At 70.0% G+C, this 55,736-nt stretch carries 62 protein-coding genes (2 of these 62 running past the window's edge); 13 read left to right on the top strand and 49 right to left on the bottom strand.

Going from position 1 to position 55,736, the window contains the following annotated elements:
- Both BLS56_RS22295 and BLS56_RS22290 read left to right on the top strand, forming a co-directional pair.
- A protein-coding gene (locus tag BLS56_RS22295) for an acyl-CoA synthetase (protein ID WP_407640544.1) crosses the window boundary here: on the top strand, window positions 1–18 show its final stretch. 1,410 nt of this gene lie to the left of the window's left edge; the window shows 18 of its 1,428 coding nt (coding positions 1,411–1,428); its start codon lies off the left edge, out of view; the stop codon is at window positions 16–18.
- Window positions 11–1,336, top strand: coding sequence for a carboxyl transferase domain-containing protein (locus tag BLS56_RS22290; RefSeq protein WP_091454255.1), 1,326 nt, complete (start codon window positions 11–13; stop codon window positions 1,334–1,336). Before BLS56_RS22295 ends, BLS56_RS22290 begins: the two co-directional genes overlap by 8 nt.
- Window positions 1,337–1,578: 242 nt before the next feature.
- Here the strand turns inward: BLS56_RS22290 and BLS56_RS22285 are convergent, their stop codons facing one another.
- From BLS56_RS22285 to glmS, 6 genes are read right to left on the bottom strand one after another with little or no spacing between them, the layout of a single operon-like run.
- Window positions 1,579–2,277, bottom strand: coding sequence for an HAD family hydrolase (locus BLS56_RS22285; protein ID WP_091454252.1), 699 nt, complete (start codon window positions 2,275–2,277; stop codon window positions 1,579–1,581).
- Window positions 2,278–2,286: 9 nt separating this feature from the next.
- A complete protein-coding gene (gene tsaE / locus BLS56_RS22280) occupies window positions 2,287–2,769 on the bottom strand; it encodes a tRNA (adenosine(37)-N6)-threonylcarbamoyltransferase complex ATPase subunit type 1 TsaE (protein ID WP_091454249.1) in 483 nt (160 codons plus the stop codon).
- Entirely contained in the window at window positions 2,762–3,844 is a 1,083-nt protein-coding gene (locus BLS56_RS22275; RefSeq protein WP_091454246.1) for an alpha/beta fold hydrolase, read from the bottom strand. The genes tsaE and BLS56_RS22275 overlap by 8 nt, the downstream gene beginning before the upstream one ends.
- Entirely contained in the window at window positions 3,841–4,935 is a 1,095-nt protein-coding gene (alr, locus tag BLS56_RS22270; RefSeq protein WP_091454244.1) for an alanine racemase, read from the bottom strand. The genes BLS56_RS22275 and alr overlap by 4 nt, the downstream gene beginning before the upstream one ends.
- Window positions 4,928–6,358: an NAD(P)H-hydrate dehydratase gene (locus BLS56_RS22265; protein ID WP_091454241.1), complete on the bottom strand. Its 1,431-nt coding sequence runs from the start codon at window positions 6,356–6,358 to the stop codon at window positions 4,928–4,930. The genes alr and BLS56_RS22265 overlap by 8 nt, the downstream gene beginning before the upstream one ends.
- A 15-nt stretch (window positions 6,359–6,373) precedes the next feature.
- On the bottom strand, window positions 6,374–8,236 hold the full coding sequence (glmS, locus tag BLS56_RS22260) for a glutamine--fructose-6-phosphate transaminase (isomerizing) (protein WP_091454240.1): 1,863 nt from the start codon (window positions 8,234–8,236) through the stop codon (window positions 6,374–6,376).
- A 73-nt stretch (window positions 8,237–8,309) separates the two neighbouring features.
- Here glmS and BLS56_RS22255 point away from each other — a divergent pair, with 73 nt between their 5' ends.
- From BLS56_RS22255 to BLS56_RS31670, 4 genes are all read left to right on the top strand, one after another.
- Window positions 8,310–9,116, top strand: coding sequence for a dienelactone hydrolase family protein (locus BLS56_RS22255; RefSeq protein WP_091454238.1), 807 nt, complete (start codon window positions 8,310–8,312; stop codon window positions 9,114–9,116).
- Between the two features lie 45 nt (window positions 9,117–9,161).
- Window positions 9,162–9,707, top strand: a complete 546-nt coding sequence (locus BLS56_RS22250) for a hypothetical protein (protein ID WP_091454235.1) — start codon at window positions 9,162–9,164, stop codon at window positions 9,705–9,707.
- A 23-nt stretch (window positions 9,708–9,730) separates the two neighbouring features.
- Window positions 9,731–10,273 carry a hypothetical protein gene (locus BLS56_RS31675; RefSeq protein WP_091454234.1) on the top strand — a complete coding sequence of 181 codons (543 nt, stop codon included), beginning with the start codon at window positions 9,731–9,733 and terminating at the stop codon, window positions 10,271–10,273.
- A 281-nt stretch (window positions 10,274–10,554) separates the two neighbouring features.
- Window positions 10,555–10,911: a hypothetical protein gene (locus BLS56_RS31670; RefSeq protein ID WP_175482975.1), complete on the top strand. Its 357-nt coding sequence runs from the start codon at window positions 10,555–10,557 to the stop codon at window positions 10,909–10,911.
- 1 nt (window position 10,912) lies between these two features.
- Here the strand turns inward: BLS56_RS31670 and BLS56_RS22235 are convergent, their stop codons facing one another.
- The 15 genes from BLS56_RS22235 to BLS56_RS22160 form a co-directional block, all read right to left on the bottom strand.
- Window positions 10,913–11,188, bottom strand: coding sequence for a hypothetical protein (locus BLS56_RS22235; RefSeq protein WP_091454229.1), 276 nt, complete (start codon window positions 11,186–11,188; stop codon window positions 10,913–10,915).
- A 12-nt stretch (window positions 11,189–11,200) separates the two neighbouring features.
- Window positions 11,201–12,700 (bottom strand): hypothetical protein, encoded by a 1,500-nt coding sequence (locus tag BLS56_RS31665; protein ID WP_091454226.1) that lies wholly within the window; start codon window positions 12,698–12,700, stop codon window positions 11,201–11,203.
- Window positions 12,697–13,014 carry a hypothetical protein gene (locus BLS56_RS22225; RefSeq protein ID WP_091454224.1) on the bottom strand — a complete coding sequence of 106 codons (318 nt, stop codon included), beginning with the start codon at window positions 13,012–13,014 and terminating at the stop codon, window positions 12,697–12,699. The genes BLS56_RS31665 and BLS56_RS22225 overlap by 4 nt, the downstream gene beginning before the upstream one ends.
- 29 nt (window positions 13,015–13,043) lie before the next feature.
- Window positions 13,044–13,595: a hypothetical protein gene (locus BLS56_RS22220; RefSeq protein WP_139190905.1), complete on the bottom strand. Its 552-nt coding sequence runs from the start codon at window positions 13,593–13,595 to the stop codon at window positions 13,044–13,046.
- A gap of 11 nt (window positions 13,596–13,606) precedes the next feature.
- Entirely contained in the window at window positions 13,607–16,009 is a 2,403-nt protein-coding gene (locus tag BLS56_RS30805; protein WP_139190904.1) for a hypothetical protein, read from the bottom strand.
- 2 nt (window positions 16,010–16,011) lie between these two features.
- Complete coding sequence (locus tag BLS56_RS22205; RefSeq protein ID WP_091454215.1) at window positions 16,012–16,335, bottom strand: hypothetical protein; 324 nt, start codon at window positions 16,333–16,335, stop codon at window positions 16,012–16,014.
- A gap of 377 nt (window positions 16,336–16,712) precedes the next feature.
- On the bottom strand, window positions 16,713–18,047 hold the full coding sequence (gene glmM / locus BLS56_RS22200) for a phosphoglucosamine mutase (protein ID WP_091454213.1): 1,335 nt from the start codon (window positions 18,045–18,047) through the stop codon (window positions 16,713–16,715).
- A 120-nt stretch (window positions 18,048–18,167) separates the two neighbouring features.
- A complete protein-coding gene (gene rpsI / locus BLS56_RS22195; protein ID WP_228771827.1) occupies window positions 18,168–18,761 on the bottom strand; it encodes a 30S ribosomal protein S9 in 594 nt (197 codons plus the stop codon).
- The gene (rplM, locus tag BLS56_RS22190; protein WP_091454211.1) at window positions 18,758–19,201 is read right to left on the bottom strand and encodes a 50S ribosomal protein L13; all 444 of its coding nucleotides are present in this window, start codon (window positions 19,199–19,201) and stop codon (window positions 18,758–18,760) included. Before rplM ends, rpsI begins: the two co-directional genes overlap by 4 nt.
- A gap of 581 nt (window positions 19,202–19,782) precedes the next feature.
- Window positions 19,783–20,076: a WXG100 family type VII secretion target gene (locus tag BLS56_RS22185; RefSeq protein WP_091454208.1), complete on the bottom strand. Its 294-nt coding sequence runs from the start codon at window positions 20,074–20,076 to the stop codon at window positions 19,783–19,785.
- Window positions 20,077–20,144: 68 nt separating this feature from the next.
- The gene (locus tag BLS56_RS22180; protein ID WP_091454206.1) at window positions 20,145–20,456 is read right to left on the bottom strand and encodes a WXG100 family type VII secretion target; all 312 of its coding nucleotides are present in this window, start codon (window positions 20,454–20,456) and stop codon (window positions 20,145–20,147) included.
- Window positions 20,457–20,664: 208 nt separating this feature from the next.
- On the bottom strand, window positions 20,665–21,030 hold the full coding sequence (locus BLS56_RS22175) for a hypothetical protein (RefSeq protein WP_091454203.1): 366 nt from the start codon (window positions 21,028–21,030) through the stop codon (window positions 20,665–20,667).
- A 16-nt stretch (window positions 21,031–21,046) separates the two neighbouring features.
- Window positions 21,047–23,014: a type VII secretion-associated protein gene (locus BLS56_RS22170; RefSeq protein ID WP_091454201.1), complete on the bottom strand. Its 1,968-nt coding sequence runs from the start codon at window positions 23,012–23,014 to the stop codon at window positions 21,047–21,049.
- Window positions 23,015–23,512: 498 nt separating this feature from the next.
- Entirely contained in the window at window positions 23,513–27,505 is a 3,993-nt protein-coding gene (gene eccCa, locus BLS56_RS22165; protein WP_091454199.1) for a type VII secretion protein EccCa, read from the bottom strand.
- Window positions 27,506–27,547: 42 nt separating this feature from the next.
- On the bottom strand, window positions 27,548–28,255 hold the full coding sequence (locus BLS56_RS22160; RefSeq protein WP_091454196.1) for a YccS family putative transporter: 708 nt from the start codon (window positions 28,253–28,255) through the stop codon (window positions 27,548–27,550).
- Window positions 28,256–28,421: 166 nt separating this feature from the next.
- Between BLS56_RS22160 and eccD the strand changes: the two genes are divergently transcribed.
- Both eccD and mycP read left to right on the top strand, forming a co-directional pair.
- Window positions 28,422–29,813, top strand: a complete 1,392-nt coding sequence (gene eccD / locus BLS56_RS22155; RefSeq protein ID WP_091454195.1) for a type VII secretion integral membrane protein EccD — start codon at window positions 28,422–28,424, stop codon at window positions 29,811–29,813.
- A gap of 12 nt (window positions 29,814–29,825) precedes the next feature.
- On the top strand, window positions 29,826–31,244 hold the full coding sequence (mycP, locus tag BLS56_RS22150; RefSeq protein WP_091454192.1) for a type VII secretion-associated serine protease mycosin: 1,419 nt from the start codon (window positions 29,826–29,828) through the stop codon (window positions 31,242–31,244).
- 25 nt (window positions 31,245–31,269) lie between these two features.
- Here the strand turns inward: mycP and BLS56_RS22145 are convergent, their stop codons facing one another.
- From BLS56_RS22145 to eccB, 3 genes are all read right to left on the bottom strand, one after another.
- Entirely contained in the window at window positions 31,270–32,748 is a 1,479-nt protein-coding gene (locus tag BLS56_RS22145; protein ID WP_228771826.1) for a WXG100 family type VII secretion target, read from the bottom strand.
- Between the two features lie 9 nt (window positions 32,749–32,757).
- A complete protein-coding gene (locus BLS56_RS22140; RefSeq protein ID WP_091454296.1) occupies window positions 32,758–33,072 on the bottom strand; it encodes a type VII secretion target in 315 nt (104 codons plus the stop codon).
- A gap of 82 nt (window positions 33,073–33,154) precedes the next feature.
- On the bottom strand, window positions 33,155–34,792 hold the full coding sequence (gene eccB / locus BLS56_RS22135; RefSeq protein WP_091454190.1) for a type VII secretion protein EccB: 1,638 nt from the start codon (window positions 34,790–34,792) through the stop codon (window positions 33,155–33,157).
- A gap of 422 nt (window positions 34,793–35,214) precedes the next feature.
- Between eccB and eccE the strand changes: the two genes are divergently transcribed.
- The 5 genes from eccE to BLS56_RS22110 all read left to right on the top strand — a co-directional run bounded on the left by eccE (window position 35,215) and on the right by BLS56_RS22110 (window position 41,590).
- Window positions 35,215–36,399 (top strand): type VII secretion protein EccE, encoded by a 1,185-nt coding sequence (gene eccE, locus BLS56_RS22130; protein ID WP_091454295.1) that lies wholly within the window; start codon window positions 35,215–35,217, stop codon window positions 36,397–36,399.
- Complete coding sequence (locus tag BLS56_RS22125; RefSeq protein WP_091454188.1) at window positions 36,396–37,127, top strand: hypothetical protein; 732 nt, start codon at window positions 36,396–36,398, stop codon at window positions 37,125–37,127. The genes eccE and BLS56_RS22125 overlap by 4 nt, the downstream gene beginning before the upstream one ends.
- A gap of 409 nt (window positions 37,128–37,536) precedes the next feature.
- Window positions 37,537–39,093: a S8 family peptidase gene (locus tag BLS56_RS22120; protein WP_091454185.1), complete on the top strand. Its 1,557-nt coding sequence runs from the start codon at window positions 37,537–37,539 to the stop codon at window positions 39,091–39,093.
- Window positions 39,094–39,438: 345 nt separating this feature from the next.
- Entirely contained in the window at window positions 39,439–41,010 is a 1,572-nt protein-coding gene (locus tag BLS56_RS22115; protein WP_091454183.1) for a S8 family peptidase, read from the top strand.
- Window positions 41,011–41,065: 55 nt separating this feature from the next.
- Complete coding sequence (locus tag BLS56_RS22110) at window positions 41,066–41,590, top strand: hypothetical protein (protein WP_091454182.1); 525 nt, start codon at window positions 41,066–41,068, stop codon at window positions 41,588–41,590.
- 166 nt (window positions 41,591–41,756) lie between these two features.
- Here the strand turns inward: BLS56_RS22110 and truA are convergent, their stop codons facing one another.
- The 25 genes from truA to rpsC form a co-directional block, all read right to left on the bottom strand.
- Window positions 41,757–42,587 (bottom strand): tRNA pseudouridine(38-40) synthase TruA, encoded by an 831-nt coding sequence (truA, locus tag BLS56_RS22105; protein WP_228771824.1) that lies wholly within the window; start codon window positions 42,585–42,587, stop codon window positions 41,757–41,759.
- A 14-nt stretch (window positions 42,588–42,601) separates the two neighbouring features.
- Window positions 42,602–43,180 (bottom strand): 50S ribosomal protein L17, encoded by a 579-nt coding sequence (gene rplQ / locus BLS56_RS22100; RefSeq protein WP_091454177.1) that lies wholly within the window; start codon window positions 43,178–43,180, stop codon window positions 42,602–42,604.
- Window positions 43,181–43,231: 51 nt separating this feature from the next.
- On the bottom strand, window positions 43,232–44,281 hold the full coding sequence (locus tag BLS56_RS22095) for a DNA-directed RNA polymerase subunit alpha (protein ID WP_091454175.1): 1,050 nt from the start codon (window positions 44,279–44,281) through the stop codon (window positions 43,232–43,234).
- A gap of 115 nt (window positions 44,282–44,396) precedes the next feature.
- Window positions 44,397–45,002, bottom strand: coding sequence for a 30S ribosomal protein S4 (rpsD, locus tag BLS56_RS22090; RefSeq protein WP_091454172.1), 606 nt, complete (start codon window positions 45,000–45,002; stop codon window positions 44,397–44,399).
- 23 nt (window positions 45,003–45,025) lie between these two features.
- Window positions 45,026–45,433, bottom strand: coding sequence for a 30S ribosomal protein S11 (gene rpsK, locus BLS56_RS22085; protein WP_091454169.1), 408 nt, complete (start codon window positions 45,431–45,433; stop codon window positions 45,026–45,028).
- A 194-nt stretch (window positions 45,434–45,627) separates the two neighbouring features.
- On the bottom strand, window positions 45,628–46,008 hold the full coding sequence (rpsM, locus tag BLS56_RS22080; protein WP_091454165.1) for a 30S ribosomal protein S13: 381 nt from the start codon (window positions 46,006–46,008) through the stop codon (window positions 45,628–45,630).
- Window positions 46,009–46,187: 179 nt separating this feature from the next.
- A complete protein-coding gene (rpmJ, locus tag BLS56_RS22075) occupies window positions 46,188–46,301 on the bottom strand; it encodes a 50S ribosomal protein L36 (RefSeq protein ID WP_018682809.1) in 114 nt (37 codons plus the stop codon).
- 79 nt (window positions 46,302–46,380) lie between these two features.
- Window positions 46,381–46,602: a translation initiation factor IF-1 gene (gene infA / locus BLS56_RS22070; protein WP_005166804.1), complete on the bottom strand. Its 222-nt coding sequence runs from the start codon at window positions 46,600–46,602 to the stop codon at window positions 46,381–46,383.
- 275 nt (window positions 46,603–46,877) lie between these two features.
- A complete protein-coding gene (gene map, locus BLS56_RS22065) occupies window positions 46,878–47,648 on the bottom strand; it encodes a type I methionyl aminopeptidase (RefSeq protein ID WP_091454293.1) in 771 nt (256 codons plus the stop codon).
- Between the two features lie 53 nt (window positions 47,649–47,701).
- Window positions 47,702–48,256 (bottom strand): adenylate kinase, encoded by a 555-nt coding sequence (locus tag BLS56_RS22060; RefSeq protein WP_091454162.1) that lies wholly within the window; start codon window positions 48,254–48,256, stop codon window positions 47,702–47,704.
- Entirely contained in the window at window positions 48,253–49,554 is a 1,302-nt protein-coding gene (gene secY / locus BLS56_RS22055) for a preprotein translocase subunit SecY (protein WP_091454160.1), read from the bottom strand. The genes BLS56_RS22060 and secY overlap by 4 nt, the downstream gene beginning before the upstream one ends.
- Window positions 49,555–50,140: 586 nt before the next feature.
- Window positions 50,141–50,593, bottom strand: coding sequence for a 50S ribosomal protein L15 (gene rplO, locus BLS56_RS22050; RefSeq protein WP_091454157.1), 453 nt, complete (start codon window positions 50,591–50,593; stop codon window positions 50,141–50,143).
- A gap of 1 nt (window position 50,594) precedes the next feature.
- Window positions 50,595–50,777 (bottom strand): 50S ribosomal protein L30, encoded by a 183-nt coding sequence (rpmD, locus tag BLS56_RS22045; RefSeq protein ID WP_091454154.1) that lies wholly within the window; start codon window positions 50,775–50,777, stop codon window positions 50,595–50,597.
- 2 nt (window positions 50,778–50,779) lie between these two features.
- Entirely contained in the window at window positions 50,780–51,451 is a 672-nt protein-coding gene (gene rpsE, locus BLS56_RS22040) for a 30S ribosomal protein S5 (protein WP_091454152.1), read from the bottom strand.
- A gap of 28 nt (window positions 51,452–51,479) precedes the next feature.
- On the bottom strand, window positions 51,480–51,887 hold the full coding sequence (rplR, locus tag BLS56_RS22035) for a 50S ribosomal protein L18 (RefSeq protein ID WP_091454149.1): 408 nt from the start codon (window positions 51,885–51,887) through the stop codon (window positions 51,480–51,482).
- Window positions 51,884–52,423 (bottom strand): 50S ribosomal protein L6, encoded by a 540-nt coding sequence (gene rplF, locus BLS56_RS22030; RefSeq protein ID WP_091454146.1) that lies wholly within the window; start codon window positions 52,421–52,423, stop codon window positions 51,884–51,886. The genes rplR and rplF overlap by 4 nt, the downstream gene beginning before the upstream one ends.
- Window positions 52,424–52,435: 12 nt before the next feature.
- Entirely contained in the window at window positions 52,436–52,834 is a 399-nt protein-coding gene (gene rpsH, locus BLS56_RS22025; protein ID WP_091454144.1) for a 30S ribosomal protein S8, read from the bottom strand.
- 85 nt (window positions 52,835–52,919) lie between these two features.
- Window positions 52,920–53,105 (bottom strand): type Z 30S ribosomal protein S14, encoded by a 186-nt coding sequence (locus tag BLS56_RS22020; RefSeq protein ID WP_091454142.1) that lies wholly within the window; start codon window positions 53,103–53,105, stop codon window positions 52,920–52,922.
- Window positions 53,106–53,142: 37 nt separating this feature from the next.
- Complete coding sequence (rplE, locus tag BLS56_RS22015; RefSeq protein WP_091454139.1) at window positions 53,143–53,706, bottom strand: 50S ribosomal protein L5; 564 nt, start codon at window positions 53,704–53,706, stop codon at window positions 53,143–53,145.
- A gap of 2 nt (window positions 53,707–53,708) precedes the next feature.
- Window positions 53,709–54,029, bottom strand: coding sequence for a 50S ribosomal protein L24 (gene rplX, locus BLS56_RS22010; RefSeq protein WP_091454291.1), 321 nt, complete (start codon window positions 54,027–54,029; stop codon window positions 53,709–53,711).
- 97 nt (window positions 54,030–54,126) lie between these two features.
- Window positions 54,127–54,495: a 50S ribosomal protein L14 gene (rplN, locus tag BLS56_RS22005; protein WP_018682823.1), complete on the bottom strand. Its 369-nt coding sequence runs from the start codon at window positions 54,493–54,495 to the stop codon at window positions 54,127–54,129.
- Between the two features lie 74 nt (window positions 54,496–54,569).
- The gene (gene rpsQ, locus BLS56_RS22000) at window positions 54,570–54,845 is read right to left on the bottom strand and encodes a 30S ribosomal protein S17 (protein ID WP_091454137.1); all 276 of its coding nucleotides are present in this window, start codon (window positions 54,843–54,845) and stop codon (window positions 54,570–54,572) included.
- Window positions 54,842–55,084: a 50S ribosomal protein L29 gene (gene rpmC / locus BLS56_RS21995; RefSeq protein WP_091454134.1), complete on the bottom strand. Its 243-nt coding sequence runs from the start codon at window positions 55,082–55,084 to the stop codon at window positions 54,842–54,844. Before rpmC ends, rpsQ begins: the two co-directional genes overlap by 4 nt.
- A gap of 2 nt (window positions 55,085–55,086) precedes the next feature.
- Window positions 55,087–55,506: a 50S ribosomal protein L16 gene (gene rplP, locus BLS56_RS21990; RefSeq protein WP_091454131.1), complete on the bottom strand. Its 420-nt coding sequence runs from the start codon at window positions 55,504–55,506 to the stop codon at window positions 55,087–55,089.
- Window positions 55,507–55,510: 4 nt separating this feature from the next.
- A protein-coding gene (rpsC, locus tag BLS56_RS21985; RefSeq protein WP_091454104.1) for a 30S ribosomal protein S3 crosses the window boundary here: on the bottom strand, window positions 55,511–55,736 show its 3' end. Its footprint extends 620 nt past the window's final position; only the last 226 of its 846 coding nucleotides appear in the window; its start codon lies beyond the right edge, outside the window; its stop codon occupies window positions 55,511–55,513.

The following is a 55,736-nucleotide window of genomic DNA, read 5'->3' as shown; positions in this document are numbered from 1 at the left end:
CGAGCCCTACATGCGTGACGGCGGCGCCCGCGAAGTCATCGCCGAGGTGACGACGGATTTCGACGAGTTCACTGTGGACAGTCGCGCCCACGGCGACGGCCCACTCGACTGGGACGGCTACGCCCAGGCGCGCGCCCGAGCCGAGGAACGGTCCGGCGAGACCGAGTCGGTGGTATGCGGGAAAGGCCGGATCGGCGGCGTCGACGCGGTCCTGATCGCGTTCGACTTCCGCTTTCTCGGCGGCTCGGTGGGAACCGCGACCGGCGACCGCATAGAGCACGCGTTCAGCCGGGCAAGGGAAACCCGCACCCCCCTGGTCTCACTCATCGCGACCGGCGGCAGCCGAATGCAGGAGGGAATGCTGTCCCTGCGCCAGTTGCAGCGCGTAGCCCGACACTCGACCCTGCTGCGCCAAGCGGGCGTCCCCCAGATATCGGTGCTGCGCGACCCCACGACCGGCGGCCTTTGGGCGTCACTGGGCGCGGGCGCGGACGTGGTCATCGGCGTCGCGGGCGCGCAGGTCGGCTTCGCGGGCAGGCGCGTCCGCCCACCCACCGACGCCGACGATCCGGCATACACAGCGGAAGGCCAGTTCACCCACGGCCACGTGGACGAGGTGTGCGAGCCCTGGGACCTCACCGACGTCATCGCGGAATGGTTGACCCTGCTCGATTCTGGCTCCGCGGACCCCGCAGACGTGCCTCGCGCCCTAGGCTCACCGACCCCGTCAACGGACGGTTGGTCCGCGGTCCACCGCGCCCGGGCAGCAACCCGCCCCCACGCCGAGGCGTACCTGGACGACTACTTCGACCTCCGCCGCCCCATCACCGGCGACCGCACCGGCGGCGTAGACCCGGGAATGCTCTGCGGCATCGGCCTACGCGGCAGGCGAGCCATCGCCTACGCCGCCCAGGCGGGCACCCCCACCACCCCCGCGGGCTTCCGCACAGCGGCCCGCCTGATCCGCCTGGCAGAACACCTGGCCATCCCCGTGCTAACCCTCGTCGACACCCCCGGCGCAGCCAACGACGCGGCAGCCGAACGCGCAGGCGTAGGCCCCGCCATCGCCGACCTGTTCGGCACGGTCGCCGCAGCCCGAATCCCCATAACCACCCTGGTGATCGGAGAAGGCGGCTCCGGCGGCGCACTGGCCCTGGCGGCCCCCGACCGCACCTGGATAACCCCAGACGCCTACTTCTCAGTCATAGCCCCAGAACTCAGCGCAGCCATCCTCAAACGCCCACCAGAACAAGTACCCGCGACCGCAGAACAGCTCCGCCTACGCCCAGAAGACCTGGTCGAACTCGGAGTCGTCAGAGGCATCGCCTCGCCCTAACCAAACACGCACGCACGCACGCACGCAAAATCCCACCACAAAGGCGAGGGGCAGAACCCAACCGCCGGTTTGGGTGGTTTGCCTTGATTTGGGGGAAATGGGCCTAAACTCGCGGCGCGGGTGGGGTTCCTTCGCCCGCCTTTTAACCCGCGCAGGCCCATTTCGAGGGGCCCCAAATCAAGGCAAACCACCCAAACAGGCACACCCAACAGGCAAGCCCAAACAGGCGCGTCAAAACCGAATCAGCGCCACCCATCCAGCACAGCTGGCAGCTCAGACAACCGCTGCACCACAGCATCCGGCTCCACATCAACCGGAACCTGTTGCGCAGGCGGGATATCGCTGTGCGGGATGAAAACCGCCCGCATACCAGCCGCCTTGGCACCGCTGATATCGTCGTAGGGCCGATCGCCAACATAAACGCAGTCAGCCGGATTCTCCACACCCACAGCCCGCATAGCGGCCTCAAAAGCAGCCCGATGCGGCTTGGTGTAGTCCAAATCGCTACTCCACACCCGCGCATCGAACAGGTCGCGAACCCCGTCCCGATGCAGGACTTCTTCATGCCAAGCAGCAGGCCAAGCCGTCGACGACAAGATCCCGGTCCGCAGACCCCGGTCCTTGAGATCAGCCAGCATAGGAGCAACCTCAGGATCAGTGGGCGTAGCCCGATCCCAATACCGCCGAAACGCCGCCAAAGCGGCTTCATCGGCTGGCGCGCCCGCGGTTTCCAGCACCTGAGCGATGGTGAACGCGGTGTGACGCGTCTTGGCCCGCGCCCAGGCGGCGGTCTCCGCGGTCAGCACCGCGTCGGCGACCAAGGCAGCCTGATCCGGGTCGGAGGGGTGCAGCACATCGGCGAAGGCGCGCCAAGCCGCCAGATGGTCCATGGTCACCCAGGGGGTGAGCGTGCCACCCCAGTCGAAGATCACCGCGCGCATGACCGAAGCCTAGCCTGCGACGCAACCACAAAAGCCCGCGCGAGCAAGGCGGTCGACCCAAGACCCGTGCGGCTCCAGAATCGCCAACCGCGCGTCATCCGGCCGACGATCCAGCCGGATCAGCAGGTGATCGGCCGACAGCCGCTCAGCGGCCCCTTCCCCCCACTCCACCACCACGACCGACTCCACCAGCTCCGTGTCCAGATCCAGGTCGTCCAGCTCAGTCAGATCCCCACCCAGCCGGTAAGCGTCCACATGAACCAGCGGAATCCCGCGTTCCCCAGCCTGATGCTCCCGGGCGATGATGAACGTCGGACTGCTGACCCGCCCCTGGACCCCCAGCCCAGCCGCGATCCCCTTGGCCACCACCGTTTTCCCCGCCCCGAGCGGACCGGCGAGCAGCACCAGGTCCCCCGCCCGCAGCGTCTCGCCGAGTTTCCGGCCGAATTCCAGGGTGTCCTCTGCCGTCACGAGAGTCACCGGCTCAGGCACGTCGCCACCACCTTTTCCGGCCCGAGCCGAGGCCGCGGGCGCATTCGCGGAGCAGGGTCGCCAGGTGCTCGGTGACCAGGTCCGGCTGCTCCAACATCACCATGTGTCCCGCGCCGCGCGCCCGGACCAGGTGCGCGTCGGGAAGTTCGGCGTTGATCCGTTCCGCGTGGGAGAACGGGGTCATCAGGTCTTCGTCGCCGCTGAGCACCAGCACGTGGCTGTGCTTGAGGCCTGCCAGGGCCGCGTAGCGGTTGTGGTCGCCCAGAGTCTCGATGAAGTCGGCCAGCACCCGCACCGGCGTCACATTGAGCATGTCGACCAGGAAGTCGACCAGGCTCGGGCTGATCCCGGTGGAGCCGAAACCGATGCCGCGCACCGCCTGCCGGGTGAGCTGTCCCGCCGCGGCGCGGATCAGCTCGACCAGGCCGGGCTGCCATTCGGCGAGCTGGCCGACCAGGCGGGTGACCGGATTGTGCTTGGACAGCAGCGGCCTGGGCAGTCCGCGCTTGCCGACCTCGCCCGCGGAGGTGCCGATCAGCGCGACGCCGCGCACGCGTTCGGCGAACAGCTCGGGGTTCCGCTCCGCCAGCCCCATGACGACCATGCCGCCCATGGAGTGTCCAATGAGGACCAGCGGGCCGTCCGGGGCGACCGCGCGGACGACCTCGTCCAAGTCGCCAGCGAGCTGATCGATGGAACTGGTGGTGATATCGGCCCGCCCGGAGCGCCCATGGCTGCGGTGGTCGTAGAGCACCAGGCGCACCCGGGGATCGGTCAGCCGAGCCAGATCGCGGCGCTGGAAGTGCCAGGAGAGCCTGCTCACCGCGAATCCGTGCACCAGAACCGCGGTCAGGTCAGGCTTTCCGCCGTCCTCGGGGTCGATTTCCTCGACGGACAACGCGGTCCCGTCCGCGGCGGCGACCGTGCTGGTGCGGGTCGGCGGCAACTGGCCCAGCGGCTCGTCGGCGTACGGGTCGTCGGGCCTGCGCCTGCTGACCTCGCGCACGGCCAGCGCCGCGCCGCCCACCGCGGCGACACCCGCCGCGGCTGCGATGACCTTGCCGAGCCGGTTCACGAGTCCGCGCCCAGATAGCGGCGGACGACTCGCGGCCTGCACATCCCGGTGACGATCTCGTAGTCGATGGTTCCGGTCGTGTCGGCCCACTCCCGCGCGGTCGGCTCGCCGCGCTCGCCGGAGCCGAACAGGATCACTTCCGCGCCGGGGAAAACCGGGTCGTCGCCGCAGTCGACCACGATCTGGTCCATGCACACCCGGCCGCGGATGGGCCGCCGCTTGCCCGCCAGCCACACGTCCATCCGGTCCGACAGCGACCGGGGAACCCCGTCGCCGTATCCGACCGGCACCAGCGCCAGGTTCGTGTCCCGGCCGGCGGTCCACGTCTGTCCATAGGAGACGGACTCGCCCGCCGGAATCCGCTTGGTCAGCGCGACCGACGAGCGGAACGTCATCACCGGCCGCAGGTCTTCGGGCTGCGGCAGCGGATTCAGCCCGTACATCGCGATGCCGAAGCGCACCATGTCGAAGTGCAGGTCCGGCCGGTTCAGGGTGGCCGCGGAGTTCGCCAGGTGCCTGCGTGGCCGCGCCCCGGCCGCCACCGCGACCTCGTACGCCGCGGCGAACCGCTTCGCCTGCCGGTCGACCGACTCGCGCCCCGGCTCGTCCGCGCACGCCAGGTGCGACCAGATCGCGTACACCTCGTTGTCCGAGTCCAGGGCCGCCCGCACCAACTCGGGCCACAGCTCGGGCGGGCACCCGTTGCGGCTCAACCCGGTGTCGATCTTCAGGTGCACCCGCGCGCCGAACAGCCCGCGCAACTGGTCCACAGAGGACACACCGAGGTCCACGCCCGCGTCGACCGCCGCCCCCAGGTCGGCCCCGGCAACGTCCAACCAGGACAGGATGGGCGCGGTGATTCCCGCTGAACGCAACGCAAGCGCCTCACCGAGCGAGCACGACCCGAGCCAGGTCGCCCCTGCGGACAGCGCCGCCCGCGCGACCGGAACCGCGCCGTGGCCGTAGGCGTCGGCCTTCACCACCGCCATCGCGTCGATCCCGGGCGCGCGGGCGGCGAGCAGCGCGACGTTGTGCCGGACGCGGTCGAGATCGATCACCACCTCGGCGCGCGGCGGCAGCGCGTCAGCCATGGAGAACCGCCCGGATAGCCGAAGGCAGCGCCGACACGATCGCCGACGCTGGCGTCGGCGCGCCCCGCGCGGCCAAATCACCCGCGCGGACGTGCAGCCAGGCCGCGCAGCCCGCGGCGAGCAGCGGGTCGAGTCCGGCCGCGAGCAGCGCGCCGATCAGCCCGGACAGCACGTCGCCGGAGCCGGCGGTGGCCAGCCAGTGCGAGCGGGCCGGGTTCACCAGCACCCGCCCGTCCGGCGCGGCGACGACGGTGGCGTGCCCCTTGAGCAGCACGGTCGCGTCGACCTTCGCGGCCAGCGCGACGGCCGCGGCGACCCGGTCGGCGCCCAGCGTGATCCCCAGCGGCTCGGCGATCCGGGCGAACTCCCGGGCGTGCGGGGTCAGCACGACCGGCGCGTCCGGGTCGCGGGCGTCCCACAAATCGGGGTGCGTAGCGAGCAGGGTGATGCCGTCAGCGTCCACACAGGACGCGACGCCCGACTCGAACACATACCTGAGCACGTCCCGGGACGCCTTCCCGGTGCCCAGCCCCGGCCCGGCCACCCACGCCTGCACCCGGCCGGCGTCGCCGACCGACCCGGTCGTGATCACCTCGGGCCAGCGCCTGCGCACCTCTTCCGCCGCCGCCCCCGCGTACCGGGTGAGCCCGGAGGTCGCCTGCACCGCGGCGCCCACCGCGAGCACGGCAGCGCCGGGATAGGTCTCCGACCCGGCCGCGATCCCGACCACGCCCTGGGTGTACTTGTCGTCTTCGGCCCCCGGCACCGGCCACACGCGCGCCACGTCCGCCCGGTCGAGCACCCGGAAGTCCGGGTCGGCCAGCTCCAGGCCGAGGTCGACCAGGTGCACATCGCCGCACCGCGCCCCGGCCAGGAAGTGCACCGGCTTGTACGCGCCGAAGGTGACCGTGACGTCCGCGGTCACCGCGGGCCCGTCGACCGCGCCGGTGTCCGGGTCGACCCCGCTGGGCAGGTCGACGGAGACGACCGGAGCCCGCACCCGGGCGACCACCGCCGCCGCGTCCGGCCGCAGCGGCCCGCGCGCGGACAGCCCGACGATCCCGTCGACCACCAGGTCGGCGAAGTCCACGTCCTCCGGCGCGCCGACCCGGCCACCCGCCCGCCGCAGCGCGGCCAAGCCCTCGGCGTGCGCGCGGTCCGGGGCGAGCAGCACCGCGGTGACGCCCACCGACCGCTTGCGCAGGAACGCCCCGGCCCACAGCGCGTCGCCGCCGTTGTTGCCCGCGCCGACCAGCAGCACGACCCGTCTGCCCGCGACCCCGCCCGTGCGCTCGGCCAGCAGCGCGGCCGTCCGCGCGGCGACCCCGTAGGCGGCCCGGCGCATCAGGGCGCCCGGCGCGGTTCTGGCCAGGACCCGCTCCTCGGCCGCCCGAACATGGCCGGTGGTCCAGACGTCGCGCATTCGGCTCCTACTCGACTATTCGACCGTGACGGACTTCGCGAGGTTGCGCGGCTTGTCCACGTCGTACCCGCGGGCGCGGGCGATCTCGGCGGCCAGCACCTGCAGCGGCACCGTCGACACCAGCGGCTGCAGCAGCGTCGGCACCGCGGGCACCGTGATCAGCGTGTCCGCGAACGGAAGCACCGTCTCGTCGCCCTCTTCCGCGATCACGATGGTCCGCGCGCCGCGCGCCTGGATCTCGCTGATGTTGGACACCAGCTTCGAGTGCAGCACCGCCCGCCCCTTCGGCGACGGCATCACCACCACGACCGGCAGCCCGGGCTCGATCAGCGCGATCGGCCCGTGCTTGAGCTCGCCTGCGGCGAACCCCTCGGCGTGCATGTACGCCAGTTCCTTGAGCTTGAGCGCGCCCTCCAGCGCCACCGGGTAGCCGACGTGCCTGCCCAGGAACAGCACCGCCTTCGCGTCCGCCACCTCCCGCCCCAGCGCCCGCACCTGGTCGTTGGTGCCGAGCACCTTGCGGACCGCGTCGGGCATCGCGCACAGCTCGTGGAACTCGCGGGCCACCTCGTCGGGGTACTTGGTGCCGCGCGCCTGCGCCAGGGCCAGCCCGACCAGGAAGTTCGCCGCGATCTGCGCCAGGAACGCCTTGGTGGACGCGACGCCGATCTCCGGGCCCGCGTGGGTGTAGAGCACCGCGTCGGACTCGCGCGGAATCTGCGCGCCGTTGGTGTTGCACACCGCCAGCACCCGCGCCCTCTGCCCGCGCGCGTGCCGCACGGCCTCCAGGGTGTCGGCGGTCTCACCGGACTGGGACACCGCCACGACCAGGGTGTCCCGGTCGAGCACCGGGTCGCGGTAGCGGAACTCCGAGGCCAGCTCCACCTCGACGGGCAGCCGCGTCCAGTGCTCGATGGCGTACTTGGCGACCAGGCCGGAGTGGTAGGCCGACCCGCAGGCCACCACGAACACCTTGTCGACCTCGCGCAGGTCCTGCTCGGCGATGCGCTGCTCGTCGAGCACGATCCGCCCGTCGGTGAAGTGCCCGCGCAGCGTGTTCTCGAGGGCGGCAGGCTGCTCCTCGATCTCCTTGAGCATGAAGTACTCGTGGCCGCCCTTCTCGGCGGCGGACAGGTCCCAGTCGACGGTGAACGGCTTGACCCGCGCGGTCCCGCCGTCGAAGTCGACCACCTCGTAGCCCTCGCGGGTGATCGTCACCAACTGGTCCTGGCCGAGCTCGACGGCCTCGCGGGTGTGCTCGATGAACGCGGCCACATCGGAGGCGACGAACGTCTCACCGTCGCCGATCCCGACCACCAGCGGCGACGACCGGCGCGCGGCGACGATCAGGTCCGGCTCATCAGCGTGCGAGACGACCAGCGTGAACGCGCCCGCCAACCGGCGGCACACACCGCGGACACTGGCGGCGAGGTCACCGGCGGTCTCCCCGCTGGCGTAGGCCAGGGCGACCAGGTGCGCGGCGGTCTCGGAGTCGGTGTCGCTGGCGAACTCGACACCAGCGGCCTCCAGCTCGGCGCGCAGCGCGGCGAAGTTCTCGATGATGCCGTTGTGCACGACCGCGACCCGGCCGGTGCCGTCGCGGTGCGGGTGGGAGTTGCGGTCGACCGGGGCGCCGTGCGTGGCCCACCGGGTGTGGCCCATGCCCGCGGTGCCCGCGAACCCGGCCCGGCCCACCTCGTCCAGCCGGGCCTCCAGGTTCGCCAGCCGGCCCGCCTTGCGCTCGACGGCCAACCCGTCCGCGCCGCCGAGCACGGCGACACCCGCCGAGTCGTATCCCCGGTACTCCAGCCTGCGCAGGCCGTCCAAGACCACGTCAAGGGCCTGCCGGTGGCCCACATAACCCACGATTCCGCACACGCGCAACAGCGTAACCAGCGCGCACGGCGGCTCGGGAACGCCCGGCTGGCGCGTCAGGCGATAGGGTGCGGGCATGGCACGCAAGGCCAAGCACCTGCTCGACGAGCTTTCCCGCCCCGGACCGCACGAGGTCCTGCGCGGCGACCTCGCCCTCGTCGGGATGCCCGGGGTCGTCCACACCCCGAAATCCGGCCTGGGCCTCCCAGCCGTCGCGTTCGGACACGGCTGGCTGCAACCGCCCGCCCGCTACCGCGGCCTGTTCCGCCACCTGGCCTCGTGGGGGATCGTGGTCGCCGCCCCCGGCACCCAGACCGGCCCGCTGGCCTCGCACCGGCTGCTCGCCTCCGACCTGCGCACCGCGCTGGACGTGTGCGCGGGCGTGCGCCTCGGCGCTGGCGAGATCAGCGTCGACCCCGACCGCCTCGGCCTCGCTGGCCACGGCACCGGCGCGGGCAGCGCCGTCCTCGCCGCCGCCGACGACGACCGCGTCCACGCCGTCGCCACGCTGGCCGCCGCCCAGACCCGCCCCTTCGCCACCGAGGCCGCCCGCCACTGCGCCATGCCCAGCCTGCACATCGTCGCGGGCCGCGACCTGGTGGCGCCCCCGGCGAGCAACGCCGACCTGATCGCCCGCACCTGGGGCGGCCCGGCCCAGGTCCGCACCATCGCCAAAGCCAGCCACCTCGGCTTCGCCGAAGGCAGGCACTGGAGCAACCTGCTCGTGCACGGCAAGTCCGAACACGCCACCCAGCGCGTGAGCCGAGCCCTGCTGACCGCGTTCTTCCTGGTGCGCCTGACCGGCAAAACCGAGTACGAACCCCTGCTCACCGAAGACGTCAAGGGCACCGAGATCACCCATCCGGAACCTGCCCACACCTGACCGAAACCGCCCTGGACACCGAGTCGGCCCCGATACGCTGACGGCATGATCTACGGCCCGCCGCCTCCCGGCACCGGCGCACCACCCCCCGGCTACGGGCCGCCGCCTGGCTATGGCCCGCCCCAGCCCGGATACGGCCCGCCACCCGGCTACCCAAGCCCCAAGAAGCCAGGCTCCGCGGCCCGGTCGGCCGGGCTCTTCTCGATCATCCTCGGCTGCCTCACGCTCGTGGGACTCGTGTTCGTGTACGCCGGTCCCTTGTTCCTCATCCCCACCGCGGTGTGCATCGGTCTGCTCCTCACCGGCGGCGTCATGCTCGGACAGGTCAAGCCGACCGGCCGCGTGCTGAGCCTCATCGGCGCGGTGATGCTGATTCTGCTGCAAGCGTGGGTGATCGTCGCCTACATTCCCGTCGTCCAGCGAAGCCTGGACAATATCCCCGCGATCGCGATTCCGGGCGCGGGGATTATCGGCGTCATTGTCTTCATCATTGTTCTGTTCTCATCCGGCGTCACCGCGGCGGTGGCGGCCAAGCAGGGGAACTATCCGCCCCAGCACATGCCCCCGCCAGGCCCCTGGCGGCCCCAGTAACCTTTACCGCGAGGAGCACAGTCATGCACCCCGGACCACACGGGCATCCCCAACGGCAACCGCCACCGCACTTCGCGGCGCGCCAGCCACCGGGTTTCCCACCCGCACCGGCCCCTTATCCTCCTGGCCCGCCCCACGGGTACCCCCTCCCGCCCCCGGGTCACGGCCCAGCTTTCCACAAACCGGGAATACCCGGCCGCGGCCAGGCCATCACAGCCGGGGTCCTCCTCCTGGTCATCGCCGCGGGATACCTCGCGCTGGGGATCACGCTGCTTTTCAAATGGCACGACAGCGATCCGCGCTACCGTTTCCTGGGCACCGACTGGCGGTATCTGCTCGCCGAAGTCGTCGTTGTCATCCTCACCGCGCTCACGGTGTGGGCGGCGATCACCATCCTCACCCTGCGCGGCCGGGTTTTCGCCGCCGTCATGGGCATCATCGGAACCGTCGCCTTCTACATCATCCCCATCGGAATCCTCGTCGCCGTGTTCTGCCTGATTCCGACGACCGCCAAAGCTCTCGACACCGCGAAAGCCCAGCGCCACGTTAGCCCGTTCGGCCGCTGAATCTGGTCCGCGACCGATACGCTCACCGCATGAACCACGGTCCGCACACTCCCGGTCACGGCGCTCCGCAAGGCGGCCCACCCTGGCCACCCCCCGGGCCGTCGACTCCATGGCCTCCGCCACCGCCGCCCGGCCCCAGCGTGCCTCCACCGGGTTACGACACCGGTTTCCCGCCGCCTGGCCACCAGCAGACCCTCCCTCCAGACGACGGGGTGTCCCCCATTCCTGGCCGCGGCCTACTTGTCACGGCGGGGATCGCGCTGCTCGTCCAGGCAGCGATAATGCTCACCATCGCCATTGCGTCGATCATCGACATTTTGGATGACAAAGTCGACCCCCGATACCAGTTCCTAGGCACGGACTGGCGGTATCTCCCGCTAATAGCAATCTATTTCATCGTCAGCGCGCTCACCTTGGCCGCCGGGATTACCACACTGCGTATACGCGGACGGGTGTTCGGTATTGTCATGGGTTCAGTCAACCTGCTCTCAGTGTTCGGAATCCCACTGGGCCTGACCACGATAATTCTGTGCTCGCAGTCCAAGGCGAGCACCGCTGTGAAGATCGCGCAGGCCCGCCGTTTCCCCCGCTTCGCGCCGCCGCCCTACCCGCAGCCGATGCGCCCGTTCGGGCCGTAGTTCAGCGCTTGGTCATCCAGGTGACCGTGTAAAACCCGGTCTCCGACGGGTCATCCGGCTCGCGGCGCGGGCGAGTGGGGCGCTTCGGGCGTTCCGGCACGGGTTCGGCGCGCAGTCGCGCTTCGCGGGCCGTGCGTTCGGCGACATAGCGTTCGTGCTCGGCGATTTTCTCGCGGTATGCCGCCGCGGTCGCTTCGAAGCGGTCGCCCAGGCCCGCGCTGATCGCCTGGAAGGGCGCCCGCACGGCCCGGATCGCCGGGTCGGTCTCATCGATCACCGCTGCCTCCGGTCATTTCCGCGCCCGCTGAGCCGGGTCCTCGCCGATGACGCCGCCGAACCGCGCGGCCGGGTCGGATTCCTCGAACAGGCTGCCCACCACCCGCCACTGGCTCGCTTTGCGCTCGGTGTCGCCGCCCTGGCCACCACCCGCGCCCGCGCCACCCATACCGCCCATAGCCCCCATGCCGCCGCCCATCATGCCGCCAGCCTGACCTGGGGCCGCGGCGTGCGCTCCGGCCGCGGCGGGAGCGGAGTGGCGTTGCTGCTCACCGTCCGGCGGGGCCTCGGCGCTGGTCGCCGCCCCGGGAGCGAGCGGCGCGGGCTGGTCGGCCGCGCCGCCGCCACCCCCGTCGACAGCAACACCGCCACCGCCACCGCCACCGGCACCAGCACCAATCGCACCGCCAGCGCCCCCCGCCGGGACGCCTGCACCGGCTTGCCCAGCGGCTTCGCTGGCGGCAGGCGCGGGTTCGGCGGGCGGAGCCGAGGGCGCGCCGCTGTTCGCCTGCTCAGGCACCGCGCCCTGCTCCTCGATGAGATAGGACTTCGCCGGGCCGGAACCGTCCTCGACGGTGATGCCGACGCGGCCGTCCGGGTTGTCGACCGTGATGGTCCGCTCGCCGTCGCGGATGACGACCCGCTCCCCGGACGAACCGGGGGCAGCCGCGGCGAACGTGCGGAACGGGTCCGGGTCGATCGCGCGCAGCGCGTCGGCGAGCGCGGCCCAGCCGCGTGCGGTGGCCTCGTGGACGTCGCGCAGGTTGCGCCGGAACCGGCCGACCGCGGCGTCGTAGCGGGCGCAGAAGTCGTCGAGGTAGTTGATGGCCTCGGTGCTGGACCAGACCTCGACCAGCGGCCCGGCCGGGCTGTTCAGGTCGCACTTGCCCGGGGTCCGCAGTTCCTCGACGGTGAACCGGGCGCCCCAGCGGGACCCGCGGGACAGGGCGTCGTCGACGCGGTCGATCTGGGTGAGCCGCTTCGCTGGGTCGTCCACGTCGAGGTGGCGGGTCGAGCCGAGGTCGTCGGTCCACTGGCGCAACGCATCGGCGGCCACCTCGCGGGCGCCGTCGAGGGCGACGGCCAGGGTGGTGAGGCTGTCCTGCCAGGCCCGGGCGGTCGCGGCCAGCCGGTCGAACCGGCCTTCCGCGGTGTCGGCCACCGGCCCGTGCCACACGTCGGGCACCTTCGCCCGCAGGTCGCCCGCGACCTGGGCCAGCGCCCCGCCCGCCGCCGCGAGCCCGGCGAGCCTGCTCCCCGACGCGTCGAGCCGCCCGAACTCGGCGCCGCGCAGGTCGTCCAGCATCCGCCGGTCGTCGCCGGTGCCCCAGGCCTGCTCGGCCCACCCGCGCTTGGCCGCCGGATGCTCCCGCCACCGCGAGAACAACCCGCCGCTGTCGGTCAGCCGGGCCGCCAACGCAGCCAGGTCGCCGTCGAGCGCACTGTCCGATGTGTCCGCCGGGTCACCCGCGGCGGGCTCGACCAACGCTTCCCGGATCGCGTCCGCGCTCACCGCTCCCCCGCCGCGGTGATCCGGCTCGCCGCCTCCTCATCGACCGCGACGATCCGCCGAGCCGACTCGCTCACCGCGGCCACGGCCTCGTCGACCCCCGGCGCCGCCCGCTCCACCGACTCCCACAACCGATCCCGCACCCCGACGAACGCCTCCCCCGCCGCCGCGCCAAGCCCCCCGAACTGCCGCGGCGCCAGGTCATCGGCCCGCGCGTACTCCACGACCTGCTCAAGCGCGGCCCGAAGGTCAGCCGCCGCCCGAACCAACGCGTCGACAGCCTCCCGGTCGACGCTGAGGTCCGCTGCCTCCGGCATGTGTCCCTCCCCCTGGAAACCCACTCAGGTCAACGCACCCAACTACGCCCCGACCAGTCATCGTCGTCCGGCTCCTCAACAGCGGCCCGCCGCTGCACCACCGGCCGCCCCACCCTCGGCGGCGGCGCCACCGGCCGCTGCGGCGGCTCGTCTTCCTCGTCCTCCACCCCGAAGGACAGATACCGATCCCGAGCGGACACCGGTTCCGGCGCGGGCGGAACCGGCGCGGGCGGCGGGACCGGAGCGGGTGCCACCGGCACCGGGCTGGGCGCCGCTTCCTGCACCTCTTCCGCGCCGAAGGACAACACCGTCGGCTTGGACTCCCTCGGCGTCCACGTGCTCGCCGGTTTCTCTTCCGCCTGCTGCTCGCGCAGGTACTCCTGTTTCGCCGCTTCGTGCGCTGCCTCGATCGCGGGCAGTTGCTCGGCGATGAGCCGGTCGCGCTCAGCCGCCTGAGCGTCGTACGCCGACAGGTTCTGCGCGAACTCCTCGCCGATCTCGTTGACCCGCGCCGTGTACTGCGCGGTGATGTCCTCGTACTTGGCAAGAGTGAGCCGCGTGTCCAAGGTCATGTCATCCATCGCGGTCTCCCTCACCTACTGCCGTCGATCGCGCCGCTGATCCGCAGCTCGGCCTCGGCGAAGTCGTCGTCGAACAAGCTGCCCGTTGTCCGCCACTGCGACCCCGCGCGCTCCTGGTCGCCGGAGCCAGACGAGCCGCCACCGCCCATACCGCCGCCCATCGGCATACCACCACCCATCCCCGACCCAGCCTGGCCGCCCGCGTGGTCGCCACCATCCGCGCCCGCCTGGGCGCTCGACAACCCCGCCTCCCCCGAAGCGGCGGCGGACATGTCACCGGACGGCTCGGCTGCGGACCCCGCCGAGTCCATATCGAAGACGCTTCCCGTCGCCCCCCACGGCTGCGAACCACTGTCACTGGCGGCGAAGGTGCCCTGCGACTCGGCCTGCCCAGACAGCGGAGCCCCATGCTCAGCGCTGACGGCCTCCCCAGAGGCCACCCCGCCCGAGAACGCCGACGCCCCCGAATCACCTGTCCCACCCGCGAACCCTGAGGCCCCGGAGTCAGCCGGTCCACCCCCGACCGCCGCGCCACCAGCGGTCTGCGCGCCCACGCCGCCACCCGTGCCCTGCCCGCCAGCGGAACCACCGGCGTCACCGGGTCCACCCGCGCCCACCGAGCCACCGCCGGGCATCCCCGCCCCGGAACCGCCCACGGCGGCGTTCCCCCCGGCCGACCCGCTTCCGGCGACCAGCGGCTCAGCGGCGGTCGCGTCCTGGTAGTCGAGGGTGTACTTGGTCGGCTCCCCAGTCCCGTCGTCAACAGTGACGATGACCGTGTCGGGCGCCCCTTCCGGCCGCTCGGCGGTGATCGTCAGCGGCCCGTCCTGGATCACGGCCTTGCCATCGGGCCCAGCCACGACGTGCTGGACCCCATCCTCCCCAACGGGAATCCCCCCACCGGGAACCTGCGCGCTCAGGTCCTGCGCCAGCGGCTGCCCGTCCGGCCCGAGCACCGCGCCGTCCGTCGCCCCATTGCCGCCAGAAAGCCCAGTCGCCGCCCCAAAGTCCAACTCATAAGACTTCGGCGTGCCCGACCCATCGTCAACGGAGACCTTGACCTTGCCCTGCCCATCCGGGCTGTCAACGGCGATGGTGCGGTCCCCATCAGTGATGGTCACCGTCTCCGGAGCGTCCTTCGTCCCCGCGCCGGAGTTCGGATCGTCAGGAACACCATCGCCATTCGCGTCAACGGGAGTATCCGGCTTCCCATCCCCGTCGAGGTCCGTCGGCGTGTCCGGTTTCCCGTCTCCATCCAGATCAGCCGGATCAGGCAACGGCGGCGGCTCGGGCGGCGGTGGCATCACCGGCGGCTGCATGGGCGGCGGCTGCATCGGGGGCGGAGTGTCATGCCCACCACCGCCATCACGCCTGCCGTCATGGCCACCGGTGTCAGTGGGCGGCTGCTCGGCTCCGCCCAGTGCCAGCTTGCCGAACGGATCGACATCCAACGGCCTGTTGTTCGAAAAGAATGTCCAGGCCGAATCGACGGCATCAACCGTCTCCTTGATACGTCGGCGAAGATTCTTAATTGTCAGGAAGTAACATTCACAGAAATCGTTCAGTTCGCGACAAATCTGATCCGACCATCGATTATTGCCTTCGGTCAAGTAGACCCGACCAGGTGCGTGCAGCGATTCCGGGGTCTGCGTTTGGCGCACCCCCACCACACTTAGGCCACCAGCCGTGGCACCACCCAAGATTAGGTCGGTTACGTCGAACTTCTCCTTGTTGTTGAACCCGCCGATGAAGGTTCCGACTTGGAGAATTTCACCCATCTCATCGATGTACTTGCTGTAGTCACCGCGGACTTCGGCGCCTTGCCCTTCGCCGCCCCCGAGCGAGCCATAGCGGTCCATGATCGGCTTTCCGCCGACGTCGCTCTGCTCGTAGAAGTTCGCCAGCTTCTCCACCGCTTGGCGGGTGGCCTCCCTAGCGCCTTGCAGATGGTCGCGTAGCGCACCGACCGCAGTCCCATATGCGCCTGCCGCTGCCTTCAGTTCGCTGATCTTCTCAGCGGCCGCTTCGCCCGCCTTGCTGCTCCACGCTCCCTGAAGATTGGTGACCATGGTACCCACTGCGGCATCAATGCTTTGGGCAGCCTTGGAAAGATTGTCCAACCGCCCACGGGCACCCCACAGCATCCCCCAGTTGATAATCTTGAGCTTCGCCAGGTCGGCAGTCTCCTGCAGTCCATCCCCGTACGCGGACTGCGAACTCCACCGATCCTTGTTCACAGGAAGACAGGCGGCATGTGTGCGCCATTTGTCATAGAGAAAACCGAGATTGCTTTTGCCCATCATCACAGCTTGCGCGTCAAGCTTGCGCAGCATATTCTCGGAATGGTCTTCCGTGCGCACGTCCGAGGGCGTCAGCAGACAATTACGAATCTCCTGGATGGCGGCATTGCTCACGATCACTCACCCCCGGCCTTGGTGATGCCCCATGCGTTGTCGACATCAGTGTTCTTGGTCGCCTTGGACGACGTGGTGAGAAGCTGGGATGCCTGCGCGCAGAACTGCTGTGCCTTGCCGATCGACTCTGCCAAACCCCGAACACCAGCGTCCAGGCTGGCGAACGCGCCAGGGCCACTCAGGATTGAGCCGAAGTGCTCGGCTTTGATCCCGTCTCCCAACGCGTAGCGCTGCACTTCCTGCAATGTCAAGGCGAGTTCGTTCATATCGCTGGCCACCGACGCCACACCGTCGTGGTCCATGTCCATGGTCTCGTCCCGCGCCACCGCTCCCCCACCCCTTCGTCACCACGTTCTGACTTTGACGCACGAGGCCACCCACCGGTGCCGTCGCGCACGCAAAGAGGAATGTACCTAGTCAGGTGTCAGGGCACCCTGGTTTGGGTGGCTTTGCCCCGCATCAGCGGGGCTGCGCGTCTCGGGGACCCGCAGGCGGATACCCCTGCGGCGGGTAGCTCGGCGGGAAGTGGCCAGGCGGGATGCCCTGCCGCAGGCGTTTGGTCTTGTTGTTCGAGCGTACGGCCAAGACGACTGCGGTTATGGCTCCTGCGAGTGTGAGCAGGATCAGAATCTCCCATGGACCCATGCGTGCGTTCCCCTTCGTCCGCCGTCACGACACCCGAAGGGTACTGAGCCCGTGTCGGTCAGGAGGACAGTCCGACGACCTTCGCCAGGCGATCGGCTGCGGCTTGGGCGGCGTCCTGGGTGGGGGCCTCGACCATCACGCGGACCAACTGCTCCGTGCCCGACGGGCGCAGCAGGACTCGGCCGGTGTCGCCGAGTTCGGCTTCTACCTCGGCGACCGCGGCGCTGACTTGGGGGGAGGCGGCCACGGCTGCCTTGTCGGCGACCTTGACGTTCACCAGGACCTGGGGTAGGCGGGTCATCACGCCTGCCAGGTCGGCCAGGGGGCGGCCGGTGGCGGCGACGCGGGCCATGAGGCGCATGGCGGTGAGTAGGCCGTCGCCGGTGGTGGCGTGGGTGGGGATGAGGACGTGGCCCGACTGCTCGCCGCCTAGGGAGAGGCCGCTGGTGCGGAGTTCCTCCAGGACGTACCGGTCGCCGACGGCGGTGGTGCGGAGTTTCACACCGGCGTCGCGCATGGCCAGGTGGAGGCCGAGGTTGCTCATGACCGTGACGACGAACGTGTCGTCGACCAGTTCGCCTGCCTCGCGCATGGCCAGGGCGAGCACGGCCATGATCTGGTCGCCGTCGATGATCTCGCCTTGGGCATCTACGGCCAGGCAGCGGTCGGCGTCGCCGTCGTGGGCGATGCCTAGGTCGGCGCCCTCAGCCAGGACCGCGGCGCGCAGGTCGTCCAGGTGGGTGGAGCCGCAGCCTTCGTTGATGTTCTCGCCGTCGGGGAGGGCGTGGATGGCGATGACCTCGGCGCCCGCCTCGCGGTAGGCCTGGGGGGCGGCCACCCACGCCGCGCCGTTGGCGCAGTCGACCACCACGCGCAGGCCGTCGAGGCGGTTCGGGATCGCCGCGAGCAGGTGGGCGATGTAGCGGTCGTGCGCGTCGTGGACGTCGTAGACGCGGCCGACGCCCGCGCCGGTCGGGCGGGGGCCGGTGTCGCCGAGGCCCGCTTCGATCTCGTCCTCGATGGCGTCGGCCAGTTTGTGCCCGCCAGCGGCGAACAGCTTGATGCCGTTGTCGGGCATCGGGTTGTGCGACGCGGAGATCATCACGCCCAGGTCGGCGTTGAGGTCGCCCACCAGGAACGCCACCCCGGGGGTGGGCAGCACGCCGACCTGCAGCACGTCCGCGCCCGCCGAGGCGAGGCCAGCGCACACCGCGGCCTGCAGCATCTCGCCGCTGGCGCGGGGGTCGCGGCCGACGACCGCGACGGGCCGGTGGGACCTGTCCCGCGCGGCGAGCACGCGGGCCGCGGAGGCCGCGACCGAGAGCGCCAACTCCGGGGTCAGGTCGGCGTTCGCGAGGCCGCGCACCCCGTCCGTGCCGAACAACCGTGCCATTGGCGGCCGAACCTCCGCTGCGCTGGGGAGAGGTGATGAACTGGCGAAAGCCAGCGGGAGCAGCAGTTCGAGGACGAACGTGCTGCTCCCGCTGGGGTCGTGCCGAGGGCTGACGCTCGGTCAGCGCTTGCTGTACTGCGGCGCCTTGCGCGCCTTCTTCAGACCGTACTTCTTGCGCTCCTTGGCCCGCGGGTCACGGGTCAGGAAGCCGGCCTTCTTCAGGACCGGGCGGTCCTCGCTGTCCAGCTCGATCAGCGCGCGGGCGATGGCCAGGCGCAGCGCGCCAGCCTGCCCGGTGATGCCGCCGCCGTGCAGGTTGGCGCGGATGTCGAACGACTCCGGCTTCTCCACGACCACCAGGGGCTCACGGATGAGCTGCTGGTGAACCTTGTTCGGGAAGTACTCCTCAAGGGACTTGCCGTTGAGGAGGAACTTGCCGCTGCCGGGGAGGATCCGGACGCGGACGATGGCCTGCTTGCGGCGGCCGACCGTCTGCGCTGTCTCGGAGGTCAGGTGCGGCAGCGCCGGGACGAGCGCGTCGTCCGCGTCGGTCTCCGAAGACTCGCCAGACTCGTCGGCAGCCTCAACAGCCTCGGCGGCCTCGACAGTCTCGGCGGCATCGGTCTCCGGGGCCTCGGTTTCCGCTGCCTCGACGGCCTCGGGGGCCTCGTCGATCTCGGGGGTCACGGCGGTGACCTCGCTGTCCTGGCTCACTTGGCGACCTTCGCAATCTCGAACGGCTTGGGCTGCTGGGCTGCGTGCGGGTGGTCCGGGCCGACGTAGACCTTGAGCTTCTTACCCTGGGCGCGGCCGAGCTTGTTCTTGGGCAGCATGCCCTTGACGACCTTCTCCAGCAGCCGGTCGGCGCGGGTGTCCAGCAGCTCGCCGAAGGACTGCTTGCGCAGACCGCCCGGGTAGCCGCTGTGTCGGTAGGCGAACGCCTGGTCCCGCTTGTTGCCGGTCAGAATGACCTTCTCGGCGTTGACGATGACGACGAAGTCGCCGGTGTCCATGTGGGGGGCGAAGGTCGGCTTGTGCTTGCCGCGCAGGAGCGTCGCGACATGCGTGGCGAGTCGGCCGAGCACCACGTCCTCGGCATCGATCACGTGCCAGGCGCGGTCGACCTCGCCGGGCTTAGGGCTGTACGTGGGCACGGGTCTACCTCATCGTCAACTTGCGTCATGGGTGCCTGTGCGGGCCTCACCCCTGGGTGATCGGATCACCCAGAAGCGCGCAACGCGGCTCGACTCGCGTTCGACCAGTCGAGCTTGACGCCCCGCGCCGCACAACAACGTAAGAAGATACCCGGTGCGTGATGGAGGGTCAAAACGGCCCCCTTTGACACGGCTGATTCGCAGTTCAAAGCAACAGTGGAGCACCAGCCCCGCCCATCCCGACCCGAGCGTCAGGTCCGTCGCGGAGCGTGGTCGCCGCGCCCCACGGTCGTGGACGCGACGGGGTGCGGCCGGCGCGGTGACGGTCACGTCGCAGCGCGCTCCCCGCCCGCGCGGACAGCCGCGGGCGAGCGCCCATGGTGACCTCCGCCACTGTCCGCTCGTGCTCGCCGGGCACGGTCCACGCCAGCGACCACTCTGGCCGGACCCGCCCGCGCACCGTCCACTGTGGTCTGTCCGGGGGAATCGGCAAACAGTCCGCGCCGGAAATGGGCGACGAAAAAGGGCAGCGGCCCCGGGTGTCCGGGGCCGCTGCCCTTGCCGTGCCGAAAGCGGGGGATTTAGCCCCAGCGGCTGGCGTTGGCGCTCTCGGTCTGCTCGTAGTTCTCACCGGACTGGCGAACCGCGGTGCCGATGGAGCCCAGAACCTGCTTGAGGTCCTCGTACGCGGAGTCCCACTCGCGCTGCTTGGCGTCCCACGCCTCGGCGGCCGCACCGGTGTAGCCGGCGCGCAGCGGGGCCAGGCGCGACTTGAGGTCGCCCAGCAGGGTCTCGAGCTGGGACGAGGTGGAGGTGATCGACTGGGCGGCGTTGGCCACCTCAGCGAAATTGACCTTGATCATGTCGCCGGACATTGGGTTGCTCCCTGTGTGTGAAGGTCTGAATCAAGCGAAGAGAAGAGACTTGCGAACCGGAAGAGAGATCAGCCGCCGAGCACGTTGGTGATGTTGCTCAGCGAGGAGGACGCCTCTTCCTCCTGGCGGGCGTAGGCCTCGTTGCTGGCCTTGAGCTGCTCGGAGATACCCGCGAGGGCGTCGTGCAGCTTCGCGGCGTCGGCGTCGAAGCGCTCCATCAGCGTCGCGAAGGCGGTCGAGGCCGCGCCCTTCCAGTTGTCGCGGAGCGGCTCGAGGTTGCTGCGCAGCGAGCCCAGCGCGTTGCGGCCCTCTTCGTTGACGTTGTCGACGTCGACGGCGGCCTTGGCCATCTCTTCTGGCGTGATTCCGTAACCGGACATTGGGAGAACCCCCTAGTTAGTGGTTGGCGGTACGCGTTCTTCGTTCGTACGCCGCTTACGACGCAGACCCTGCCAGGTTTGGTTCCGCCTCGGTGCTGGTTGCAGGCAGGTAGTTGCTCCCGTTAACGCTCGACGGGGGAACCCGCAGGTCAGAGCCGGTTCAGCGGTTTAAAGACCGGCGCGCCCGCTTCACAATGGCGAACCCGGGTCAGCCGCGGAACAGGATGGTGTGCTGGGAGAAGTCCTCGTCGTCATCGTCGGGGTCCACAGTGGCCCGTCGCACGGGCTTGGCGGGCTCATCGGCCGGGGGCTCGTCGGCGGGGAACTCCTCGACGGGCAGGCCCTGGGAATGCCGCCAGCGCGCGGCCGCCGACCGGCGCTCGGCGTCGGTCGGCTCACCGTCGCGCGCGTCGCCCGCGCGGACCTTGCCCGCCAACTCCGCGGTCTCCCGCCGGAACCCCGCGGTCTGCTCGCGGGCTTCCGCCGACGCGCGGCGGGCCCGGGTGACCGCGGCGGACAACTCCGCCTTGAACCGGGTCACCGACTCGGCGAACCCCTGGTTGGGTCCGGTCATCGCCACCTCCTGTGCGTCACACCGTGACGACCATCGAGCGCACCACCGTGTCACATGCCCGCTGCACGCGGTCGCGGCCGTCCGGGGTGTGCTGGCACCCGACACTGACCTGGGCGGCGCCCTGGAAGATCACATACCAGTCGACGGTAGCGTCCTTGTCCGCCAACCGCTCCCGGTAGTACACGACATCGCGGCCCGCGAAGCTCCCGGAATCGGTGAACCCGGAGAACTCGTCGCCGCCGGACTCGAAGTCGCGCCGCAGCTTGTCGACCGCGCGGGCGCGATCGGTGTCGCTGTCGAAGCTGAGCCGCTTCTCCTCCACCAGCACCACGTCGTCGCCCTGCTCCGCGCCGGTCGGCTTGAGCTCGGTGCGGCGGAGGTTGGGGTTGCCGCCGGTCTGGACCCACCCCTGCGGCAACGAGAACCGATAGTCGTACTGCGCGATCACCCGCCCCGGGTCGGCCGGGTCGGCCCGGTTGAGCACGACGACCAGGGTGACCGCCACGGCGGCCGCGACCATCGCGACACCCGCGCCGACGAGCAGCGCGACTCGGCGGGCCCTGGTCGACCGCGGGCCTGTCTCCGGCCTGCCCGTGGGGTGATCTGTCGACAGAGGACCGGAGTGGTGGCGCAACGGCGGCTGGGCGGCAGCGCCGGGCCAGGTGGCCAGTCTGGCGGGCGGCAGGGGGCCGGAGGGCGGGTGGTGAGCGCCCGGCGGCGGGGAGCCCGCCGCGAACACGCCCCCGCCGTGGGCGGTGTGGTCGGGTGCTCCGGCCTGTACCGCCCCCGGCATCCCGGGTGCCCTGCCCTGAACCGCCCCGAGGTGGTCGAGCGCGCGGACTTGGGCCAGGTAGTTGGGCGCTTGACTCTGGCCCATGTGGGCGCTGCTCAGGACGCCGGTGTGGTCGGGTTCGATGGTGACCGCGCGGAGGGCTCCCCGGGCCACGACGGTTTCCGGTTGGTCGAGGGTCACCGGCACCACCCCGGTCCGCTCGGCGATCAAGCGGGCCACCAGGGGGATGCGGCTGGACCCGCCGACCAGGAAGATGCCCGCGAGCTGGGTGGGGGTGAGCCCGGCCGCGTGGATCGTGGCGAGGGTGAGGTCGACGGCGCGGCCGACCACGTCCGCGATGAGGCGTTCCAGGTCGTCGCGGGTGAGGTGCGCGTCGGGAAACGGCGGCGGAAGGGGGACGTCGGTGTAGGTGTGCCGGGACAGGGTTTCCTTGGCGCCGCGGATGTCTTGGCGCAGGGCCCGCCTGCGTCTGCGGTCGGGGAGGTCGCGGCCTTCGACCAGGGACCGCCAGGCTTCCGGGTCACCCGGGGAGACCAGGGCGCCGATGTGCTCCATGAGCAGTTGGTCGATGTCGGCGCCGCCGAAGCTGGGGTCGCCCTTGGTGGCCAGCACGGTGAACACCGGCCCGGGCTGGGTGCGCACGACGCTCACGTCGACCGTGCCGCCACCGAGGTCGAGCACGGCGAGAGTGCGGCCGTCGGCTCCTGTTGCCGCGGGGAAACTCGCCGAGTGGAACACGGCCGCGGCGACTGGTTCGGGCACCAAGGCGATCCTGGTCGCCAAGCCGGTGGCGGACTGGCGCAGAACCTGGGTGCGGGTGCCGCCCCAGTCGGCGGGATGCGTCAAGACAAGCTGGTCGACGTGGGCTCCGGCTGCCACTCTCCGCGCTTCGCTGACCGCCCGGTCGAGGACCTTTCGGAACACCGACGCGACCGGGAGGACGGTGTCACCGAGCAGGAGTTCGGACTCGTCGATCCGGCGCTTGGGGTGCGGCTCGTAGCGGGCTGGGTCGAGAGCCGCCTGGCGGTCGGCTTCCTGGCCGACGAAGACTGTTCCGTCCGGGGCCGCGTAGATCGCGGAGGAGAGCAGGGGGTGTCCGTCTACTACGACGACTTGTGGTTCACGGTTGTTGACGGACAGGGCGACGCACGTGCTTGACGTGCCGAAGTCGACCGCCACTCGCAGTGTCATCGGCCTTGCCCCTGTTCGCTGGCCTGGTTCTGCGGTCACTCTACGTGTTGTGAGTGGTGTGGAGTGGCTGGGGTTTTGCCGGCTGTGGGGTCTGCTCGATGGGGTGGAGTGGTTTCTTCGGGGCCCCTACGAAGGAAGATCCCGTCGCGGGAAAGACGGGTGGGGAGCCTTCGGCCCCACGACCACGGCAAGTTTAGGGATCTTCCTTCACCCCCAAAGAAACCACTCCACCCCATCGAGCACCTGGCGGGCGCTGGTTCCGGCTGGCAGATGCTCGGGTTCGCTGCACCGCACCCATCAAGCACTGGGCGGGCTTCGGCTTGCTTGGCAGGGGGGGTTTGCTGGTCCACTCCATCGACATGGTGAGTGTGGGGTCCGGGGGGGCAGGCAGTCACTCTGGGCGCGGGCCCCAGCCGCTGGGTGGGAGGGCGAAGCCCGGGGCCGCTTGGTGAGGTGCGGCGCCCGGGCTTCGGTTGTGGGTGTGGGTGTGGGTGGTGGTTACTCCGGGGGGATCCAAGCGACGTGCATGAGGGCTTGGCCGACCTTGCGGCTGACCAGGGTGCCTCGGCCGGGGGGCATGGGGGACGGCTTGACGGTGCCCAGGAGGGCGCCTTCGTCCTTGCTGCCGCTCATGACCAGGCCGGGGCTGGCGATTTCGCGGAGTTTGCCCAGGACGGGGTCGAACATGGCGCGGGCCGCGCCGCCGGAGCGGCGGACGGCTATGACGTGGAGGCCGACGTCTTTTGCCTGGGGGAGGAACTCGGCGACGGGTTGGAGGGGGTTGTTGCCCTGGGTGGCCACCAAGTCGTAGTCGTCGACTATGAGGAACAGCTCGGGGCCCTTCCACCACGAGCGGTTCTTCAACTGCTCCTGGGTCACGTCGGGGCCGGGGAGGCGCTTGAGCATGGAACCCCGGACGTCCTTGATGACGTCGCTGAGTTGGTTGGACGACACCGCGTAGCTCAGGAGGTGGTCGGTGTTGATGAAGCCGAGCATGGTGCGGCGGTAGTCGACCAGGATGATGACGGCTTCCTTGGGCGTGTACCGGTCCATGATGCCGCGCACGATGGTGCGCAACAGGTTCGTCTTACCCGACTCGCCCTCGGCGAAGGCGAGGAAGTGCGGCTCGTTGTCCAGGTCGAGGTAGACCGGGGCGAGGTCGTTCTCGTCGACGCCGATGGGGATGAGCTTGGTGTCGCGGCGCTGGTCCTGGGCCAACAGGTCCTCGTACGGCAGGACCTCCGGCAGGAGGCGCACCTTGGGGGCCCCGGGGCCGCGCCAGGCGGCCTTGATGCGGGCCACCGCGTCCTGGACGCCGGTGGCGACGTCGTCGGCGTTGCTGGAGCCGTCGATGCGGGGCAGGCCGGTGAGGAAGTGCAGCTTGTCCCGCGACAGGCCGCGGCCGGGGCGTCCGGCCGGGACGTTCACCGCGGTGCGGCGGTCCACATCGGACTCGCTCGGGTCACCGAGGCGAAGCTCGAACCGGGTGCCGAGCAGGTCCTTGAGGGCCGGGCGGATCTCGGCCCAGCGGTTGGCCGCCACGATCACGTGGATGCCGAACGACAGGCCCTGCGCGGCGAGGTTGACGACCTGCATCTCCAGGGACTCGAACTCCTGCCGGAAGTTCAGCCAGCCGTCGACGATGAGGAACACGTCGCCGAACGGGTCGTCCTGGAGTTCGCCGCGGCGCTTGCGGTTGCGGAAGTCGGTCATCGAGTCGATGCCCATGTCGCGGAACCGCTGCTCGCGCTCGGCGACCAAACCGCTCACCTCGGCCACCATGCGGCGGGCCTTGTCCGGGTCGATACGACCGGCGACGCCACCGACGTGCGGCAGCCCCTCCAGCGTGCCCAGCGTTCCACCACCGAGGTCGAGGCAGTAGAACTGCACCTCTTGCGCGGTGTGCGTCAGCGCCATGGACATGATCAGGGTGCGCAGCAGCATCGACTTGCCCGACTGCGGGCCGCCCGCGATCGCGGCGTGGCCCGCCGCGCCGGAGAAGTCGGCCCACAGCAGGTCGCGGCGCTGCTCGAACGGCTTGTCGATGATGCCCAGCGGCACCTGGAGCCGCCCGTTGCCGTAGAACCCGACCGGCGACAGGCCCCGGTCCTCAGTGGGCTGCAACGGCGGGAACACCGTGTCCAGGGAGTTCGGCTCGGTCAGCGGCGGCAGCCACACCTCGTGCGCCTTCGGGCCCTGGTTCACCAGCCTGCCGACGATCACGTCCAGCTCGCTGGCCTCTTGACCGCCCTCGGGCTTCTTCTCCTCCTTGGGCGCCTCGACCGGCTTCACCGGCTCCTTGGGGATTTCCACGTAGTCCGGCACGAACAGCTTCGCGCGCCGGTCGCCGCTCACCGCCGCGGCCGGGCCCGCCACCTGCATACCGGCGGGCCGGTAAGGACCGGACACATAGGACGCCTTGAAGCGCACCATGGTGCTCGTGTCGAACTTGAGGTAGCCAGAGCCGGGGATCGAGGGCAGCTCGAACGCGTCGGGCACGCCGATCGCCGCGCGGGATTCCGCCGCGGAGAAGGTCTTCAGACCGATCCGGTAAGACAGGTGCGAGTCCAGGCCGCGCAGCTTGCCCTCTTCCAGGCGCTGCGATGCGAGCAGCATGTGCATCTGCAGCGACCGGCCCAACCGTCCGATCGCGACGAACAGGTCGATGAAGTCGGGCTTGGCCGCGAGCAGCTCGGAGAACTCGTCGACCACGATGAACAGCGCGGGCAGCGGGTCGAGGTCGGCGCCGTTCTCGCGCGCTTTCTCGTATTCCCAGACGTTCTTGAAGTTGCCGCCGTTCTTGAGCGCCTCCTGGCGCCGGTTCATCTCGCCCGCGAGGGCGTCCTTCATGCGGTCGACCAGGGTCAGGTCGCCCTGCAGGTTGGTGATGGTCGCGGCGACGTGCGGCGCGTCGTCGAGGCCGAGGAAGGTCGCGCCACCCTTGAAGTCGACCAGGATGAAGTTCAGCGTCGAGGACGAGTGCGTCGCGAGCATCCCCAGCACGAGCGTGCGCAGGAACTCCGACTTACCGGAACCGGTCGCGCCGATGCACAGGCCGTGCGGGCCCATGCCCTCCATGGCCGCTTCCTTGATGTCCAGCTCGACGGCCTGGCCGAACTCGCCGATGCCGAACGGCACCCGGTACCGGTCGCGGACCGGGCGCGGCCGCCAGGCCTGCTGCACGTCGAAGGTCATCGGGTCGCCGGGGATGCCCAGCAACTCCAGCAGCGTCGGGTTCGACAGCAGCGGCTCCTCGTCGCCCGCGTCCGCGGCGGCGGCGCCGAGCCGGTACGGGGAAAGCTTGCGCGCCAACGCTTCCGCCTCGGCCACGGTGAGCGTGTCCGGGCGGGCGAACCACTCGACGCCGCTGGCGCTGCGCGCGCCGAGCCGCTCCTGCTCGACCACCAGGCGCAGGCCGCGCCGGGCGGTGAGGTTGCCGAGGCTGTCGGACAGGTCCATCAGCGTGACGCCGACGAGGCCTTCCTCCAGGATGATCTGCTCCTCGCGGGTGACCTCGCCGTCGTCGATGACGATCACCACGTGCGGCTGGTCCGGCTGCGGCGGGGCGTTGCGGGTGAACCGCTGCCGGTCGCGCAGCTCGTCGTCGAGCCATTCCTCGATCTGGGCGAGCGACCCGGCCATCATCCGCAGCTGGCCGATGCCGTCGGCGAGCGTGGGGTGCTGGGCGTGCGGCAGCCACTTCGCCCATTCCCAGTCCTGCTTGGCCTTGCCCGAGGTGACGACCGCGACCAACACGTCGTCAGGTGTGTGGAAGGTCACAAGCTGGGCCAGCAGCGCGCGGGCGAGCCCCCGGGTCAGCTCCTTGTCGCCGGTGAGCCCGACGGCGGCGAAGCCGCGGATGGCGACCTGGATGGGCAGCTCCGGGACGATGGAGTGCGCGCGCACGAACCGGCGCAGCGCCAGCGTCGCGATCGGCTCAAGCTCGTCCACGGGGCCGGTCTGCGGCGGGACGAGCCGGGTGGCCAGCCGCTGCGAGCCGCGACCGGCGCGCAGGTGGCAGAAGTCGGCGTCGGCCTGGCGGCGCTCCCACATGCGCCTGCTGGTCGCGATCGACCACAGCGCCTGCGGGTCGGGGTGGGTCCACTCCAGCGACGCGCGCTGGTCGAGGGCGGCTTCGCGGGCGCGGTCGCGCATCTGGCCGAGGTAGCGCAGGTAGTCCTTGCGGTCCTCGTTCATCTCGGCCTTCTTCTGGCCGCCGCCCCGGCCGCCCATGCCGCCCGCCATCATGCCCACGGTCGACATCAGGAACATGCCGCCGAAGAGCAGGGACGAGGGATTGCGCCCGCCCACGACGAACATGAAGGCCATCATGCCGATGGACGCCACGATCATGACCGCGGGCAGCAGCTTCATGACGATGTTGCCCGGGATGACGCGGGGGACCTCCGGCGGCGGCTCCAGGTGGACCTCGCCGCCCGGCTGTCGGGGCGCGGAAAGGCGGGGCGAACGCTTGAACTGCAGCGTGCTCACCGGGCGGACACCTCTTTAACTCGACTGCTGCTGGGGGAGAAACTACCGAACCACATGCCGGTCACCTGCCGGGTCGGCCGAACGGGGCGCGCCCGCCGCGGCGAGCGAGCCGATCAGCGCGGCCACGAACAGCGCGGCCAGGCCGATCGAGGCGCCGCCGCGGCCGGACACGACGAGGAAGTAGAGCAGGGCGGCGGAAAACGCGACGACCACCGCGCCGACGGCGAACCGCGCCGGGTTCGGCAGCCGCAGCCCGACCTGGAACACGACGGCGGCGAGCAGGAACAGCCCGCCGAACACCAGCGACGAGGTGTCGCCGCGCGCGGCGACGAACAACTGGACGGTGATTCCGCCCGCGAAGCCCGAGGCGGCCATCGCCAAGATCGCGGGCAGGCCCGCCTCGGCCATGGCCCGCGCAGGCGCGCGGGCCGTCAGCACGATGGCGGCGAGCAGGAACATCAGTCCGAACACCAACGAGTTGGGGTTGCGCCCGCCCTGGACGAACAGCAGTCCCATCATCGCGACGGCCGCCACCGCCAGCACGACCCCGAGCCCGATCCGGCCAGCCAGCGCCCGCCCCGCGGGCGAGAAGGCCAACGCCGCCAACGCCACCAGGTAGACGATGCCGGGCACCAGCGCGGCCGGGTGCCTGCCCGCCAGCGTGAACATGAACGCCGTCATGCCCACGGCGGCCACCGCCACCAGCGCGACAAAGAACCGGTAAACCGGATCACCGACCCGTACAGACACGTTTCCCCCACCCCTCGCGGACGCCGTCACGGCGACTTCTGCGGAACCGCCGTACTCGGCGATCCCGGTGCGGCCATACTAGGACCGATCCCGGCGCGCCCGGGGTCGGTTCAGGCACACCTGTGGACAACTCGAACGACCTGTGGACAAATCAAGGGGGCAGGCGGTGGCAACCGGTACGACCGTGTTCAGCCGGGTGACGGTGGTCGCGCCGAGGACGCGCATCGATGTCGCGCTTCCGGCGGACGTCTCGGTGGCTGATCTGCTGCCGATGCTGCTGGAGATGGCGAAGGAGACCACCCCCGACGGCGGCGCCCGCCACGGCGGCTGGTGCCTGGCCAAGCTGGGCGACAACCCACTCGACCCGAGCCGCACGCTCGGCTCGCTCGGCATCGTCGACGGCGACATGCTCCAGCTGCGCAAGCGCGCGGAGAACCCGCCGCCGCCGCTGTACGACGACGTGGTCGACGCGATCGCGGAGTCCGCGCCGGACAGCTACCGGCCGTGGACGAAGGAGACCGCCAACCGGATCGGGCACATCGCGGGCGCGCTCGCGCTGATCCTGTCCGCCGTGGCGGTGTTCATGGCGGGCCCGCTGTGGGGCGGCGGCAACGTGGGCCCGGCGATCACCGCGGGCGCGGGCGCGGTCATCGCGGTCGCGCTCGGCGCGGTCATCGCCCGCGCGTATCAGGCCAAGACGACCGGTGTGCTCATCGCCGCCGCGGGCGGGCTGCCGCTGGCGTTCGTCAGCGGCCTGTCGATCGTGCCCGGCGTGCCCGGCCGGGCGAGCCTGCTGCTGGCCTGCGCGCTGGTGCTGATCGTCGCCTCCGCGTCGATCATGCTGATCGGCGCGGGCATCACCACCTTCGTCGCCGCGGGCACCGCGGCCGCGCTGGGCGTGATCGCCTTCGCGGTGGCGACGCTGATCGCGCACCCGGCCCCGGGCATCGGCGCGGGCGCGGCGGCGGTGGCGCTCGGCGCGCTGTCGGTCCTGCCCCGGCTGACCATCCAGCTCGCCCGGCTGCCGCTGCCCAACGTGCCGGGCAGCGCGGAAGACCTCAAAGAGGACACCGGTTTCCCGGACTACCGCTCCATCGAGCGCCGCGCGGGCCTGGCGCACGAGTACATGACCGGCATGATCATCGGCTGTGGCGCGGCCGCCGCCGTCGGCGCGGTGGCCTCGGCGTCGTCCCCGGAGGTCTGGGGCGTCATCCTCGGCGTGGTCGCGACGCTGGTGCTGCTGCTGCGCGCCCGCACCTACGCCAACGGCAGCCAGGCCATCGCGCTGCTTTCCACCGGGATGGTCGCCGCGGCGGGCATCCTGATCGGCTGGCTGACCTCCGCCGACACGTTTAGCAGGCTGCTGTGGGTCTTCGGCGCGCTCGTGCTGATCGGGGCCGGGGCTCTCGTGCTCGGCGTGATCTTCCCCGAACAGCGCTTCTCGCCGCCGCTGCGGCGCTCGGTGGAGGTCTTCGAGGCGATCTGCATCGCGATCGTGCTGCCGCTGGCGCTGGCGGTCATGGACCTGTACGCCACGCTGCGCCACGTCACGTTCTGAGGTCTGAGGCAGATGCGCAGGATCACCACGAGGGTCGCGGCGCTCGTCGGCGCCGCCACCCTGGCCATGGCTTCGCCGGTGCCCGCGGTGGCCCAGCAGGCCCAGCAGCCGGACTCGATGGCGAAGCCGCCGCCGCTCCCGCCGAACTTCCCGGTCCCGAGCGACATGGCGCCGGACGCTGCCTACACCCAGACAAAGAACTGCATCGGCTCGCTGGGCCAGGGCGTCGACCTCAAGAACATGCCGTGGGGCCAGATACAACTCCGGTTCACCGACCTGCACCGGTTCGCCACCGGAAAGGGGCAGAAGGTCGCGGTGATCGACACCGGGGTGGCGCCGCACCCGCACTTCGGCGGCCGGGTGATCGCGGGCGGCGACCTCGTCGACCCGAAGGACCAGGGCCTCAAGGACTGCGACGGGCACGGCACGGAGGTCGCGGGCATCATCGCGGCCAACCCGCCCGCGGACAGCGCCATCTCCTTCCGCGGCATCGCGCCGGACGCGGAAATCGTCTCGATCCGCCAGTCCAGCGCCAACTACGAGGGCGAGCGCGGACCGGAGGGCAGGAAGCAGACCGCGGGCACGCTGGAGACGCTGGCCAAGGCCGTGGTCTCGGCGGCCAGGCAGGGCGTCGGCGTCATCAACATGTCGGTCGACAACTGCCGCCCGGTGTCGCAGGGCCCCATCACCAACGCGGAGCAGCAGTTGCAGGCGGCGCTGCGGTACGCCTACGAGCAGGAGGACGTCGTCCTCGTCGCCTCTGCGGGCAACACCGGCGAGCACGGCTGCCCGGACCAGCGCAACGGCACCGACCCGAACCGGCCGACGCACATCGTGACCCCGCCGTGGTTCTCCGACTACGTGATCTCGGTGGCGGCCATGCAGCGCAACGGCGACCCGGCCCAGTTCTCCGTGCAGGGCCCGTGGGTCACCGTCGCCGCGCCGGGCACCGAGATCATCTCGCTCGACCCGGCCACCGGCGGCCTGGCCAACCTCCAGGTGCAGGAGAACGGGCAGCAGAATCCCATTCAGGGCACCAGTTTCGCCGCCCCGTACGTCGCGGGCCTCGCGGCGCTGATCCGGGAGCGCTTCCCGCACCTGAACGCCAAACAGGTCACCGAGCGGATCAAGCTGACCGCATCGCACCCGGCGGCCCCCGGCGGCCGGGACAACCTGGTCGGCCACGGCATGATCAACCCGATCGGCGCGCTCACCACCCTGATCCCCAGCGAGCAGGGCGTCGCGCCGGACGCCACGCTGGACATCAAGGCGAACCTGCCCGCCGCCGAGGTCAAGAACTGGGCGCCCATGCAGGTCGCGCTCATCGGGTCCGGCGGCGGCGTGGTCCTGTTGCTGCTGACCCTGTTCGTCGTGCACACCGTCCGCAGGGTCCGCGGCGAGGGGAAGGACGACGCGCGCGGAATGGCGTGACCAGCCCGATCCCCGTCAGTCCCCGTCAGTCGTCCTCGCCGATGACTGACGGGGACGCCTTGGTGGGCTTGCCGAAGATGTCCTCGGGGTCGCCGACGACCCGGCTGCGGGACTTGTGCTCGGCGTCGCCGCTCTGCTGCCCGCCCATGCCGCCCATCATCGGCATCCCGCCCATCATGCCCATGCCGCCGCGGTGGCCGCTGTCGGCGGCGGCCGCAGCGGCACCCGCGCCCGCGGGCATCCCGCCCGCTTTGCCGGGCAGGGCCTCGCCTGCGGTGACGTAGCCGCCGGGCTGCGGAGCGGGCGCGGTGGGCGGGGTCGCGGGAGTGGCGGGCACCGGACCGCCACCACCACCGCCTCCACCGCCGCCCCTGACGGCGTCGGGCGCGCCTGCCGGAGTCGAGTCGGAACTGCCGCCCGGCACCGCGACGACCGGTGTGTCCGCGGAGAACGACCAGTTGTCGTCGGGGAAGGTGTGCGCCATCGTGATCTTCTCGAAGACCTCGGACCCGTCGATGCCGTCGCACAGGCGGACCAGGGCTTCCAGGATCTGCCGGACCGCCTCGAAAAGCTCGCGGGTCGGGCGGTTCACGTGGTCGAGGTACTGGCGGGTGCGCTCTTCGCCCTGCACGGGCACGACCAACGACTGGGAACCGCTCTCGGCGGCGTCGGCGAGCACGCCCGCCATGTCCTGCACGATCTCGCGGATGCCGTCGGCGGTGGCGTCGAGCACCTCGCCCATCGCGGCCATCGCGTCGGACATGTCGTGCCCGGCCAGCCCGACCCGGTTCATGTAGTCGATGAACGAGTCCGCGTCGGCCCCCTGCCACGCGGAATCCAAGCCACCCAAGGGTTTGGTGAGGCTCTCCGCGACGTCCTCCGCGCGGGCGCCCGCGGTCCGCCAGCGCTCGGCCTCGGCGTGCATGTCGCTCCACCGGCCCACGACCGGGGCGAAGTACTCCTCGACCGGGTCCGGGACGCCAAGCTCGCGGCAGAGCCTGCTCAGAAAGTCCAAATAGGACCCGACGTCGGCCTCGATGTCGGCACCGTCCGGCCCGCCCGGCGACCGCCCGATCAGCGAGCGCCGATCCGGCGCACCAGGGTCCACCCCGATCAGCGAGCGCCGGTCCCCGGCGTCCGGGTCGACCCCGACCAGCGAACGCCGGTCAGCAGCACCGGGGTCCGCCCCGATCAGCGAGCGCCGATCCAGCGCGTCCGGGTCCTGCCCGATCAGCGAACGCCGGTCAGCAGCGTCCGGATCTTGACCGATCAGCGAACGCCGGTCCAGGGCATCCGGGTCCTGCCCGATCAGCGACCCCCGATCCAGGACGTCCGGCTCCCGGCCGATCAGCGACCCCAGGTCCAGCGCGTCCGGGTCCTGCCCGATCAACGAGCCCAGATCCGGGGCGACCGCGCCAAAGGGGTCGATGCCGTCCGAAACCCCACCGCCGTCCCAGAAAGCGCCGCCGTCACCGGCGTCGTCGGCGTTTCGTCCCGTCCGCATCGCCATTCCCTACCCCCGGCCGCTGCGCTTGATCGTCGACGCGCCCTCTTCGTCGGACCCCCGGTACTTCTCCGCGACCTGGCCCAGCGCCACCGCCGCGGACTCCAGCGCCTCGACGCCCCGGGTCAGCTGCGCCCGCAGGACCTCGGCGGCGCGCCCGTAGGACTCCGCGGTGCGGACCGTGCGGCCGAGCGCGCCGAAGGCCTCCGTGCTCAGCGGCGCGGTGTTCAGCACCTCGGCGCCCTTGGCGAGTTCGTCCGCGGCCTCGGCGACCTTCTTCGCGTACCCGCTCACCCACGCCGGATCGACCCTGATCGCGACCATGGTGCGCACCTTCCTGCCGACGCCGAAATCTCCCCTTTGACGGTAAGGGGTAAGCGCCGGTTCCCCGAGACAGGGCCTCGGCTCAGCCGCCGCCGTTGGGCTGCGGCTGGGCCTGGGGCTGCGGTTGCGGCTGGGTCGAGGGGAACTGGCCGGGCTGGACCGGCACCACGTCGTAGGTCTGCAAGACGTCGCGGGTGTTCAGGGACGCGCCGTTGGGCAGCAGCCGCATGATCGCGTCCGGCGCGGGAAGCTGGTTGCTCAGGCCGAGTGCGGCCGCGGTGCGCGCGTCGGGCACGCCGAACTTCACGCCGCGGTCGGAGACCAGGTAGATCGGGCCGGTGGCGAAGTCCTGTTCGGACGTCGCGCCGCGGACGACGGCCGCGCGGCCGGGCGGCATGTAGAACCAGTCGAGGCGCTGGCCGTCCGCGCTGGGGCTGCTGATCGCGACCGACTTGGGCTGGCCGTTGGCGTTGCGCGGCACCGGAAGCTGCTTGCCGACGTGGACCTTGGTGTGCTGGTTGGCGTTGGGGCCTTCGCCGACGATGTTCCAGCCCAGGCACGCCACCGGGTAGTTCGCCGGGCTCAGCGCCTCGGGGACGACCTCGGGGAAGCTGCCGTCGTCGATCTGCTTCTGCCCGGTCTCCGCCGGGAGCTGGTCGGGGCGGACCTTGGGGATCTCGGCGCCGCCCGCGGTCGAGGTGAAGCGGATGAGGTCGGCGGTGGTCTTCTTGATCTGCTGCACGGTGTTCTGCAGGATCACGTAGTAGACGAAGTTCCCGGCGCGCTCGACCTGCACGACCGAGCCGACCGGCAGGCCGCCGACGTTGACGTCACTGCGGCCGCCGGAGTTCGGAATCGGCGGCGGGGTCAGCGCGGGCGCCTCGGGGATCGCGTTGAGCAGGCCGGTGGTGATCTGCCGGATGGCGTCGTCGCGCAGGTTCAGCGCCGCGCGCACGTTGCCCTTGCTCATGTCGACCTCGGCGCGCACGGTGTTGGCGTTCTTGATGTTCGCCGTGGCGGGCGTGCGGTAGACCAGGTACGTCTTCTTGGTCGAGGACTGCACCAGCAGCGCCTCGTTCTCGGCGAGTTCCGGGCCGAGGTTCTTCTCGCCGCCCAGGACCGTGGTCTCGATCTTGTCCTCGCTGGCCGGGTCCTTGAGGCTCGGGTCGAGCTTGTACTCGTCGCAGACCGTCCAGTCGCTGCCGATCCGCTGCCCTTCCTCCGGCAGCAGGTGCGGGCCGTTCTGGATGCCGGTGAGGCGGTCGCGCGGGATGTCGACCAGCTTGTCGTCCGGGATGACCTCGACCGGGGCGGCCTGTTGCGCCGCGCCGCCCGCGTTGGTCTGGCTGCCCGCTGGCTGCTCGCCACCGGAGTTGGAGCGCGCCAACAGGATCAGCCGCGCCGAGGCGAGGTTGAAGGTCGGGACGAGGACGGTGCCCTTGTCCGTGTTGGTCAGCAGCACGTAGACCGCGCCGGACGGCTTCGCCACGATGATCCCGGGCGTGGTCGGGACCTTCGGCGCGGGACTGAGCAACCCGAAGATCAGGAAGCCGATCACCCCCACCGCGGCGATGCAGATCCCGACGATGGTCGCCCGCGAGTGCGTGCGCATCGGATCATGGAGCATCACCGCGTCCTTGCGGACCAGTGCCGACTGCATCCTTCGCAGTACGAAGCGGTATGCCTGAACCTGAGACTTTGTAGTCGGTGTTGATGGCATTCTCGGCCTGCTGCTCTCCCCGTCGCGGTACCGTTCCGCAGGATAGCCGTACCGCGCATGTCACATGAGCGTTCTCCGCCAAGCCGGGGAGAACCTTTCGCGCGGAGGCCGCTGAGCAGCATCGATGAGGGGAAGAGAACGAGCGGATGTCCGTGACCACTCCTCCACGACAGGGCCGGACCCCACCGCCACGCCCCCCGGGCCCGGGTGGACCGGGAGGCCCGGGTGGACCAGGCGGGCCGGGCGGACCCGGCGGACCAGGTAGGCCAGGTGGTCCAGGCGGGCCGACCGGACCGGGCGGGCCCCCTGGGCCACCCGGACCACCGCCCGGTCGTCCGCCCACCGCGGAACCGCCGAGCGGCCCGCGCACCCGGGTGTCTGCCCGCAGGCGCAACCGGGGCGCGAGCCTGGGCGCGCTGCCGGTGGCCAACCTGGTCGTGCTCGAAGTCGGCGTGGCCATCGGCCTGGTGCTGCTCGGCATCGATCTCGGCCTGGTCTACGTCGCCATCGGCATCGCGGTGGTGGCGCTGGTGATCGCGTTCCTGCGGTGGCGCGGGCGCTGGTTCACCCAGTGGGTCGGGCTCACCACCCGCTACACCTTCCGGTCGCACGCCCGGGTCACCCGGCCGCCGAGCCCGGTGACCATGGAGGAGCTGGCGGCCGAGGACGGCGCGACGGTGACCGGCCCGGACGACCCGAGGGTCAACCTGCTGCGGCTGGCCGTGCCGGACCTCGTCGTCGCGCACGCCGTCGACCACGAGCGCAGGCCGCTCGGCCTGGCCTGGCACGAGGGCACCTGGACCGCGGTGCTGCTGGTCGACCCGGCGCCCGCGCTGGTCAGCCAGGTCGGCTCGACGCCGAGCCTGCCGCTGGGCGCGCTCGCGCCGTGCCTGGAGGACCGCGGTGTCGTGCTCGACGCGATCCAGGTCATCTGGCACTGCTACCCGGGCAGCGCGGCACTGCCGCCGAACTCGCCCGCGCTGGCCTCCTACCTTGAGGTGCTCGGCCCGCTGTCGGCCGCGGCGCGGCGCACCACCTGGGTCGCGGTGCGGCTCGACCCGCGCCGCTGCCCCGCGGCGGTGCGGGAGCGCGGCGGCGGCGTCGTCGGCGCGCACCGCGCCCTCATCGGCGCCCTGTCCCGGGTGCGCAACGCGCTGGAGTCCCGGGGTGTGCCGACCCGCCCGCTGGACCCGGACGAGCTGCTCAAGGCCGGGATCTCCTCGGCGGAGCTGACCGGGGTCGCCGGGTCCAACAACCGGGTCGCGCTGCGCGAACGCTGGACCGGCGTCACCGCGGCGGGCATCGGGCACGCCAGCTACGCGATCACCGGCTGGCCGCAGGGCAAGCTCGCCAACAGCCTCAACGCGCTCACCGGCGTGCGGGCGCTGTCGGCGACGGTCGCGATGTCGATCTCCCCGGGCAGCGACGACGGCCAGGTGGGGTTGCGCGGCCTCGTCCGGGTCAGCGCCCGCAACCCCGAGGAACTCGGCCACGCCGACGAGCGGCTGACCGCGATCTCCGACCGGCTCGGCATCACCCTGACCCCGCTGCGCGGGCTCCAGGTCGCCGGGCTCGCCGCCACGCTGCCGCTGGGAGGAAAGGCATGAGTGGTTCGAGCAGGCTGCTGGACACCCAAGGCGGGGCGGGTGGCATCGCGCCGGAGTTCCTGGTGTCGCCGGACATGCTGGACGCGATCAGCCCGTCCGGCGACCGGGGCGGCATGGTGCTGGGCTCCGGGCTGCAGGGGGAGCCGCTGACGATCTCGGCGCTGCGGCCTGCGCCGACGCGGATCGTGCTGGTCGGCGGGCTCTACCTGGCCCGGCAGGTCGCCCTGCGGGCGATGGCGGTCGGCGCGTGGGTGGTCGTGGCCACCGGCAGGCCCGCCGCGTGGCAGGTGCTGCAGAAGGCTGCGGGCACCGGGCCGGACGGTCGGCCCGCGCCGCTGGTGCAGATTCGCAGGCTCAGCCCGGTCGAGCTGCCCCGCCCGTCGGAGGACGGCCCGCTGCTGGTCGTGCACGACGGCGGGCCCACGCCGCAGGAGCTGTTCCCGCCGCGGTCGCCGTGGCAGACGACGGTGTACGTGCTGCCGTACATGCACCCGCAGGCAGGCGCGACGGCCAACGTGGCCGATCTCGTGCTGCTGCAACGCCTGCCGGTGGGTCAGGCGCAGTTGGCCGCGCGGATCTGGCGGCTGCCGCCGCCGATGGTGCAGCAGCTGACGACGCTGGCTGACGACCAGGTGGTGGCGCTGGGCAGCAACCTGTGGCGTCCGCTGCGGTTGGTGACCACGCAGAAGGAACAGCAGATCCTCGGCCCGGTCCGGCGCGGCGACTAGCCGCTCATCGATCGCCGACGAAGGCCGCTTTCGCGACAGCCACTGTCGCGGAGGCGGCCTTCTGGCATCCCGGCCTTGACAACCGCACCTACGTGGTCCTTTATGGACGGTGGCCGCGTTCGATATGGGCGTGCTCGCTGGTCAGACAGGTAATCAATCGACAGTGACCAAGCGCACAATGGTCATTGCTACACCAAATGGCCGCGACCAATAGCCCTATGGGCCCAATCGGTTGCCAGTGGCGCGAGAACTGTTCATAACTGGCCATCTGGCTCTCTTGCTTTGTCGACCCGGCATTGGTCAATGTGGGGTTGTTCGCGCGAACAACCACCGCATCTCCCCTGGCACGCGGCCCTGGAAGTCGAGGGTCAGCCGCCGCGTGCCTTCCCCTGCTGAAGGAGACCGTGCCATGGGTATGTCTCGCGCCAGGTCGCTACGGCGACTCCGCGGTGTGGGCTTGGCCGCCGCCGTGACGATCGCGGCTGGGGTAAGCCTGGCCGCCCCCGCTTCCGCCGCCGAGGGCCAGGTTCTCGGGGCCGACCAGTCCACCGCCATCCCGGGCAGCTACATCGTCATCCTCAAGGACGCGACGAAGGCCGACGCCCTGGCCGCCAAGCACGGCGGCACGATCAAGCAGCGGTACTCCGCGGTGGCGCGGGGCTACGCCGCGGCGATGTCCGAGCGGCAGGCCAAGCGGCTGGCCGCCGATCCCGCCGTCGCCTATGTCGAGGCCGACCAGACCGTGCGCCTCACCGCGGACCAGGCCAACCCGCCGTCGTGGGGGCTGGACCGGATCGACCAGCGCGACCTGCCGCTGGACAGCAAGTACTCGTACGCGAGCACCGCGTCGAACGTGAACGCCTACGTCATCGACACCGGCATCAACTTCGGCCACACGGAGTTCGGCGGGCGCGCGGTCAGCGGCATCGACACCGTCGACAACGACAGCGACGCCACCGACTGCCAGGGCCACGGCACGCACGTCTCCGGCACCATCGGCGGCAGCACCTACGGCGTGGCCAAGGGCGTCAAGCTGATCGGCGTGCGGGTGCTCAACTGCCAGGGCTCCGGGTCGACCTCCGGCGTCATCGCGGGCGTCGACTGGGTCACCGCGAACCACGCCAAACCGGCCGTGGCCAACATGAGCCTCGGCGGCCCCGTGTCGACCGCCTTGGACCAGGCCGTGCGGCGGGCCATCACGGCGGGGGTGACGTTCGCGGTCGCCTCCGGCAATTCCGGCGCCAACGCGTGCAACTACTCGCCCGCCCGGGTGACCGAGGCGCTGACGGTGAACGCCAGCACCCGCACCGACGCCCGCGCGAGCTTCTCCAACTACGGCACCTGCACCGACCTGTTCGCCCCCGGCGAGGGCATCACCTCGGCGTGGATCGGCGGCAGCACCGCCAGCCGGACCATCAGCGGCACCTCGATGGCCGCCCCGCACGTCGCGGGCGCCGCCGCGCTCTACCTGGCGGCCAACCCCTCGGCCAGCCCGGCGGCGGTGAACTCGGCCGTCATCACGGCCGCGACCACCGGCAAGATCACCAACCCGGGCACCGGCTCGCCGAACCGCCTGCTCCACACCGGTTCCGGCGGCGCCACCCCGCCGCCCACCGGCTGCGCCCCGGCCAGCAACGGAACCGACGTGCCGATTCCGGACGCGGGGGCCGCGGTGACCAGTTCCATCACCATCTCCGGCTGCGCGGGCAACGCTGGCTCGTCGAGCACGATCGCGGTCAGCATCGTGCACACCTACCGCGGGGACCTCGTCGTCGACCTGGTCGCCCCGGACGGCTCGGCATACCGGCTGAAGAACTCGAGTTCGTCGGACGCCGCGGACAACGTGGACGCCACCTACACCGCGAACCTTTCCGGTGAGGCCGCCAACGGCGCCTGGAAACTCCAGGTCCGCGACGTCTACAGCGTCGACACCGGCTACATCAACGCCTGGACGCTGGACCTGTAATCGTCGCACGCTCTACGAATACCACCGGAATCACCCCGGGGACCACGGTCCCCGGGGTGATTCTTTTCTCTTTACCAAAAACGTCTCCGCTGCTTACGATCTTCGTCGCTGGAATACGCCGAACGTCCACGGATTGACCCGGAACGGTCAATTCGGACACTTTTACGAGAATCTCCGAAAAAACGGCGAATGGTCGCCCGACAATGCGCCGAACAGCGCAGCGACGGGTGCTCACAGCATAGCAAGCGGCAGTTGAATTCCGCCTTTCGAGCGAATCGAGGAAACTCACCCGAATGCCGGAACGCACTCGGGAAACGCTCGAAGCTCTCAAAGGAGACGGTTCTGATGGATATCCGAAGTGGGACCGCACGACGCCGGGGGCTCGCCCTCGCCGTCCTGGCGGGCGTCCTGGGCGGACTGAGCCTGACCACGCCCGCGGTCGCGACCGAGGGCGCCGTCCTCGGCGCTGGCCAGGCAGACGTGATCAAGGACAGCTACATCGTGGTGCTGGCCAGACCCGGCGTCGACGCGTCGTCGCTGACCGCTAGACACGGCGGCAGAGTCGAGCACCGCTACACCGCCGCCCTCAACGGCTACGCGGCGATCATGACCGAGCGGCAGGCCAAGCGGCTGGCAGCGGACCCCGCCGTCGCCTACGTGGCGGCCGACCGGACGGTGCGGGCCGACACCGAGCAGCTTTACCCGCCGTCGTGGGGCCTCAACCGGGTCGACCAGGGCTACACGGTCCCCCCGAGCAGCCGGTACATCTACTCGACCACGGCGTCGAACGTGAACGCCTACATCCTCGACACCGGCATCAACATGACCCACACCGACTTCGGCGGCCGCGCGGTCAGCGGCATCGACACGGTGGACAACGACGCCGACGCCACCGACTGCAACGGCCACGGCACGCACGTGGCGGGCACGGTCGGCGGCAGCGCGTACGGGGTGGCCAAGGGCGTGGACCTGATCGGCGTCCGGGTCCTCGACTGCTTCGGCAACGGCAGCTACGCGGGCGTCATCGCGGGCGTCGACTGGGTCACCGCGAACCACGTCAAGCCCGCCGTGGCCAACATGAGCCTCACCGGCGGCGGCTACGCGCCGCTGGACACCGCGGTGGCGAACTCCATCGCCGCCGGGGTCACCTACACCCTGTCCGCGGGCAACAACGGCGCGGACGCGTGCGACTACTCGCCCGCCCGCACCCCGGCGGCGATCACCGTGGCCGCCACCGACGGTTTCGACATCCGCGCCGACTTCTCCAACTACGGCTCGTGCGTCGACATCTTCGCCCCCGGCGTGGACATCACCTCGGCGTGGGTCGGCGGCAACACCGCGGGGAACACCATCAGCGGCACCTCCATGGCCGCCCCGCACGTCGCGGGCGCCGCGGCGCTGTACCTGTCCGGCACGCCGACCGCGACCCCGGCCGACGTGCGCGGCGTCCTGAACATCCTGGCCACCCCCGGCACGATCACCAACCCGGGCGCGGGCAGCCCGAGCAAGATGCTCAAGACTCCCGGCAGCCCCTTCGCCCCGTTCGGCTCGGCCACCAACGGCACCGACTCCACCCTGCCCGACGGCGGCGCGGCCATCGACCAGCAGATCACCTTCAACACCGCCCCCGCCACCGCCTCGGCCACCAGCGTCGTCGGCGTGCACCTGGTCCACCAGGACCTGTCCGAGGTCAGCGTGCGGCTGATCGCCCCGGACGGCAGCGTCTACCCGCTGATCAACCAGGGTGCCAGCAGCGGCACCGGCATGGCCAGCGGCTACATGGTGAACCTGTCGTCGGAGCAGAAATCGGGAACGTGGAAGCTGCGGGTGCAGGACCACGTCACCGGTGACACCGGCTACCTGAGCACCTTCTCGCTGCACCTGGACGCCCCCGCCAATTTCTGGCAGATCAACTGACCGCCGGTGTCCCGAGAAAGGGACACCGCTAACCGAGTGACAGCCTGACCTGGCGGTGGCTTCGCCCGAGACCGGCGAAGCCACCGCTGCCGGTTCACTCGACTCGACGGACCACCGCAAATGGGACCGCATGGGCATCGAGCAGGACCGCAAGCAGCTGGAGTCGAAGCGCAAGCAGCACACCGAGTACCTGGGGAAAGCCGCGGGCCTGCGCACACCGCCGCACGGCGCAGATGATCACTTGCGCGTTCAGCGGCTATCGTCATCGGTGCGCTGCCACGTCCGATGCCGGACCAGCCGAACGCCTGACGGGAGCAACAGGAGAATGAGCATCCACGACCAAGCACAGCAACTCGCCGCGTTGGCCGACCGAGTGCCCACCGGCCAACTCCAGTCGTTGCAGACGGAACTGACCTCGATCCTCCAACAGGCCACCAGCATCCTGGGCGACACCTCAAGCGCCAACACCGTCCAAGCGGCCATCTCCCAGGCGCAGACCCTCATCTCCGACGTCGGCGCCGTCCTCGAACACGCCCGCACCGAGATCACCAACGCCGCCCACCACCACCTGCGCGGCTGACCCGTCCCGCATCCGGACGTCGCGGGTCGCGGACCACCGGCCCTGGTCGGCCGAACGACCGGCACCGACCAGGGTCGGGTCGTGGGCGTGCTCGCCGGCGAATGGCATCGGAGCAGTTGATCCCCAGCTGAGACAGGAAAAAGGGCGCGCCTGAACGGCCGCGGGATCAGCGGGTGCGGACGTTGCGGGTGAGGGCCGCCCGCTGGGCCAGGTCCTCGTCTGCCGGGTAGTCGACGCCGGTCAGGGTCAGGCCGTGGGCGGGGGCCACCGTGATGACGCTGGGGCGTTCGGTCGCGGTGAGCATGGACGCGGGCCACTCCACGGGCTTTCTGCCCTCGCCGACGGCCAAGAGGGCGCCCACCAGGCTGCGGACCATGGAGTGGCAGAAGGCGTCCGCGGCGACGTGGGCCGTCAGGGTGCCGTCCTCGGCGCGGGCCCAGTCGAGGCGTTGGAGTTCGCGGATGGTGGTGGCGCCGTCGCGGCGTTTGCAGAAGGCGACGAAGTCGTGCTCGCCCAGCAGGTGGTGGGACGCGGCGTTGAGGGCGGCCAGGTCCAGCGGGCGCGGCCAGGCGACGATGTGGTTGCGGTGCAGCGGGTTCGCCCGCCAGGCGGTGTCGCAGACCCGGTACGCGTAGTGCCTGCGCAGCGCCCCGAAGCGGGCGTCGAACTCGGCCGGGACGGCGCGCATCCCGGTCACCCGCACGTCCGCGGGCAGGGCGCGGGCCAAGCGCAGGACCAGCGCGTCGGGGTCGACGTCGGCGGGCAGGTCGGCGTGGGCGACCTGCCCGGTGGCGTGCACCCCGGCGTCGGTGCGGCCCGCGACGGTCAGCCGCACGTCGTGGCGCAGCACCTGCGACAGGGTGTCCTCCAGGACCCCGCACACGGTCCGCCGCTGCGGTTGCCTGGCCCAGCCGGAGAAGTCCGCGCCGTCGTAGGCGATGTCGATGCGAATGCGGACGAGCCCGCCGCCCCCAGCGGGGGCGACGGGCTCGGCCACGGTGTGCTGCGGTGTCAGGACTTGTCCTCGGCGCCCTCGGCGGGCTTCTCGGCGGCGTCCTTGGTCGCGGACTCGGGCGCGTCAGCGTCCTGGTCCGCGGCGGTGTCGGCCTGCTCGACCGGCGCGTCCGCGTCCTCGGCCTTGGTCTCTTCGACCTCGGCGTCGGCGGGCTTGTCCGCCTTGGGCTTGTCGGCGAACTTGGTCTTGCGGGCGGCCTCGGCCTCCGCGGTGACGGTCTTCTCCTGGATCAGCTCGATGACGGCCATGGGCGCGTTGTCGCCCTTGCGCGGCATCGTCTTGATGATCCGGGTGTAGCCGCCGTCGCGGTCGCTGAAGAACGGGCCGATCTCGACGCAGAGACGCTGCACGACGTCCTTGTCGCGGATCACCTTCATGATCTCGCGACGGTTGTGCAGGTCACCGCGCTTGGCCTTGGTGATCAGGCGCTCGGCGTACGGGCGCAGCCGCTTCGCCTTGGCCTCGGTGGTGGTGATCCGGCCGTGCTGGAACAGCGCGGTGGCCAGGTTGGCCAGGATCAGCCGCTCATGGGCCGGGCCCCCGCCGAGACGGGCGCCCTTCGTTGGGGTGGGCATTCCTTGCTCCTTGTGGAAATCCGCTGCTCAAGCAGTCCCGGCAGGGACGGCTCAGAGCTGCTCCGTCTCTGCGTAGTCCTGGCCGTCGTCGTTGCCGGTGTCCGAGCCGTCCGACCAGCTGTCGGTGGCGTAGTCCGCCGCGGCAGCCGTCGGGTCGAACCCGGGCGGGCTGTCCTTGAGCGCGAGGCCGAGGCCGACGAGCTTCATCTTGACCTCGTCGATCGACTTGGCGCCGAAGTTGCGGATGTCCAGCAGGTCCGCCTCGCTGCGCGAAACGAGCTCACCCACGGTGTGGATGCCCTCGCGCTTGAGGCAGTTGTAGGAGCGCACGGTGAGGTCGAGGTCCTCGATCGGCATCGCGTAGGCGGCGATGGTGTCCGCTTCCTGCGGCGACGGGCCGATCTCGATGCCCTCGGCGTCCACGTTGAGCTCGCGGGCGAGCCCGAACAGCTCGACCAGCGTCTTACCGGCGGACGCGACAGCGTCCCGCGGCGTGATCGACGGCTTGGTCTCGACATCGAGGATGAGCTTGTCGAAGTCGGTGCGCTGCTCGACGCGGGTGGCCTCGACCTTGTAGGTCACCTTGAGGACCGGCGAGTAGATCGAGTCGACCGGGATGCGGCCGATCTCCGCGCCCGCCTGCTTGTTCTGCACGGCGGGGACGTAGCCGCGACCGCGCTCGACGACGAGCTCGATCTCCAGCTTGCCCTTGCCGTTCAGGGTGGCGATGTGCAGGTCGGGGTTGTGGACCGTGACACCGGCGGGCGGCACGATGTCTCCCGCGGTGACCTCACCGGGGCCCTGCTTGCGCAGGTACATCGTCACCGGCTCGTCCTCCTCCGAGGAGACGACAAGCTCCTTGAGGTTGAGGATGATGTCGGTGACGTCCTCCTTGACCCCCGGCACGGTGGTGAACTCGTGCAGCACGCCGTCGATGCGGATGCTGGTGACCGAGGCGCCGGGGATCGAGGACAGCAGGGTGCGCCGCAGCGAGTTGCCCAGCGTGTAGCCGAAGCCGGGCTCGAGCGGCTCGATGACGAAGCGGGAGCGGGTCTCGTTGACCGGCTCCTCGGCAAGGCCTGGACGCTGTGAGATGAGCACTGTTGGTTCTTCCTTCCCTTGGGCGACCGCTATTTGACGCCCGACTGAACGGGATGTCCCCGGCCAGGAGGCCGAGGACGGGGCGGCGGCTTCGGAGCCGCCGCCCCGGTAAAGATCACTTCGAGTAGAACTCGACGATGAGCTGCTCCTGCACGGGCACGTCGATCTGCGCGCGCTCGGGGAGCTGGTGCACCAGGATCCGCAGGTTCGACGACACGACCTGCAGCCAGCCCGGGATCGGACGGTCGCCGAAGGACTCCTTGGCGGCCACGAACGGCAGCGTCGGCAGCGACTTGGGCTTCACGTCGATGATGTCGAACTTCGACACCTGGTAGCTCGGGATGTTGACCTTCTTGCCGTTCACGATGAAGTGACCGTGGCTCACGAGCTGACGGGCCTGGCGGCGCGTGCGGGCGAGCCCGGCGCGGTAGACCACGTTGTCGAGACGGGACTCCAGCAGCTGGAGCAGGACCTCGCCGGTCTTGCCCTTGCGGCGCACAGCCTCCTCGTAGTACTTGCGGAACTGCCGCTCGAGGATGCCGTAGGTGTAGCGGGCCTTCTGCTTCTCCTGGAGCTGAAGCAGGTACTCGCTTTCCTTGATCCGACCGCGGCCGTGCTGGCCGGGCGGGTAAGGACGGCGCTCGAACGCCTGGTCGCCGCCGACGAGGTCGACCTTGAGCCGACGCGAGATGCGGGTCGCGGGGCCGGTGTAGCGTGCCATTTCTTCTTACTCCTCCCCGTTCCTCAGACCCGGCGCCGCTTGGGCGGGCGGCAGCCGTTGTGGGGCTGCGGGGTCACGTCCTGGATGGTGCCGACCTCAAGACCGGCCGCCTGCAGCGACCGGATCGCGGTCTCCCGGCCGGAGCCGGGGCCCTTGACGAACACGTCGACCTTCTTCATGCCGTGCTCGGCGGCCTTGCGGGCCGCGTTCTCCGCGGCCATCTGCGCGGCGAACGGAGTCGACTTGCGCGAGCCCTTGAAGCCCACGTGGCCGGACGAGGCCCACGCGATGACGGCCCCGGTGGGGTCGGTGATGGAGACGATCGTGTTGTTGAACGTGCTCTTGATGTGGGCGTGCCCGTGCGAGACGTTCTTCTTTTCCTTGCGCCGGACCTTCTTGACTCCGGCGCCGGTGCGCGACTTCGGTGGCATGTCTTCGGGTTTCTCCTAGCTGGTGCGCGAGGTGGTGATCTCGGGAGCTGCGTTCCGGATAATCGATCCGGCGTCCGCGTAGAGATCGCGCAGTGCTGCCGGGCGGGCGCACTTGGGCGCGACTGCAAGGGCCATGAAAGCCCGGTTCCGTCGGCGCTGAGGCACGACGTGAACCACGGTCTCGCAGCTCTTGGTCACTTCTTTCCGGCCTTCTTCTTGCCGGCGACCGTCTTCTTCGGGCCCTTGCGGGTACGGGCGTTGGTCTTGGTCCGCTGACCGCGGACGGGCAGACCGCGGCGCCACCGCAGGCCCTCGTAGCAGCCGATCTCGATCTTCCGGCGAATGTCGGCCTGCACCTCGCGGCGGAGGTCACCCTCGACCTTGAAGTTTTCCTCGATGTATTCCCGGAGCTTGACCAGGTCCTCGTCCCCGAGGTCCTTCACACGCACATCCGGGTTGATCTCGGTGGCGGCCAGCAGCTCCTTGGAGCGGGTCCGGCCGATGCCGAAGATGTAGGTCAGCGCGATCTCCAGCCGCTTTTCGCGGGGAAGGTCCACGCCAGCGAGTCGTGCCATTCGGCGATGTCTCCTCTGGTTTCTTCTCCAGGTCTTCTCCCCCACCGCCCCAGACCGACTCAAGGTCTGGGACCCGGCCTGGAGCCCGGGCGCGAGCCGGATCCGTGTGATCCGGCAGGTAGGGGGAGGTCGTCTTGTTCTCGCTTCGCGTCGATCCGTGACCGAGCGCTAGGCGGTGATCAGCCCTGGCGCTGCTTGTGGCGCAGGTTCTCGCAGATCACCATGACCCGGCCGTGACGGCGGATCACCTTGCACTTGTCGCAGATCTTCTTGACGCTCGGGTTGACCTTCACGTCTGCTGTTCTCCTGCTTCGGCCGCGTGTCCCCGGCGGGGGACACCAGTAGTGGCTTCCCGGTCTTGGCGACCGAGGGTCACTTGTAGCGGTAGACGATGCGGCCGCGGGACAGGTCGTAGGGCGAAAGCTCTACGACGACCCGGTCCTCGGGCAGGATGCGGATGTAGTGCTGCCGCATCTTGCCGCTGATGTGTGCCAGGACCTTGTGGCCGTTCTCCAACTCGACGCGGAACATCGCGTTGGGGAGTGGCTCGACCACGCGGCCTTCGACCTCGATGGCCCCGTCCTTCTTGCCCATGTCCTCCGCGTTTCGTGACAGTGTCGGGTGTAGCTTCGGTCGGGTGTGGCTGTGAATATCGAGCTACCGCCGGGCACGAGCACGGCAACTACCACAACACCGAGCGACACGCACGACGGAATCGGCACTTTGACAGCGCCACCGGTCAAGTGTACGCACCCGCGATCCGGCGCCCAAATCGGGGCCGCCCACCCAGCCGAAACACTGTTACGCACGGCCGCGCGAACGGTGGCCCCGGAACTCCAGGGACCACCGTCGCGACACGAACAGGTGAATTACTCGGGTGCGGTCAGCACCCAGGGGCCGTCGTCGGTGACCGCGACGGTGTGCTCCCAGTGCGCGGCGCGGGAGCCGTCGGCGGTGACGACGGTCCAGCCGTCTTCCAGCTCGACGGTCTCTTCCGCGCCCAGGGTGAGCATCGGCTCGATCGCGATGGCCATGCCGACCCGCAGCCGGGGGCCCTTGCCGGGCTTGCCGTAGTTCGGGAGGAACGGGTCCATGTGCATGGCGCTGCCGATGCCGTGGCCGCCGTACTCGCGGACGATGCCGTACTTGCGGCCGTGCGCCCGCTCGGAGGCGTGCACCGAGGTCTCGATGGCGTGCGAGACGTCGGTCAGCCGCGCCCCGGGGGCCACGGCCTTGATGCCCGCCTCCATCGACGCCCGGGTGGCGTCGGACAGGGCCTGCTCCGCGTCGGTGACGGACCCGACGAACAGGGTCACCGCCGCGTCGCCGTGCCAGTCGTCCAGGATGGCGCCGCAGTCGACCGAGATCAGGTCGCCGTCGGCGAGGACCTGGGTCTTCGTCGGGATGCCGTGCACGATCTGCTCGTTGACCGACGCGCAGATGCTCGCCGGGAAGCCGTGGTAGCCCTTGAAGGACGGCACGGCACCGGCGTCGCGGATGGTCTGCTCGGCCAACTCGTCCAGCTCCGCGGTGCTCACGCCCGCGCGGGCAGCCGCCGACACGTTGGCCAGCGCCTTCGCCACGACCAGCCCCGCGGCGCGCATGGCGTCGAGCTGGGCCGGCGTCTTGATCTCGATCATCCGCGCACGCCAGGTCGCCAGCGTGAGCCGCAGTCCGCCGAACATGCCACCGGTCACGTCCGGGCGCGCAGAGCGTCCAGCACGCGGGCGGTGATCTCGCCGACCTCGCCGACGGCGTCGATGGTGATCAGCACGTCCGCGTAGTAGTCGAGCAGCGGCGCGGTCTCCGACCGGTAGATCTCCTGGCGGTGCCGGATGACCGACTCGCTGTCGTCGGCGCGGCCGCGGGCGAGCAGCCGCTGGACGACCAGTTCCTCGTCGATGCGGAACTCCACCACGGCGTCCAGCTTGTCGTCCGAGGAGCTGAGCAGCTTGCCCAGCACCTCGGCCTGGCCCACGTTGCGCGGGAAGCCGTCGAGCAGGAAACCGTCGCGGGCGTCCGCTTCGGCCAGTCGCACGCGCACCATCTCGTTTGTCACCTCGTCCGGGACAAGCTGCCCGGAGTCGAGGTAGCGCTTGACGTTCTGGCCAAGCTCGGTGTTGTTCGCGATGTGCGCCCGGAAAAGGTCACCCGTCGAGATGTGCGGCACGCCGAGTTCCGAGCTCAGCGCGCTCGCCTGGGTGCCCTTCCCCGCTCCGGGCGGTCCAACGAGAACAACGCGCGTCACTTGAGGAACCCTTCATAGTTTCGTTGCATGAGCTGGCTCTCGATCTGCTTCACGGTGTCGAGGCCGACGCCGACCATGATCAGCACGGCCGTCCCGCCGAAGGGGAAGTTCTGGTTCTGCCCCTCATTGGTGATGTCGAGGAAGAAGTTCGGGAGCACCGCGATGATGCCGAGGTAGATCGAGCCCGGCAGGGTGATGCGGCTCAGGACGAAGCTGAGGTATTCCGAGGTCGGCCGCCCGGGACGGATGCCCGGGATGAAGCCGCCGAACTTCTTCATCTCGTCCGCGCGCTCGTTCACGTTGAACGTGATCGTGATGTAGAAGTACGTGAAGAAGATGATCAGCGCGAAGTAGACGGCGATGTGCACCGCGCTCGACTGCTTGACGATGTGGTTGGCGATGAACTGCTGCCACCACGAGTCGTCCTGGCCGACCAGCCGCGAGATCAGGTCCGGCAGGTAAAGCAGCGACGAGGCGAAGATGACCGGGATGACACCCGCCTGGTTGACCTTCAGCGGCAGGTAGGTCGAGGTCCCGCCGTACATACGGCGGCCGATCATGCGCTTGGCGTACTGCACCGGGATGCGCCGCTGGCCCTGCTCGACGAACACGACGCTGGCGATGATGAGCAGCCCGAACACACAGACGACCGCGAAGACCAGCCCGCCGTTGCCCTGGAGGATGTTCATGCCCTCGGCCGGGATGCGCGCCGCGATGTTGACGAACATCAGCAGCGACATGCCGTTGCCGATGCCGCGCTCGGTGATCAGCTCGCCGAACCACATGATCACCGCCGTGCCCGCGGTCATCGTGATCACGATGACGGCCAGGGTGAACACGGAGCTGTTCGGGATGATCGGGTCCGGGCAGTTGCTGAACAACTGGCCGCGGTCGGCCATGGCCACGATGCCGGTCGCCTGCAAGACGCCGAGAGCGATGGTCAGGTAACGCGTGTACTGCGTCAACTTGCCCTGACCGGCCTGCCCCTCCTTCTTCAACTGCTCGAAGCGCGGGATCACGACCGTCAGCAGCTGGACGATGATGCTCGCGGTGATGTAGGGCATGATCCCCAGCGCGAACACCGACAGCTGCAACAGCGCGCCGCCGCTGAACAGGTTCAGCAGGCCGTAGACGCCCTGGGTGTCCTGGCCTGCCATACATTTCTGCACGTTGGGGTAAGACACACCCGGTGACGGCAGCAGGGCGCCCACGCGGTAGACCGCGATGATCCCGAGCGTGAAAAGGATCTTGCGGCGCAGGTCCGGCGTCGCGAGAGCCGAGCGGAAGGCGCTGAGCACGCAGGAACCTCCTCGGCGTCACCGGCAACTCACTGCCGGCGAACGGCTTAACCGGCTGGTCGCCGGCAGGTAACAGGGTCTGACCGCCAAGTACTGGCAAGCCAGGAGCGCTTCGGGGCTAGAGACCCCGAAGCGTGCCTTCGACTCTAACAGCACGGGTGCGCTGGGCTGCACCCTGGAGGGCTTCCGTGCCTTGAGGGGTGACTTGGGTCACTGGCTTCTGGGCTGCTTGATGGGTTCCGGGCCGGGTTGCGGGGTCGGCTCGATGGGGTGGAGTGGTTTCTTCGGGACCCCTACGAAGGAAGATCGCCGTGTGAAAGACGGGTGGGAAGCCTTCGGCCTCACACGTGCGGAGCCAGCTTAGCGATCTTCCTTCACCCCCAAAGAAGCCACTCCACCCAATCGAGCACCTGGCAGGTTTGGTTCGGCCTGGCAGGTGCTCGATGCCACTCCACCCCATCGGGCACTTGGCGGCTTCGGGTGCGGTTGGTCGGTTGGTCGGTCAGTCGATCGAAAGGCGAAGGCCGGACCCTGGTGGGTCCGGCCTTCGCTGATTAGCTGGTGTTGCTTTGTCCTAGTCGTGTTCTCAGGCAGCGGTGGTGGTGGTTGCGGTGCCACCCGCCGCGGTCAGCTTCTCCACGGCGCTGGCGCTGAACTTGTCGGCCGTCAGGTTGAGCTTGACGCCGTTGAGGTCGCCGTCGCCGAGGACCTTGACCAGGTTGTTCTTGCGGACCAGGCCCGCCTGGACAAGCTGCTCGATGGTGACGTCGCCGCCGTCGGGGAACGTTTCGGCGATGTCACCGAGGTTGACGACCTGGTACTCCACCCGGAAGCGGTTCTTGAAGCCCTTGAGCTTCGGGAGCCGCATCTGGATGGGCATCTGGCCACCCTCGAAGCGCGCGGGGACGTTCTTGCGCGCCTTGGTGCCCTTGGTGCCTCGACCAGCGGTCTTGCCCTTGGAGCCCTCACCGCGGCCGACGCGGATCTTGTCGGACTTGGCGCCGGGGGCCGGGCGCAGGTGGTGGATCTTGATGGCCATGTCAGTCGACCTCCTCGACGGTGACGAGGTGGCGGACGGTGTGGATCAGGCCGCGCACCTCGGGGGAGTCCTCGCGCACCGTGGACTGCCGGATCTTGCGCAGGCCGAGGGTGCGCAGCGACTCGCGGTGGTTGCGCTTGGTGCCGATGCTGCTCTTGACCTGGGTCACCTTCAGCTGAGCCATGGTCAGACTCCTGTCCCGGCGGTGGCAGCCGCGGCGCGGGCGCGCAGCATTCCCGCGGGTGCGACGTCCTCAAGCGGCAGGCCGCGGCGGGCCGCGACCTCCTCGGGACGCTGCAGGCCGCGCAGGGCCGCCATGGTGGCGTGCACGATGTTGATGGCGTTGTCGGAGCCGAGGGACTTCGACAGCACGTCGTGGACCCCGGCGCACTCCAGCACGGCGCGGACCGGGCCACCGGCGATGACACCGGTACCGGCGCTGGCCGGGCGGAGCAGGACGACGCCCGCGGCCTTCTCACCCTGGATGGGGTGCGGGATGGTGCCGCCGATGCGCGGGACGCGGAAGAAGTTCTTCTTCGCCTCCTCGACGCCCTTCGCGATCGCGGCGGGCACCTCCTTGGCCTTGCCGTAGCCGACGCCGACCATGCCGTCGCCGTCGCCGACGACGACCAGCGCGGTGAAGCTGAAGCGCCGACCGCCCTTCACGACCTTGGCGACTCGGTTGATCGCGACGACGCGCTCAAGGTGCGGAGTCTTCTCGCTCGCCGCACCGCCACGCCCGCCGCCGTCACGCCGGTCACGGCCGCCGCGACGCTCGCCGCGCTCGCCGCCCTGGCTGGCGCCGCCCTGGCCGCCCTGGCCACCCTGGCCGCCGAATTGCCGCGTACGTCCCGGCATCAGGCGTTCCTTCCCTTGATACTCGTCATCAGAACTCCAGCCCAGCTTCGCGGGCCGAGTCGGCCAGCGAGGCGATCCGGCCGGTGTACTTGTTGCCGCCGCGGTCGAAGACGACCTTGGCGATGCCCGCTTCCTTGGCCCGGGCGGCGAGCAGCTCGCCGACCTTGGCCGCGCGGGCCTTCTTGTCGCCGTCGACCGCGCGCACGTCCGCTTCCAGGCTGGACGCGGAGGCGAGGGTGTGGCCCGCCAGGTCGTCGACGATCTGCGCGACGATGTGCCGCGCGGACCGGTTGACGACCAGACGCGGGCGCTCCGGGCTTCCGCTGACCTTCTTGCGGAGCCGGAAGTGCCTGCGGGCCTTGGCGACGCGCCGGATGGTGGAGATGTCCTTGCCCACCGGCTTGCGTTTCGTGACAGTCGCTTCGCTCATGATCACTTACCCGTCTTTCCGACCTTGCGGCGGATCTTCTCGCCCGCGTACCGCACGCCCTTGCCCTTGTACGGGTCAGGCTTGCGCAGCTTGCGAATGTTGGCCGCGACCTCGCCGACCCGCTGCTTGTCGATACCCGAGACGGAGAACTTGGTCGGGCTCTCGACGGCGAAAGTGATGCCCTCGGGGGCCGCCACCTTCACCGGGTGGCTGAAGCCCAGCGCGAACTCGAGGTCCGAGCCCTTGGCCACGACGCGGTAACCGACGCCGTGGATTTCCAGCTTCTTCTCGTAGCCCTGGGTGACCCCGACTACGACGTTGTTGACCAGCGAGCGGGTCAGGCCGTGCAGCGCCCGGTTCTGCCGCTCGTCGTTGGGCCGCTTGACCTCAAGCGTGCCGTCCTCGGCGCGCTCGACGATGATCGGCTCGGAGATCGTGAGCGAGAGGGACCCCTTGGGACCCTTGACGCTCAGGTTCTGGCCTTCGATGGTGATGTCGACCCCGGCCGGAACAGGGATCGGCAGCCTTCCGATACGTGACATGTCGCTTCCCCCTTACCAGACGTACGCGAGGACTTCGCCGCCCACGCCCTGCTTGCCCGCCTGGCGGTCGGTCAGCAGGCCACCGGACGTGGAGATGATCGCCACGCCCAGGCCGCCGAGGACCTTCGGCAGGTTGGTCGACTTCGCGTACACCCGCAGACCGGGCTTGGACACCCGGCGCAGACCGGCGATGCTGCGCTCGCGGTTCGGGCCGTACTTCAACTCGACGACAAGGTTCTTGCCCTTCTCGCCGTCCTCATCGCGGAAGCCCGCGATGTAGCCCTCGCGCTTGAGAATCTCGGCGATGTGCGCCTTGAGCTTCGAGTGCGGCAGCACGACCTCGTCGTGGTATGCCGAGTTGGCATTGCGCAGACGGGTCAAGAAGTCTGCGATCGGGTCGGTCATCGTCATGGTGACCTGTCAACCTTTCTCGCCGTGGTTCCCTCGACGGGCCTGCGGCGAACTGGGGGAAAACCAGTGGGAGCCGGAGTGGCTCCTACCAGCTCGACTTGCTCACGCCGGGCAGCTCACCGCGGTGCGCCATCTGGCGCAGGCAGATCCGGCACAGGCCGAACTTGCGGAACACCGAGTGCGGGCGCCCGCACCGGTTGCACCGGGTGTACGCGCGAACCGCGAACTTCTGCTTGCCAGCGGCCTTCTGGATCAGCGCCTTCTTGGCCATCAGTTCTCCTTGTTCCGATCCTCAGTGACGGCCACGGTCACTGCTCCTTGAACGGGAAGCCCAGGTGCTTGAGCAGCGCCCGGCCTTCCTCGTCGTTGGTCGCGGTGGTCACGATGGTGATGTCCATGCCGCGCTGGCGGTCGATCGAGTCGGGGTCGATCTCGTGGAACATCGACTGCTCGTTGAGACCGAAGGTGTAGTTGCCGTTGCCGTCGAACTGCTTGCCCGACAGACCGCGGAAGTCGCGGATACGGGGCAGCGCGATCGTCAGCAGGCGGTCGAGGAACTCCCACATGCGGTCGCCGCGCAGGGTGACCCTGGCGCCGATCGGCATCCCCTCGCGCAGCTTGAACTGCGCGATGGACTTGCGGGCCTTGCGGACCTCGGGCTTCTGGCCGGTGATCGTGGACAGGTCGCGGACCGCGCCCTCGATCAGCTTGCCGTCGCGGGCGGCGTCACCGACACCCATGTTCACGACGACCTTGACGACGCCGGGAATCTGCATCGGGTTGGAGTACTTGTACTCCTCCCGCAGGGCGGCGGCGATCTCCTCGCGGTAGCGGGTCTTCAAGCGGGGGATGATCTTCTCGGTGGTGGTCATGATCAGATCTCCTTCCCATTTCCGTTCTTGCCGCGGGCGATCCGGACCTTGCGGCCCTCGTCGGTGAACTTGTAGCCGACGCGGACGGCCTTGCCGTCCGCGACCAGCATGACGTTGCTGACGTGGATGGGGGCTTCCTGCGTCACGATGCCGCCGGACTGCGCGCCGCGCTGGGTCTGCGAGATCCGGGTGTGCTTCTTGATCCGGTTGACGCCCTCGACCAGGACCTTGTTCGTCTCCGGGTAGGCCTGGATGACCTTGCCCTTCGCGCCCTTGTCCTTGCCCGAGATGACGACGACGGTGTCGCCCTTCTTGATTTTCATCTTGGTCTTCATGACTTCGACACCTCCGGCGAAGTGATGAAGTAGGCAAACGCGGCGTCGCACCCTGCTTGTTGCATCTTCATCTTGGTCTTCATGATCAGAGCACCTCCGGCGCCAGCGAGATGATCTTCATGAACTTCTTGTCGCGCAGCTCGCGGCCGACCGGGCCGAAGATGCGGGTGCCGCGGGGCTCGCCCTCGTTCTTGATGAGGACGGCCGCGTTCTCGTCGAACCGGATGTACGAGCCGTCCGGACGGCGACGCTCCTTGACGGTGCGGACGATGACGGCCTTGACGACGTCACCCTTCTTCACACCGGCGCCGGGGATCGCGTCCTTCACGGTGGCGACGATGATGTCGCCGATGCCCGCGTAGCGGCGACCGGAGCCACCGAGAACACGGATGCAAAGGATCTCCTTCGCACCGGTGTTGTCGGCGACACGCAGTCGCGACTCCTGCTGGATCACTTCAACTCCTGACCATTCTTGGCCTGCCAGATTTCCGACCTGACAAGCTCGGCCTGACGGGTCTGCCTGGGGATTTACTTGGCCTTTTCGAGGATCTCGACCAGTCGCCAGCGCTTGCTGGCCGACAGCGGCCGGGTCTCCATCAGCAGGACGCGGTCGCCCACGCCAGCGGTGTTCTCCTCGTCGTGCGCCTTCACCTTGGTGGTGGAGCGCAGGACCTTGGAGTACCGCGGGTGCTTCTTGCGGTCCTCAAGGGCGACGACGATGGTCTTGTCCATCTTGTCGGACACGACCAGGCCCTCACGGACCTTGCGGGTGTTGCGAACCTCGGTCACAGTCTCTTCACTCATGCGGCACCTTCAGTGGTCGCCTCTGCGGGGGACACCGAGAGGCCCAGCTCGCGCTCACGCATCACGGTGTAGATCCGGGCGATGTCGTGCTTGACAGTGCGCAGCCTGCGGTTGTTGTCGAGCTGCCCGGTGGCCATCTGGAAACGAAGGTTGAACAGCTCTTCCTTCGCCTCGCGCAGACGCAGCACAAGCTCCTCGTCGGTAAGCTCACGCAGGTCAGCGGCAGTCGTGCTTGCCATTCCTAGAAGTCACCACCCTCACGCGTGACAATGCGGCACTTCATCGGCAGCTTGTGGATCGCCCGGCGCAGCGCCTCGCGCGCGATCGCCTCGTTCGGGAAGCTCATCTCGAACACGACGCGACCCGGCTTGACGTTGGCCACCCAGTACTCCGGCGAGCCCTTGCCGGAACCCATGCGGGTCTCGGCGGGCTTCTTGGTCAGCGGGCGGTCCGGGAAGATGTTGATCCAGACCTTGCCGCCACGGCGGATGTGCCGGTTGATGGCGATACGGGCGGACTCGATCTGCCGGTTCGTCACGTACGCGGGCTCAAGCGCCTGGATGCCGAACTCGCCGAACGTGACCTTGGTGCCGCCCTTGGCAGCGCCCGCCCGCTTCGGGTGGTGCTGCTTGCGGTGCTTGACCCTGCGAGGGATCAGCATTGGGTCAGCCCTCCCCGTTGCCAGAGGTGGGGGTGTCGACCGCGGCGCCGTTGGCCGCGGGCGCGTCCACCTTCGTCTGAGCCTCGGCGGCCGCGCGGCCCGCCTCGGTGCTGGTGGCGGTGGTGCCGGAGGCTCCGGAGCGGCGGGCGCGGTTCGGGCGCTCGCGACGCGGCTCACGCCGGGTGTCGGGAGCGGCGGACCGGGCCTCGTGCTCGCGGCGGCCGCCGACG

This window comes from Actinokineospora iranica, from assembly GCF_900101685.1.
In the GTDB taxonomy this organism is placed as follows: Bacteria; Actinomycetota; Actinomycetes; order Mycobacteriales; family Pseudonocardiaceae; genus Actinokineospora; species Actinokineospora iranica.
Note: the sequence above shows the minus strand (reverse complement) of the source record. Positions and strands in the feature narration are given on the sequence as shown.

Coding starts and splice junctions, on each gene's coding strand:
- rplP (WP_091454131.1), bottom strand. CDS start 55,506: ATGCTGATCCCTCGCAGGGTCAAGCACCGCAAGCAGCACCACCCGAAG.
- rplQ (WP_091454177.1), bottom strand. CDS start 43,180: ATGCCCACCCCAACGAAGGGCGCCCGTCTCGGCGGGGGCCCGGCCCAT.
- rpsQ (WP_091454137.1), bottom strand. CDS start 54,845: ATGAGTGAAGAGACTGTGACCGAGGTTCGCAACACCCGCAAGGTCCGT.
- BLS56_RS22185 (WP_091454208.1), bottom strand. CDS start 20,076: ATGTCCGGCGACATGATCAAGGTCAATTTCGCTGAGGTGGCCAACGCC.
- map (WP_091454293.1), bottom strand. CDS start 47,648: ATGATCGAGATCAAGACGCCGGCCCAGCTCGACGCCATGCGCGCCGCG.
- BLS56_RS22180 (WP_091454206.1), bottom strand. CDS start 20,456: ATGTCCGGTTACGGAATCACGCCAGAAGAGATGGCCAAGGCCGCCGTC.
- rpsM (WP_091454165.1), bottom strand. CDS start 46,008: ATGGCACGACTCGCTGGCGTGGACCTTCCCCGCGAAAAGCGGCTGGAG.
- rplX (WP_091454291.1), bottom strand. CDS start 54,029: ATGAAAATCAAGAAGGGCGACACCGTCGTCGTCATCTCGGGCAAGGAC.
- rplO (WP_091454157.1), bottom strand. CDS start 50,593: ATGGCCATCAAGATCCACCACCTGCGCCCGGCCCCCGGCGCCAAGTCC.
- BLS56_RS22290 (WP_091454255.1), top strand. CDS start 11: ATGCGTGACGGCGGCGCCCGCGAAGTCATCGCCGAGGTGACGACGGAT.
- rpmD (WP_091454154.1), bottom strand. CDS start 50,777: ATGGCTCAGCTGAAGGTGACCCAGGTCAAGAGCAGCATCGGCACCAAG.
- BLS56_RS22115 (WP_091454183.1), top strand. CDS start 39,439: ATGGATATCCGAAGTGGGACCGCACGACGCCGGGGGCTCGCCCTCGCC.
- BLS56_RS22175 (WP_091454203.1), bottom strand. CDS start 21,030: ATGACCGGACCCAACCAGGGGTTCGCCGAGTCGGTGACCCGGTTCAAG.
- BLS56_RS22225 (WP_091454224.1), bottom strand. CDS start 13,014: ATGCCGGAGGCAGCGGACCTCAGCGTCGACCGGGAGGCTGTCGACGCG.
- rpsH (WP_091454144.1), bottom strand. CDS start 52,834: ATGACGATGACCGACCCGATCGCAGACTTCTTGACCCGTCTGCGCAAT.
- BLS56_RS22265 (WP_091454241.1), bottom strand. CDS start 6,358: ATGCGCGACGTCTGGACCACCGGCCATGTTCGGGCGGCCGAGGAGCGG.
- BLS56_RS22170 (WP_091454201.1), bottom strand. CDS start 23,014: ATGACACTGCGAGTGGCGGTCGACTTCGGCACGTCAAGCACGTGCGTC.
- BLS56_RS22145 (WP_228771826.1), bottom strand. CDS start 32,748: ATGCGGACGGGACGAAACGCCGACGACGCCGGTGACGGCGGCGCTTTC.
- BLS56_RS22140 (WP_091454296.1), bottom strand. CDS start 33,072: ATGGTCGCGATCAGGGTCGATCCGGCGTGGGTGAGCGGGTACGCGAAG.
- alr (WP_091454244.1), bottom strand. CDS start 4,935: ATGGCTGACGCGCTGCCGCCGCGCGCCGAGGTGGTGATCGATCTCGAC.
- rpsE (WP_091454152.1), bottom strand. CDS start 51,451: ATGCCGGGACGTACGCGGCAATTCGGCGGCCAGGGTGGCCAGGGCGGC.
- rpsD (WP_091454172.1), bottom strand. CDS start 45,002: ATGGCACGCTACACCGGCCCCGCGACCCGCATCTCGCGTCGGCTCAAG.
- BLS56_RS22250 (WP_091454235.1), top strand. CDS start 9,162: ATGATCTACGGCCCGCCGCCTCCCGGCACCGGCGCACCACCCCCCGGC.
- rpmC (WP_091454134.1), bottom strand. CDS start 55,084: ATGGCAAGCACGACTGCCGCTGACCTGCGTGAGCTTACCGACGAGGAG.
- BLS56_RS22125 (WP_091454188.1), top strand. CDS start 36,396: ATGAGTGGTTCGAGCAGGCTGCTGGACACCCAAGGCGGGGCGGGTGGC.
- rplF (WP_091454146.1), bottom strand. CDS start 52,423: ATGTCACGTATCGGAAGGCTGCCGATCCCTGTTCCGGCCGGGGTCGAC.
- rpsK (WP_091454169.1), bottom strand. CDS start 45,433: ATGCCACCGAAGTCGCGCACCGGCGCCGGAGTCAAGAAGGTCCGGCGC.
- BLS56_RS22285 (WP_091454252.1), bottom strand. CDS start 2,277: ATGCGCGCGGTGATCTTCGACTGGGGTGGCACGCTCACCCCCTGGGTG.
- BLS56_RS31675 (WP_091454234.1), top strand. CDS start 9,731: ATGCACCCCGGACCACACGGGCATCCCCAACGGCAACCGCCACCGCAC.
- rplE (WP_091454139.1), bottom strand. CDS start 53,706: ATGACCACCACCGAGAAGATCATCCCCCGCTTGAAGACCCGCTACCGC.
- BLS56_RS22255 (WP_091454238.1), top strand. CDS start 8,310: ATGGCACGCAAGGCCAAGCACCTGCTCGACGAGCTTTCCCGCCCCGGA.
- glmM (WP_091454213.1), bottom strand. CDS start 18,047: ATGGCACGGTTGTTCGGCACGGACGGGGTGCGCGGCCTCGCGAACGCC.
- BLS56_RS22120 (WP_091454185.1), top strand. CDS start 37,537: ATGGGTATGTCTCGCGCCAGGTCGCTACGGCGACTCCGCGGTGTGGGC.
- BLS56_RS31670 (WP_175482975.1), top strand. CDS start 10,555: ATGCTCACCATCGCCATTGCGTCGATCATCGACATTTTGGATGACAAA.
- mycP (WP_091454192.1), top strand. CDS start 29,826: ATGCGCAGGATCACCACGAGGGTCGCGGCGCTCGTCGGCGCCGCCACC.
- BLS56_RS22020 (WP_091454142.1), bottom strand. CDS start 53,105: ATGGCCAAGAAGGCGCTGATCCAGAAGGCCGCTGGCAAGCAGAAGTTC.
- infA (WP_005166804.1), bottom strand. CDS start 46,602: ATGGGCAAGAAGGACGGGGCCATCGAGGTCGAAGGCCGCGTGGTCGAG.
- BLS56_RS22220 (WP_139190905.1), bottom strand. CDS start 13,595: ATGGATGACATGACCTTGGACACGCGGCTCACTCTTGCCAAGTACGAG.
- eccB (WP_091454190.1), bottom strand. CDS start 34,792: ATGCCATCAACACCGACTACAAAGTCTCAGGTTCAGGCATACCGCTTC.